The sequence below is a fragment of the Pseudomonas sp. A-RE-22 genome (assembly GCF_019956035.1).
GTDB classification, from domain to species: Bacteria; Pseudomonadota; Gammaproteobacteria; order Pseudomonadales; family Pseudomonadaceae; genus Aquipseudomonas; species Aquipseudomonas brassicacearum.
This window is the reverse complement of record NZ_JAHBCZ010000026.1, coordinates 1-57,174: the sequence shown is the minus strand read 5'-3', so window position 1 is coordinate 57,174 and position 57,174 is coordinate 1. Positions and strand designations below refer to the sequence as shown.

50 protein-coding genes and 3 pseudogenes are annotated in these 57,174 nt (G+C 61.9%); 30 read left to right on the top strand and 23 right to left on the bottom strand.

Going from position 1 to position 57,174, the window contains the following annotated elements:
- Positions 1–663: 663 nt before the first annotated feature.
- The 6 genes from wecB (at position 664) to KGA89_RS14780 (ending at position 9,687) form a co-directional block, all read left to right on the top strand.
- A complete protein-coding gene (wecB, locus tag KGA89_RS14805; RefSeq protein WP_080560970.1) occupies positions 664–1,890 on the top strand; it encodes a non-hydrolyzing UDP-N-acetylglucosamine 2-epimerase in 1,227 nt (408 codons plus the stop codon).
- Positions 1,891–1,928: 38 nt separating this feature from the next.
- On the top strand, positions 1,929–4,142 hold the full coding sequence (locus KGA89_RS14800; RefSeq protein ID WP_223471928.1) for a hypothetical protein: 2,214 nt from the start codon (positions 1,929–1,931) through the stop codon (positions 4,140–4,142).
- 12 nt (positions 4,143–4,154) lie between these two features.
- On the top strand, positions 4,155–6,269 hold the full coding sequence (locus tag KGA89_RS14795) for a glycosyl transferase family protein (RefSeq protein WP_003201631.1): 2,115 nt from the start codon (positions 4,155–4,157) through the stop codon (positions 6,267–6,269).
- Positions 6,266–8,269 carry a bacteriophage N4 adsorption protein A gene (locus tag KGA89_RS14790; protein WP_223471927.1) on the top strand — a complete coding sequence of 668 codons (2,004 nt, stop codon included), beginning with the start codon at positions 6,266–6,268 and terminating at the stop codon, positions 8,267–8,269. Before KGA89_RS14795 ends, KGA89_RS14790 begins: the two co-directional genes overlap by 4 nt.
- Before the next feature lie 180 nt (positions 8,270–8,449).
- Positions 8,450–9,229, top strand: a complete 780-nt coding sequence (locus KGA89_RS14785; protein ID WP_003201628.1) for a hypothetical protein — start codon at positions 8,450–8,452, stop codon at positions 9,227–9,229.
- A gap of 200 nt (positions 9,230–9,429) precedes the next feature.
- Positions 9,430–9,687: a hypothetical protein gene (locus KGA89_RS14780; protein WP_003201626.1), complete on the top strand. Its 258-nt coding sequence runs from the start codon at positions 9,430–9,432 to the stop codon at positions 9,685–9,687.
- Between the two features lie 171 nt (positions 9,688–9,858).
- Here the strand turns inward: KGA89_RS14780 and hpaR (KGA89_RS14775) are convergent, their stop codons facing one another.
- Complete coding sequence (gene hpaR, locus KGA89_RS14775) at positions 9,859–10,281, bottom strand: homoprotocatechuate degradation operon regulator HpaR (RefSeq protein WP_003201625.1); 423 nt, start codon at positions 10,279–10,281, stop codon at positions 9,859–9,861.
- Between the two features lie 140 nt (positions 10,282–10,421).
- The gene (gene hpaA / locus KGA89_RS14770; RefSeq protein WP_003201623.1) at positions 10,422–11,327 is read right to left on the bottom strand and encodes a 4-hydroxyphenylacetate catabolism regulatory protein HpaA; all 906 of its coding nucleotides are present in this window, start codon (positions 11,325–11,327) and stop codon (positions 10,422–10,424) included.
- Positions 11,328–11,514: 187 nt separating this feature from the next.
- Here hpaA and KGA89_RS14765 point away from each other — a divergent pair, with 187 nt between their 5' ends.
- From KGA89_RS14765 to hpaI, 8 genes are all read left to right on the top strand, one after another.
- Positions 11,515–12,192: a fumarylacetoacetate hydrolase family protein gene (locus KGA89_RS14765; RefSeq protein ID WP_223471926.1), complete on the top strand. Its 678-nt coding sequence runs from the start codon at positions 11,515–11,517 to the stop codon at positions 12,190–12,192.
- Positions 12,189–12,959: a fumarylacetoacetate hydrolase family protein gene (locus KGA89_RS14760; RefSeq protein ID WP_223471925.1), complete on the top strand. Its 771-nt coding sequence runs from the start codon at positions 12,189–12,191 to the stop codon at positions 12,957–12,959. The genes KGA89_RS14765 and KGA89_RS14760 overlap by 4 nt, the downstream gene beginning before the upstream one ends.
- Before the next feature lie 5 nt (positions 12,960–12,964).
- A complete protein-coding gene (gene hpaE / locus KGA89_RS14755) occupies positions 12,965–14,425 on the top strand; it encodes a 5-carboxymethyl-2-hydroxymuconate semialdehyde dehydrogenase (RefSeq protein WP_223471924.1) in 1,461 nt (486 codons plus the stop codon).
- 112 nt (positions 14,426–14,537) lie between these two features.
- Positions 14,538–15,395 carry a 3,4-dihydroxyphenylacetate 2,3-dioxygenase gene (gene hpaD, locus KGA89_RS14750; protein WP_027911702.1) on the top strand — a complete coding sequence of 286 codons (858 nt, stop codon included), beginning with the start codon at positions 14,538–14,540 and terminating at the stop codon, positions 15,393–15,395.
- Positions 15,396–15,439: 44 nt separating this feature from the next.
- On the top strand, positions 15,440–15,832 hold the full coding sequence (locus tag KGA89_RS14745; protein ID WP_003201613.1) for a 5-carboxymethyl-2-hydroxymuconate Delta-isomerase: 393 nt from the start codon (positions 15,440–15,442) through the stop codon (positions 15,830–15,832).
- Positions 15,833–15,885: 53 nt separating this feature from the next.
- On the top strand, positions 15,886–17,190 hold the full coding sequence (locus tag KGA89_RS14740; RefSeq protein WP_223471923.1) for an MFS transporter: 1,305 nt from the start codon (positions 15,886–15,888) through the stop codon (positions 17,188–17,190).
- A 12-nt stretch (positions 17,191–17,202) separates the two neighbouring features.
- Positions 17,203–18,006: a 2-oxo-hept-4-ene-1,7-dioate hydratase gene (gene hpaH, locus KGA89_RS14735; RefSeq protein ID WP_003201609.1), complete on the top strand. Its 804-nt coding sequence runs from the start codon at positions 17,203–17,205 to the stop codon at positions 18,004–18,006.
- Between the two features lie 14 nt (positions 18,007–18,020).
- Positions 18,021–18,818 carry a 4-hydroxy-2-oxoheptanedioate aldolase gene (gene hpaI, locus KGA89_RS14730; RefSeq protein ID WP_013693297.1) on the top strand — a complete coding sequence of 266 codons (798 nt, stop codon included), beginning with the start codon at positions 18,021–18,023 and terminating at the stop codon, positions 18,816–18,818.
- 139 nt (positions 18,819–18,957) lie between these two features.
- On the opposite strand, the gene hpaR (KGA89_RS14725) is transcribed toward hpaI, so the two are convergent.
- From hpaR (KGA89_RS14725) to KGA89_RS14715, 3 genes are all read right to left on the bottom strand, one after another.
- Positions 18,958–19,380 carry a homoprotocatechuate degradation operon regulator HpaR gene (gene hpaR, locus KGA89_RS14725; RefSeq protein ID WP_014338027.1) on the bottom strand — a complete coding sequence of 141 codons (423 nt, stop codon included), beginning with the start codon at positions 19,378–19,380 and terminating at the stop codon, positions 18,958–18,960.
- A 200-nt stretch (positions 19,381–19,580) separates the two neighbouring features.
- Complete coding sequence (locus KGA89_RS14720) at positions 19,581–20,522, bottom strand: p-hydroxyphenylacetate 3-hydroxylase reductase component (RefSeq protein WP_223471922.1); 942 nt, start codon at positions 20,520–20,522, stop codon at positions 19,581–19,583.
- 65 nt (positions 20,523–20,587) lie between these two features.
- Positions 20,588–21,757 (bottom strand): p-hydroxyphenylacetate 3-hydroxylase oxygenase component, encoded by a 1,170-nt coding sequence (locus tag KGA89_RS14715; RefSeq protein WP_003201600.1) that lies wholly within the window; start codon positions 21,755–21,757, stop codon positions 20,588–20,590.
- Positions 21,758–22,068: 311 nt separating this feature from the next.
- On the opposite strand from KGA89_RS14715, the gene KGA89_RS14710 reads away from it, so the two are divergent.
- From KGA89_RS14710 to KGA89_RS14685, 6 genes are all read left to right on the top strand, one after another.
- A complete protein-coding gene (locus tag KGA89_RS14710; RefSeq protein WP_003201598.1) occupies positions 22,069–23,367 on the top strand; it encodes an NAD(P)/FAD-dependent oxidoreductase in 1,299 nt (432 codons plus the stop codon).
- Positions 23,368–23,471: 104 nt separating this feature from the next.
- The gene (locus KGA89_RS14705; protein ID WP_223471921.1) at positions 23,472–23,837 is read left to right on the top strand and encodes a cupin domain-containing protein; all 366 of its coding nucleotides are present in this window, start codon (positions 23,472–23,474) and stop codon (positions 23,835–23,837) included.
- Positions 23,838–23,888: 51 nt separating this feature from the next.
- Positions 23,889–24,548 (top strand): helix-turn-helix transcriptional regulator, encoded by a 660-nt coding sequence (locus KGA89_RS14700; protein ID WP_223471920.1) that lies wholly within the window; start codon positions 23,889–23,891, stop codon positions 24,546–24,548.
- A 78-nt stretch (positions 24,549–24,626) separates the two neighbouring features.
- Entirely contained in the window at positions 24,627–25,448 is an 822-nt protein-coding gene (locus KGA89_RS14695) for a molybdenum cofactor biosynthesis F family protein (RefSeq protein WP_223471919.1), read from the top strand.
- Complete coding sequence (locus tag KGA89_RS14690; RefSeq protein WP_223471918.1) at positions 25,441–26,241, top strand: SDR family NAD(P)-dependent oxidoreductase; 801 nt, start codon at positions 25,441–25,443, stop codon at positions 26,239–26,241. The genes KGA89_RS14695 and KGA89_RS14690 overlap by 8 nt, the downstream gene beginning before the upstream one ends.
- Positions 26,234–27,001, top strand: coding sequence for an SDR family oxidoreductase (locus tag KGA89_RS14685; protein WP_100264333.1), 768 nt, complete (start codon positions 26,234–26,236; stop codon positions 26,999–27,001). The genes KGA89_RS14690 and KGA89_RS14685 overlap by 8 nt, the downstream gene beginning before the upstream one ends.
- Before the next feature lie 172 nt (positions 27,002–27,173).
- Here KGA89_RS14685 and feaR read toward each other — a convergent pair whose 3' ends face one another.
- From feaR to KGA89_RS14670, 3 genes are all read right to left on the bottom strand, one after another.
- Complete coding sequence (feaR, locus tag KGA89_RS14680) at positions 27,174–28,136, bottom strand: transcriptional regulator FeaR (RefSeq protein ID WP_003201588.1); 963 nt, start codon at positions 28,134–28,136, stop codon at positions 27,174–27,176.
- A 123-nt stretch (positions 28,137–28,259) separates the two neighbouring features.
- Complete coding sequence (locus KGA89_RS14675) at positions 28,260–28,880, bottom strand: DUF3156 family protein (protein WP_223471917.1); 621 nt, start codon at positions 28,878–28,880, stop codon at positions 28,260–28,262.
- Positions 28,825–30,324, bottom strand: coding sequence for an APC family permease (locus KGA89_RS14670; RefSeq protein ID WP_223471916.1), 1,500 nt, complete (start codon positions 30,322–30,324; stop codon positions 28,825–28,827). Before KGA89_RS14670 ends, KGA89_RS14675 begins: the two co-directional genes overlap by 56 nt.
- Positions 30,325–30,616: 292 nt before the next feature.
- Here KGA89_RS14670 and KGA89_RS14665 point away from each other — a divergent pair, with 292 nt between their 5' ends.
- Positions 30,617–31,945, top strand: a complete 1,329-nt coding sequence (locus KGA89_RS14665; protein ID WP_223471915.1) for an alginate export family protein — start codon at positions 30,617–30,619, stop codon at positions 31,943–31,945.
- Positions 31,946–32,103: 158 nt separating this feature from the next.
- On the opposite strand, the pseudogene KGA89_RS30835 reads toward KGA89_RS14665, so the two are convergent.
- Both KGA89_RS30835 and KGA89_RS30830 read right to left on the bottom strand, forming a co-directional pair.
- A pseudogene (locus KGA89_RS30835) lies at positions 32,104–32,373 on the bottom strand (methyl-accepting chemotaxis protein); the annotation flags it as partial.
- Positions 32,353–32,643, bottom strand: a pseudogene (locus KGA89_RS30830) (PAS domain-containing protein); the annotation flags it as partial. The pseudogenes KGA89_RS30830 and KGA89_RS30835, both read right to left, overlap by 21 nt.
- 628 nt (positions 32,644–33,271) lie before the next feature.
- On the opposite strand from KGA89_RS30830, the gene KGA89_RS14655 reads away from it, so the two are divergent.
- Positions 33,272–34,759: an aldehyde dehydrogenase family protein gene (locus KGA89_RS14655; protein ID WP_223471914.1), complete on the top strand. Its 1,488-nt coding sequence runs from the start codon at positions 33,272–33,274 to the stop codon at positions 34,757–34,759.
- A gap of 144 nt (positions 34,760–34,903) precedes the next feature.
- Here the strand turns inward: KGA89_RS14655 and KGA89_RS14650 are convergent, their stop codons facing one another.
- From KGA89_RS14650 to KGA89_RS14630, 5 genes are all read right to left on the bottom strand, one after another.
- A complete protein-coding gene (locus KGA89_RS14650) occupies positions 34,904–36,361 on the bottom strand; it encodes an amidase (protein WP_223471913.1) in 1,458 nt (485 codons plus the stop codon).
- Between the two features lie 17 nt (positions 36,362–36,378).
- The gene (locus tag KGA89_RS14645; protein ID WP_223471912.1) at positions 36,379–37,635 is read right to left on the bottom strand and encodes an MFS transporter; all 1,257 of its coding nucleotides are present in this window, start codon (positions 37,633–37,635) and stop codon (positions 36,379–36,381) included.
- A gap of 12 nt (positions 37,636–37,647) precedes the next feature.
- Positions 37,648–38,583, bottom strand: a complete 936-nt coding sequence (locus KGA89_RS14640) for a transporter (protein WP_223471911.1) — start codon at positions 38,581–38,583, stop codon at positions 37,648–37,650.
- 69 nt (positions 38,584–38,652) lie between these two features.
- Entirely contained in the window at positions 38,653–39,645 is a 993-nt protein-coding gene (locus KGA89_RS14635) for a helix-turn-helix domain-containing protein (protein ID WP_223471910.1), read from the bottom strand.
- Positions 39,646–39,756: 111 nt separating this feature from the next.
- On the bottom strand, positions 39,757–40,764 hold the full coding sequence (locus KGA89_RS14630) for an ABC transporter substrate-binding protein (RefSeq protein ID WP_223471909.1): 1,008 nt from the start codon (positions 40,762–40,764) through the stop codon (positions 39,757–39,759).
- A gap of 207 nt (positions 40,765–40,971) precedes the next feature.
- Here KGA89_RS14630 and KGA89_RS14625 point away from each other — a divergent pair, with 207 nt between their 5' ends.
- A complete protein-coding gene (locus KGA89_RS14625) occupies positions 40,972–41,982 on the top strand; it encodes a GlxA family transcriptional regulator (RefSeq protein WP_411740641.1) in 1,011 nt (336 codons plus the stop codon).
- A 27-nt stretch (positions 41,983–42,009) separates the two neighbouring features.
- On the opposite strand, the gene KGA89_RS14620 is transcribed toward KGA89_RS14625, so the two are convergent.
- On the bottom strand, positions 42,010–42,951 hold the full coding sequence (locus KGA89_RS14620; protein ID WP_317846382.1) for a LysR family transcriptional regulator: 942 nt from the start codon (positions 42,949–42,951) through the stop codon (positions 42,010–42,012).
- A gap of 711 nt (positions 42,952–43,662) precedes the next feature.
- On the opposite strand from KGA89_RS14620, the gene KGA89_RS14615 reads away from it, so the two are divergent.
- The 5 genes from KGA89_RS14615 (at position 43,663) to KGA89_RS14595 (ending at position 48,795) form a co-directional block, all read left to right on the top strand.
- Positions 43,663–45,114, top strand: coding sequence for a sensor histidine kinase (locus KGA89_RS14615; RefSeq protein ID WP_411740640.1), 1,452 nt, complete (start codon positions 43,663–43,665; stop codon positions 45,112–45,114).
- Entirely contained in the window at positions 45,111–45,758 is a 648-nt protein-coding gene (locus tag KGA89_RS14610; RefSeq protein ID WP_223471906.1) for a response regulator transcription factor, read from the top strand. Before KGA89_RS14615 ends, KGA89_RS14610 begins: the two co-directional genes overlap by 4 nt.
- A gap of 101 nt (positions 45,759–45,859) precedes the next feature.
- On the top strand, positions 45,860–46,234 hold the full coding sequence (locus tag KGA89_RS14605) for a response regulator transcription factor (protein WP_223471905.1): 375 nt from the start codon (positions 45,860–45,862) through the stop codon (positions 46,232–46,234).
- Positions 46,235–46,470: 236 nt separating this feature from the next.
- Positions 46,471–47,673 carry an NAD(P)/FAD-dependent oxidoreductase gene (locus KGA89_RS14600; protein WP_223471904.1) on the top strand — a complete coding sequence of 401 codons (1,203 nt, stop codon included), beginning with the start codon at positions 46,471–46,473 and terminating at the stop codon, positions 47,671–47,673.
- Between the two features lie 210 nt (positions 47,674–47,883).
- Positions 47,884–48,795 (top strand): LysR substrate-binding domain-containing protein, encoded by a 912-nt coding sequence (locus KGA89_RS14595; RefSeq protein ID WP_003201562.1) that lies wholly within the window; start codon positions 47,884–47,886, stop codon positions 48,793–48,795.
- 163 nt (positions 48,796–48,958) lie between these two features.
- Here the strand turns inward: KGA89_RS14595 and KGA89_RS14590 are convergent, their stop codons facing one another.
- The 6 genes from KGA89_RS14590 to KGA89_RS14565 form a co-directional block, all read right to left on the bottom strand.
- On the bottom strand, positions 48,959–49,939 hold the full coding sequence (locus KGA89_RS14590; protein ID WP_411740639.1) for an ABC transporter substrate-binding protein: 981 nt from the start codon (positions 49,937–49,939) through the stop codon (positions 48,959–48,961).
- Positions 49,940–50,183: 244 nt separating this feature from the next.
- Complete coding sequence (argE, locus tag KGA89_RS14585) at positions 50,184–51,362, bottom strand: acetylornithine deacetylase (RefSeq protein ID WP_223471902.1); 1,179 nt, start codon at positions 51,360–51,362, stop codon at positions 50,184–50,186.
- Positions 51,355–52,029: a DUF1028 domain-containing protein gene (locus tag KGA89_RS14580; protein ID WP_223471901.1), complete on the bottom strand. Its 675-nt coding sequence runs from the start codon at positions 52,027–52,029 to the stop codon at positions 51,355–51,357. Before KGA89_RS14580 ends, argE begins: the two co-directional genes overlap by 8 nt.
- A gap of 10 nt (positions 52,030–52,039) precedes the next feature.
- Positions 52,040–52,450, bottom strand: coding sequence for a RidA family protein (locus KGA89_RS14575; protein WP_003201555.1), 411 nt, complete (start codon positions 52,448–52,450; stop codon positions 52,040–52,042).
- Positions 52,450–53,775: a flavin-containing monooxygenase gene (locus KGA89_RS14570; RefSeq protein WP_223471900.1), complete on the bottom strand. Its 1,326-nt coding sequence runs from the start codon at positions 53,773–53,775 to the stop codon at positions 52,450–52,452. Before KGA89_RS14570 ends, KGA89_RS14575 begins: the two co-directional genes overlap by 1 nt.
- A 239-nt stretch (positions 53,776–54,014) precedes the next feature.
- Positions 54,015–54,929: a LysR family transcriptional regulator gene (locus KGA89_RS14565; RefSeq protein ID WP_223471899.1), complete on the bottom strand. Its 915-nt coding sequence runs from the start codon at positions 54,927–54,929 to the stop codon at positions 54,015–54,017.
- 121 nt (positions 54,930–55,050) lie between these two features.
- Between KGA89_RS14565 and KGA89_RS14560 the strand changes: the two genes are divergently transcribed.
- Together KGA89_RS14560 and KGA89_RS14555 are read left to right on the top strand one after the other, a co-directional pair.
- Positions 55,051–55,890, top strand: a complete 840-nt coding sequence (locus KGA89_RS14560; protein WP_223471898.1) for a pirin family protein — start codon at positions 55,051–55,053, stop codon at positions 55,888–55,890.
- Between the two features lie 51 nt (positions 55,891–55,941).
- A complete protein-coding gene (locus tag KGA89_RS14555; RefSeq protein ID WP_223471897.1) occupies positions 55,942–57,036 on the top strand; it encodes an alkene reductase in 1,095 nt (364 codons plus the stop codon).
- A 22-nt stretch (positions 57,037–57,058) separates the two neighbouring features.
- On the opposite strand, the pseudogene KGA89_RS14550 reads toward KGA89_RS14555, so the two are convergent.
- Positions 57,059–57,174 (bottom strand): annotated as a pseudogene (locus KGA89_RS14550) (IS110 family transposase); the annotation flags it as partial.

Sequence of the window (57,174 nt, the reverse complement as noted above, 5' to 3'; positions counted from 1 at the left end):
CACAAAGCGTGCGATTATCGGTCGCCATGAGAGGACGACTTACGCCTCTTGGATGTGAGTGGGACCGTTCTACGCAACTTACCGATTACAAGTAACGACTCCGCCTAGTGGGCCATTGCGAGTGGAACCATTCTTTTGGCTTATTAGTATAAAAGCTAAAATTAAATTGAACTTTTTTTACAGATAGCCAACTTCAACTCCAACTAACCAAGTAAAAACCGTTATTTCAGACGACTTACAGGCGCCATTCCAATGACACCCCCGCACCGGCCAAGCGAGAAATTAGGCGCCAAAAAAACATCGGCACCACCGTCCCAATTCTGAACAGGCCATTAAATCGGCATCTAAATAATAAAAAATCTTTTGACATCAACAAGTAACAGAAGTTATAGCGCATCTTTAAGACACCTCTACCCGACCACTAAACAACCCTCAGGAAAATTATTAATAAACTTCCGCATATAAATCTTTGCGCTCATGATTTTTGATGCTAATAATCTGCCGCCCCGAACTTCAAGATGCCACTGCGTCACTTCCTGTGTACGTCAAACCGCTGTCTGACAACGGGTCACTACTCAACTTAAATCGCTTGCTTTCTCGAATGCCTCATCGCGTCCGGGCGAGCTGCTGTGCGGCGCAGCAAACTGCGCGAGGAAGGGCGTCATCGCAACTAATCATCCACGAATCAAGATCCTTTCGATCTTCGGTACCCGTCCGGAAGCCATCAAGATGGCCCCCTTGGTCAAGGCCCTCGCCGCCGAACCGGGCATTGAGTCACTGATCTGTGTCACCGGCCAGCATCAGAGCATGCTCAAGCAGGTCCTGGATCTGTTCGACCTCAAGGCCGATTTCACCCTCGACGTGATGACGCCGCACCAGACGCTCAACTCCCTGACTGCCGCGCTGTACGCAGCCATCGACCCGGTGCTGGAACAGACCCGGCCGGATCGGGTGTTGGTCCACGGCGATACCACTTCGGCCATGGTCGCGTCGATGGCCGCTTTCCATCGACGCATCCCTGTCGGCCATGTGGAAGCCGGCCTGCGCACCGGCGACATCTACAGCCCTTGGCCGGAAGAAATGAACCGCCGCTGCATCGACCTCAGCGCCGACCTGCTGTTCGCACCTACCGAACAATCGCGTGACAACTTGCTGGGCGAACGTCTGCAAGGCCGTTGCCTGGTGACCGGCAACACCGTGATCGACGCGCTGCAACTGACGGCCCGACGCATCAATGACGATGCCCGGTTGCGTGACGAACTGGATCAACAGTTCCCATACCTGCAAACCGGACGCAAGCTGCTGCTGGTGACCGGCCACCGCCGAGAAAACTTCGGCGAGGGCTTCCTGGACATCTGCAAGGCCTTGCGTCACCTGGCCCAGCGACCGGATATCCAGATCGTCTACCCGGTGCACCTCAACCCCAACGTACTAGGCCCGGTGACCGAACAGCTGGGCGATCTGCTCAATGTGCATTTGATCAAGCCGCTGGACTACCTGGCCTTCGTACGCTTGATGCAACACGCCCATGTCATCCTCACCGACTCCGGTGGCGTGCAGGAAGAAGCGCCGTCGCTGGGCAAACCGGTGCTGGTGATGCGCGATGTCACTGAACGCCCTGAAGCAGTAGCGGCGGGCACGGTGCGCCTGGTCGGCACCTCGCCGGCATCGATCATCGCTGGCGTGGACGCATTGTTCGACGATGACGCGTTGTGGCGCCGCGCCTCACAAGCCGCCAACCCCTATGGCGACGGCAATGCCAGCCAACGCATCGTCGATACCCTGATGGGGCGCCCGGTCGACGACTTCGTCGTGGCCCAACCGCCTGCACAGCAGCCGGTCGCTCCATCACTGTCCGAGCCGCGTGAGTTGCTCGCCGATTTCAACTGACCACCGTTATTCCTCTTATCAGATCGAGACTTGCCTGAATGAAGCCTTCCGTTGCCATCCCTACGGGTGCGCTCAGCGCCCTTGCCTGCGGCTTGAGCCTGCTCGCGCTCATGCCGACCTTTGCCCTGGCTGCGGACAGCCCGCTGACCCAGGCTATTCATCGACTCAACGCCGATACCCGCCAGACACGTGAAGTGCGCTTGAGCGACCTGGGTATCACTGCGCCGATCCTCTTGAGCGCCAGCGACGCCCGCCGCGAACTCTACCTGCCAGTGCCCGCCGGCGTTGCCCTCGATGACGCAACCTTGCAACTGGATGCCAGCTACCTCAATGGCGAAGGCGGTCGCAACACCCTGCTGCTGTCCCTCGATGGTTACCCGGTGCGCGCCGAAGGGCTCAGCGAGGCACAAGGCGATGCCAGCGCCACACTCGGCGTCGACAAGGCCGCGCGTGACAACGGCCTGGTGCGCCTGGGCGTTGCCTGGTCCTCGGTGGTGTCTCGACCGTTGTGCGAAGACGATCGGGTCATCGGCAACGTGCTGCGCATCCAACCCGAGACACGCCTGAACTACAGCTACGACGCCAGTCAGTTACGCGACGTTGGTACGGCTTGGACGGCCCTGCCCGGTGAACCCGGCATCCTCGTCGCCCCCGGTTCGTTGTCCGCTGCCAGCTACGATTCGGCCTGGCGCCTGGGCGTGGCACTGGAGCGCATCGGCAAACACAGCCGCATCCTGCCCTTCCCTGTCGTGCAGGACAGCGTGGACCTGAGCAGCCTGCGCATTCCTGCCGAGTTATTGAGCATTCCAGCCTTCGCCAGCCTCAACGGCAAAGGCCCGCACACCTTGGCCAACCCGGCCGAGATCGGCGCACTGCTGGTGTTGGGCCAGACCTCGAACGTACAGGCAGACCTGGCGATCAACGACCCGGAACTGCTCAAGGCCATCAACCAGTCCCTGGACGCCTTGCAAAACCAGGTCCAGGGCCTCGACACAACGGCAGCCAGCGCGCTGACCCAATGGCGCGAACAGCACGTCAACGCAGCGCTGGCGAGCGCCGGCACCGACAACGTAAGCCTGGCGCTGCTCGGCACTCGCCCGGTCCTGATGATCGCCCCGCAATCCACCGGCAAAGCCTTGTCGCTGCTCGGTTCGGCGTGGAGCAAACTGGCGAAAAGTCGCCAATTGACCGTGAGCGAAGCGCAAACACCGTTGAGCGACGATGGCCGTGTAGCCCTGTCGCGACTGGGCGGCGCCCCTGGCAACTTCGACGTGGCCTCGCGATTCGACTGGAGCACTTCGTTCCCTCTGGGCAGCGTGGCTTACGACGGTCGCCTGCCGGTCACGGCCGTGGTGAACGTCTCCGCAGCCCCGGGGGCTTCCGCTACAGCACCGGTGGCCTCGCTGTTTTTCAATGATTTCCTGATCGGCGCGCAGCAACTGACTACCGATGGTGAGCCACAGCGCATCCAGGCCCACATCCCACGCTACGCCCTGGGCTCGAAGAACACCTTGCGCGTGTCGTTCCAGCGCCAGCCGGTCAGCGACCGCTGCCTGGAAACGCCGCAAGCCTTCCCGGTATCGGTCCTGCCGACCAGCCACATCGTCCTGGAAAAAACCTCGCTGGACGACGACTTCTCCGGCATGGCCGCACGCTTCGCCGTGGACACCCAGATCCTGGTTCCCCAGGCCTACCTCGACCAACCGGCCAGCAGCCTGACGCGGGTCATTTCGGTGGCCGATACCAGCGGCGTATCGCCGCTGCGCGCGCAGCTCAAGGTCAGCGCTGATCCGAAAGCCGTCGTCAGCCCGGACAAAGCCTTCCTGGCCTTCGAGTTGCCGCTCAAGGACAGCCAGGAATCGGTCCAGGTCGACGAGCAAGGTCGCCTGCGCATCAACCACAAGGACCAGGTGTTGCTGGACGTACAACCCCTCAACCAATTGGCCTCGCTGCAAGTGGTGCAGACCGCAGGCCAGCACGGCCTGGTCTACCGGGCCCTGGGCAACCAGCCGCCAAGCCTGGCCAAGCCGATTGTGCTGACCCGTGGCGACGTGGCGATTCTGGGCAACAACGGGGCCGTGGCGATCTTCGATACCCAAGACCCAAGCGGTAGCCTGCTGATCGGCAGCGAAGAACCCAAGGGCCTGGACGCCTGGCGTAAACCTTCGCTGCTCTGGTTGATTCCAGGCGCCATTATCCTGTTCCTCCTCTTGTTGCTGGCAGGCCGTAGCGCCCGTCGCAATCGCCAGTAACGGTACCCTTCGATGACGTCGATTTATTGGCCCTATTGGCTGGCCCATTACTACAACTACCTGGAGATCGCGACCATCGTGGTCGCGGTGCTGATCCTGATCTCCAGCCTGGACGATCTGATCGTTGACGTGTGGTACTGGTCTCGTCGCCTGTACCGCAAGTTCACCGTGGACCGCCGCTACCGGCCGCTGACCGTCGAGCAATTGTTGGCCCGGGACGAACAGCCCCTGGCGATCATGGTGCCGGCCTGGCTGGAATACGACGTCATCGCGCCGATGATCGAGAACATGGTGTCGACACTCGACTACCAGAACTACGTGGTGTTCGTCGGTACGTACATCAACGACCAGCGCACCATCGACGAAGTCGAGCGGATGCGCAGACGCTACAAACAACTGCACCGCGTGGAAGTGCCCCATGCCGGGCCGACCTGCAAGGCCGACTGCTTGAACTGGGTGATCCAGGCGATTTTCCTGCATGAGAAAACCCATGGCATGACCTTCGCCGGCGTCGTCCTGCACGACAGCGAGGACGTGCTGCATCCGCTGGAACTGCGTCTGTTCAACTACCTGTTGCCGCGCAAGGACATGATCCAGTTGCCCGTGGTGTCGCTGGAGCGCAACTGGTACGAATGGGTGGCGGGCGTCTACATGGACGAGTTCGCCGAATGGCACGGCAAGGACCTGGTGGTGCGTGAAAGCATGACCGATACCGTACCCTCGGCCGGCGTCGGAACCTGCTTTTCCCATCGCGCCCTGCGGGTGCTGGCCGGTGAAACCGAAAACCAGCCGTTCAACACCGACAGCCTCACCGAGGACTATGACGTTGGCGCGCGCTTGGCCAAGGTTGGCATGAATGCGATCTTCGTACGTTTCCCGGTGCAGTTCCGGGTGCTGCGCAAATCCTGGTTTCGCAAACCCTACGAATCGACCCTGACCATGCCATTGTGCGTGCGCGAGTTCTTCCCGGACACGTTCCGCACCGCCTTCCGGCAGAAGGCACGCTGGACCCTGGGCATCGGCTTGCAAGGCTGGGAGCAGATGGGTTGGAACGGCTCGCTGGCCAACCGATACCTGCTGTTTCGCGACCGCAAGGGCGTGGTGACGGCGTTCGTGAGCATTATTGCCTACGTTATTCTGGTGCAACTGCTGGGCTTGATCGTCCTGCGCCACAGCGGCTTATGGGACGTCACCTTCCCTACGCCGTTTGAAAGCAATGACCTGATCAAATACCTGCTGCTGGCCAACGGCGTCGCCTTGGTCTGGCGAATCCTGCACCGTTATTACTTCACCGCCGTGCTGTACGGCTGGCAGCATGGCTTGCTGTCCATGCCGCGCATGCTGGTGGGCAACTTCGTCAACTTCATGGCCGCTTCCCGGGCCTGGCGCATGTTCCTGGTGGGCAAGGTGATGAATCGCAAGCTGGTCTGGGACAAGACCATGCACGATTTTCCTTCCACCGACCTGGTCGCCATCGCGCCGCGCCGCCTGGGCAGCGTGTTGCTGTCCTGGCAGGCTATCACCGACACGGCCCTGCAAAGCGCCCTCCACGAACAACAGTCGCGCAACGTGCCTTTGGGGCGAATTCTGCTCAATAACGGGTGGCTGGACGATGAAACCCTGGCCGAAGCCATCGCGTTCCAGAATGACCTGCCACGGGTCTTTGATGTCGCCGAGAAAGCCGCTGCCTCGACGTCCCCGCTGAGCCCCGAGTTTGCCTTGCGCTGGCGGGTCGTGCCTCTGGGCCCCAACAGCGAAGGCCGCGAACAGATCGCCGTCGCCAACCCCTTGCCCGATGAAGGCCTGCAACAGGTCAGCGCCGCGCTGGGTAGCGAGCCGGTGCAACTGATTGCCCGGGAAAGCGAAATTCTCGCGCTGTTGCGCAAGCTGCCTGCGCGCAACGGTCATGCCGTACCCAATGCCCGGGCGCCGCTGTTGGGCGACCTGCTGATCGAAATGGGCCTGCTCGATCGCGACGAATTCAGTCGCGTCATGCTCCAGTACCGGCCGCAACACCACGGCCGCATCGGCGATTACCTGGTCGACAGCGGCGTGCTGCCACGTTCGACGATCGAACAGGTCGTGGCCCGTCAGCACAATCTCTACCCAACGGAGCTCCCGGCATGAACCGCCCCTTCCTGACCCTTTTGGCCACGGGGCTGAGCCTGATACCAGCGTTTGCGCTTGCCGAAACGTTGCCGCTGCCACTGTCCGGGCCGGCCTATACCGCCGCCAACGAAGCCTACAGCGCCTACGAACGCAAGGACTACGACCTGGCCATTACCAAGGCACGCGAAGCCCTGCGCCAGCGTGCCGACGTGACGCGCCTGAACACCCTGATCGAGTTGGCCGAGCGGGACAAGAAACTGCGCGACCAACCCCAGCCCCTGGCAGCGTCTCGCCCCGCCAGCGCAGCACCGGGTTTCGTCGCCGCGTCCCAGGGGTTCAAGGCCTATGACCGCGAACAATTCGACCTGGCCGCGCAATCGGCCCGCAAGGCCGTCACCCAGGCACCCCGGCGCCGTGAATATCGCCTGTTGCTGATCGACGCCTTGCAGCGCCAGCAACACTTGGAAGAAGCCGACCTAGCCACCACCGATGCCCTTGGTGTCTTTGCCAACGACAACACGTTGTTGATGCGCCGCAAAGCCATTCGCCGCCAACTCGCGGTACCGCTGGCGACCCAGGGCTATCGCGCCCTGGAGCAAGGCAACACAGTCCTGGCCGTGGACCAGGCGCGCAAAGCCGTGGCCTGGGCACCAGAGATCGCCGCCAACCAGCAACTGCTCATCAGTGCCCTGCTCGCGGCGAAGGCTGACGTGAGTGCCGAACAGGCCGCTTCTGCCGCACTGGCGCTGGACGATCACCAAGCCGCGCCGTGGATCCTGCGCAGCTTTGCCCGTAACCGCCAGGGCAAGACGCAGGCGGCCCAGGACGATCTTCACCAAGCGCAGAGCCTTGCGGGCCTGTCGGTCGGGGAAGCTCGTGACATCCGCTTCGCACAGGCCCAATCCTCACCACCTGTGCTGCTATGCCAGGAGAGCACCTACGGTCTGACCTGCTCCATCTCGCCGGGCAACACCGGCGGGCAGGCTCCGGTGAGCGATCTGCAGCTAGCTTATAACTGGGTTCGAGCCGGCGACGACGAATCAGCCCATGCCGCGTTCCGCAAGGCGGACGCCACCGCGCGATTGGCACCGGCACCCGCCCAGGACGCTGCCTACAACGCCATGCGAGTCCATGAAGACGACGAAGCCGTGGCGTACTTCAAGCGCGTCATCGATGGGCAAAAAACCGCTGAGACGCCCTTGTCCCCGCAACAGCTTTTCGATACCCGTCGCACCGTGGGCGATGTATCACGCAGACTCGGCCTGACCAGCACCACCAGCTATCGCGGCAGCAGTTCCAGTGGCCTGAGCGCCGCCCCGGGCACCAGCAGCAGCGGCAGCGAAAGCAATGACCTGCTGCAAAACAGCACCGAACTGTCGTGGCGTCCGCTGGGCTATCGCAATGGCCGCTTTGTCGAACTCTACGGTCGCATCACTGACACCCTGTGGAGCAAGAACAGCGAATCGGACACGGGCGCGGATGCCTTGCAAGGCGCTCTCGGCGTGCGGGTCAAGCCCTTCAGTTCGGTCAACATCATGGCGGCCCTTGAACGGACCTTCCCGCTGGGCTCTTCCAATGTCGACGGCGACTGGCTGGTGCGACTGGGCTACGGTTCGAGCATCGGCACCGATCTGCGGGTCGATGTGCCGAGCTGGTGGACCTCGCAGCTGTACGCCGAGGTCGGCCACTACATCAACGACTCGCGAGACTACTTCAACAGCGAATGGCAAGTGGGCCGCAGCTATGCCATCGGCGGAACCGGCTCGCGCTGGGTGACCTTCCCCCATGTCGTCGCGGCGATCGACTACGATTCCAAGATGAAGAGCGAAGCCGGCGGCGGCTTTTCTTCCGGCGACGCCGGGGGGATCGGGATAGGAAACAACGTACGTTACTGGTTCCGGGAAGACGCCTACAACGCGCCACGCTCCTATGTGGACCTGTCCCTGCAATACCGGGCCAGGGTGTTTGGCGAGGATCGCGCCAAAGGCGTGTTCGCGCGCCTGACCTACTCCTATTGAGGACGCTGGTGGGATATTCGGTTCGTCGGTACGAAAAGCGGCTCGCCTTGCCGAGCCGCGACTACACTGCATCCAGAAGGGACTTGTTTGAATAGCTTCGCAAAGTTCGTCAATCGCAAGACCGTCGCGGCGCTGTTACTGGCCGCGCTCCTCGGCGCAGGTACAGGGACGTACTACATAATGACCACCACGACACCGAACATCGTCGGCATCGTCTGGCAGCCGGACAACCAGACCGTCGGCATCAGCGGCAATTGGGAAAAACTGGGGGTGCACGAGTTGCTCGTGCAATGGACGGTGGTGGACGACCAGGCCTTCGTGCCCGGCACCGGCCTGCCCAGCGTACCGGTACTGCCGGACTGGGCGCGCATCGCCAGGACGCCCTGGGCCCAGGATGTCATCCTCGGGCTGGCCGGCTATTTCAGCGAGAACCGCTCACGAGAAAACATCGAGCAACTGGCCGCGCTGTCGGAGCGCATTGCCGGGTTGCCAACGCCATTGCATGTCACCGGTTGGTACTTTCCGGCTGAGGTCGACCCCAGCTGGTCGGGCGCCACGGAGCTGCCGGCGTTGCTGGCCAAGCTGCCGCGCCCGCTGTGGATCAGCGTCTACGACGGCGCCAACATCGGCCCCGCCGCTACCGCAGACTGGCTCAAGCAATGGTTGCCGAACGACATCGGTGTGTTCTTCCAGGACGGCGTTGGCGTCTATGCCCGCACCGCCCCGGTTGCCCGAAGCTACGCCGATGCCCTGCGTGACCGGCTTGGCAAGGATCGCGTGCGGATCATCGTCGAAGCCTTTCGCCCCAAATACGGCGGTGGTTTCCGCTCCGCCACGGTCGACGAGCTCAAGCCACAATTGGCGGCCTATGCAGGCTATCCGCTCTACCTGTTCGACGGGCCGCACTACATGACACCAACCTTGGTGGACCAGTTGAAACAAGCCCTGGCCCTGCCTTGATCAGAACTTAAAGCCATCCGCTTGCCCCCGCTAACTGAGTTTGTATCGGTCTGTATCTGAAATGCGGACCGATACAAAACAATGCATCTCGCCCTCTCCTGGCACACATCGTCGATACATCCGCGCGTTTAACTGTGATCACCGGACAGCAACACATTCGCTGCCACGGCCCCACTCAATCAAGCGCAAGGAGAATCACCATGTTCAATTTCTCGAAAGTATCGTCCCTGGCTATCGCCCTGACATTGGTTGGCGGTGTCGGCCTGGCCAATGTCGCCTCGGCCACCGCAGCCAGTGCATCGATTCACAACCAGGCGCAACAGCTGGCTGAAGGCGGGTCTGATCGCTTGCTGGAAAATCGCGTGGCCGAAGGCGGCTCCGATCGCTTGCTCGAGAACCGTGTGGCTGAAGGTGGCGCTGATCGGCTGCAGGAGTTGCGTGAACGCAGCGCGGTGTGAAGCGCTTTTGTGGCAATGGCGCTTACTCTCGCTCGATTCTGTAGGAGCTGGCGAAGCCTGCGATCTTTTGATCTTGAGCTTTCGACTCAATGAGCAATGGAAAGATCGCAGCCTCGCTTCGCTCGTCAGCTCCGACAGTGCATCCTCGCTGCCAGTGCCTGACAGGGCGGCTCAGGGCTTGATGTTCTTCAGCTCATTGAGCAACGCGAGCAGTTGCTGCATCTTTTCCTCGCCGAACTGTTCTTCGATCCGTCGATAGTTGCTTTCCATGCCCTCGCTCATGGACACGAAGCACTGCTGGCCGCGCTCGGTCAGCCCGACAAAGACCCGTCGCTGATCCTGGCTGGACTTCTGCCGCCGCACCAAGCCGTCACGCTCCAGGCGACTGAGCACACCGGTCATGCTCGGCTTGAGGATGCACGCCTGGTGAGCGAGCTGATGGCTTTCCAGCTCCCCTTGCTGATGCAGGATACGGATCACCCGCCATTGCTGTTCCGTGAGGTCATGCTGGTTCAGCGCCGGTCGAAAAAAAGCCATCGCCGCTTCGCGGGCTTGCAACAGCGTCAGGGTCAATGAGGGTCTGGGGTTGGCCATGTTCGAACTGTGTGGATGGGCGAGTCGGCAGCTTAGTTGGGCCGCCTGGCTGCTGCAAGAAGCATGGCCGCGCTATGTCACTGTGGAAGGGGATTCTGTGGGAGCAAAGCTTGCTCCCACAGAATCCCTCTCGCCACTATTCAGCGCAACCCCGATTGCCGCTGGCGATACTCCCCCGGTGTGAGCTGGGCGTAACGCTGGAAAAACCGACTGAAATACGCCGGGTCCTTGAACCCGAGCTGGTAGCAGATTTCATTGGCCGAGCTGCCGGTGAACAACAACAGGCGCTTGGCCTCCTGCATCAGCCGCTCCATGATCAGGCGTTTGGAAGGCAGGTCGGCGATGCGTCGGCACACATCATTGAGGCGCGCCTCGGTCACGCCGATGCCTTCGGCGTAGCGCGACAACGGCCAATGCTGCAGGTAGTGGGCCTCGATCAACTCGTTGAAACGGTGAAAGATCTTCAGGTCTTCATGCCGGGCCGGCCTGGCCTCCAGGGAGTTGGAACACAACCGTAGCAGGCTGATCATGATCAGCCGCGTCAAAGCGTCCAGTGCTGCGCTGCGCCCCGGGCGCCCGGCCGTCACCTCCTCGCTCAACTCCTCGAACAGGTACTCCAGGCGCCGCACCTCCCCCGCCTGCCCGGGCCCCAGTTGCGCCAGCGCTACGCAGGCTGCCGGCATCTGCACGCCCGCCGGCGCCAGGCTCGGGTCGGCGTCGATCAACTGCCACACCAATTGCTGGCGCACCGTCAGCACATGCCCGTCACTGTCGGCCTCGGTCACGAAGGAATGGGGAATGGTCGGCGGTGTGAGGAAGAACATCGGGCCGGATTCGACGTACTGCTGGTCATCGAGATACACGCGCACGGTGCCGCTCTTGACGTAATGCACCTGGAAGAACCGGTCGTGGCGATGAACCGGCATGTTGCGACCGAAAAAATCCGCCAGGTTGGCGAGTCGGTCGTAATGCACTTCCGCGTCGCTATAGCGCTGGTCGTACACCTGACCAATGTTGATGTTGGGGATCGGCTGACGGTCAGTCATCACGCAGTACTCGTTTTCTTATTCTGGTCCAGGCACCTGCCGCAGCCATCCTGCACCGAATCCGGCAAGGCAACCAGTGCCCGTTCATTCTGTCACGCTTGACGATAGTTAACATCTTAATTATAACTGTTAACACATTAACAATAACCGCAGAGCCCTCACCCCTCTGCATCGCCAGGAGACAAGCATGAGCCGTGCCCTGCATGACGTCGCGACCGGCACCCTGTTCGGGGTCGCGCTGAACTACCAGGGGCTGCTGAAACAGCGCCTCGCCGAGTTCGAGCAACCGCCCTACCAGAAACCGCCGCTCAAGCCCGTGCTGTTCATCAAGACCCCTAACACCCGCAACTGGCACGGTGCCGAGGTGTTTCACCCCGGTCTCGGCGAAACACTGCAACCAGGGCCGGCGCTGGGCGTGGTCATGGGCAGGTCGGCCAGTCGCGTCAGCGCCGCCGAAGCCCTGGACTACGTGGCCGGCTACACCATCGTCAATGAATTCAGCCTCCCGGAAGACAGCTATTACCGCCCCGCCGTCAAGGCCAAGTGCCGGGACGGCTTCTGCGCCATCGGCCCAGAACTGGTGCCTACCACTCAGGTGGCCGACCCTCACAGCCTGGCGATCACGCTGTACGTCAACGGCGAGGTTCGCCAGCAGAACAGCACGGCCAACCTCGTTCGCAACATTCCCCAACTGATTGCCGAGATCAGCGAATTCATGACCCTGCATGCCGGCGACGTGCTGATCACGGGTACGCCTGAAGGCCGGGTCGACGTACTGCCCGGTGACCGTGTCGAAGTGGACATCGCCGGCCTGGGCCGTCTGGTCAATACCATCGTGGCCGAGGAAACAGGAGCAGGTTCATGAAACACGCACGCATTCGTTTTGAAGGCCAGGATCAAGCCGTCACCGTTGAAGCTCACAACGCCGTACGCCTGGTCGACGGTCGCCTGGTGGCCGAGGACCAGGTCCAGTGGCTGCCACCGGCCACCGGCAGCATGTTCGCCCTGGGCCTGAACTATGCCGATCACGCCGCCGAGTTGGCGTTCAAGCCGCCGACCGAACCCCTGGCATTCATCAAGTCCCCCGGCACCTACACCGGCCACAACCAGGTGAGCTGGCGTCCCGACAACGTCGCCTACATGCACTACGAGTGCGAGCTCGTGGCGGTCATCGGCAAAGCGGCGCGCAACGTCAAGCGCGAGGATGCGTTGCAATACCTGGCCGGCTACACCGTGTGCAACGACTACGCGATCCGCGATTACCTGGAAAACTACTACCGCCCCAACCTGCGAGTGAAGAACCGCGATGCCACCACCCCCGTCGGCCCATGGATCGTCGATGTGGCTGATGTACCGGACCCGAGCAACCTGACGCTGCGCACCTGGATCAATGGCGAACTGCGCCAGGAAGGCAGCACCAAGGACATGATTTTCGATATCCCGTACCTGATCGAATACCTGTCCAGCTTCATGACCTTGCAACCCGGCGACATGATTGCCACCGGCACGCCGGAAGGCCTGGCGGACGTTGTGCCCGGTGATGAAGTGGTGGTGGAAGTGGAAGGCGTCGGCCGTCTGGTCAATCGAATTGTCAGCGAAGCCGAGTTCTTCGCATCCCGTAAAGAGGCTTGAGCAGCATGATCAAACACTGGATCAACGGCCGTGAGGTCGAAAGCAAAGACGTGTTCGTCAACTACAACCCGGCCACCGGCGAGGCCATCGGTGAAGTCGCCAGCGGCGGTGTCGAGGAAGTCGCCCAGGCTGTGGCCGCCGCCAAGGAGGCCTTCCCGAAGTGGGCCAATACCCCCGCCAAGGAACGCGCCCGGCTGATGCGCAAGCTCGGTGAACTGATCGAGCAGAACGTGCCGAAACTGGCCGAACTGGAAACCCTCGACACGGGCTTGCCGATCCACCAGACCAAGAATGTGCTGATTCCGCGTGCATCCCACAACTTCGATTTCTTTGCCGAAGTCTGCACGCGCATGGACGGTCATACGTATCCGGTCGACGACCAGATGCTCAACTACACCCTGTACCAACCGGTGGGTGTCTGCGCGCTGGTATCGCCCTGGAACGTACCGTTCATGACCTCGACCTGGAAGACCGCGCCGTGCCTGGCGCTGGGCAACACGGCCGTGCTGAAGATGTCCGAGCTGTCGCCACTGACCGCCAACGAGCTGGGTCGCCTGGCGGTCGAGGCTGGCCTGCCCAATGGCGTGCTGAACGTGATCCAGGGTTACGGCGCAACCGCCGGCGATGCGCTGGTGCGCCATCCGGATGTGCGGGCGATCTCCTTCACCGGCGGCACCGCCACTGGCAAGAAAATCATGCAGACCGCCGGGTTGAAGAAGTATTCGATGGAACTGGGCGGCAAGTCGCCGGTGCTGATTTTCGAAGACGCCGACCTGGAACGGGCCCTCGACGCCGCGCTGTTCACGATTTTTTCCCTCAATGGCGAACGCTGCACCGCCGGCAGCCGGATCTTCATCCAGGATAGTGTCTATCCGCAGTTCGTGGCCGAGTTCGCCGCCCGCGCCAAGCGCCTGATCGTCGGTGATCCGCAGGACCCGAAGACCCAGGTCGGCTCGATGATCACCCAGGCCCACTACGACAAGGTCACCGGCTACATCAAGATCGGCCTCGAAGAAGGCGCCACCCTCCTGGCCGGCGGCCTGGAGCGCCCGGCCAATTTGCCTGCCCACTTGAGCCGCGGCCAGTTCATCCAGCCGACGGTGTTCGCCGATGTGAACAACAACATGCGCATCGCCCAGGAAGAAATCTTCGGCCCGGTGGTGTGCCTGATCCCGTTCAAGGACGAGGCCCAAGCCCTGCAATTGGCCAACGACACCGAATACGGCCTGGCCTCGTATATCTGGACCCAGGACATCGGCAAGGCCCATCGCCTGGCCCATGGGATCGAGGCCGGCATGGTGTTCATCAACAGCCAGAACGTGCGCGACCTGCGCCAGCCTTTCGGCGGCGTGAAGGGTTCCGGAACCGGCCGCGAAGGCGGACAGTACAGTTTTGAAGTGTTTGCCGAGATCAAGAACGTTTGCATCTCCATGGGCAGTCATCACATACCGCGCTGGGGTGTATGACCCCAGGTAAGTGATGAACCCTGTGGCGAGGGGATTTATCCCTGTTCCTGTGGGAGCAAGCTTTGCTCCCACAACCAAGATTCAACAAGAACAATTTTTCAGGAGAATCATCATGGGCGAAGTCGTCCTGGCTGCGAAAATCTGCCACGTTCCCTCGATGTACCTGTCGGAGCTGCCCGGCAAGCACCATGGTTGCCGCGCCGCCGCGATTGCCGGCCACAAGGAAATCGGTCGCCGCGCCCGGGAACTGGGGGCCGATACCGCCGTGGTGTTCGATGTGCACTGGCTGGTCAACAGCGCCTATCACGTCAACAGCGGCGCGCACTTCAAGGGCATCTACACCAGCAACGAGCTGCCGCACTTCATCAAGAACATGGAGTACGAATACTCAGGCGCCCCGGAACTGGGCGAGCTGATCGCCGCCGAGGCCAATGCCGCCGACGTGCGCACCCTGGCCCACAACATCCCGAGTCTTGAGCTGGAATACGGCACCCTGGTGCCCATGCGCTACATGCACATGGACGTCCCTCAGGAACAGAAATTCAACGTCGTGTCGATTGCCGCCTGGTGCGCCTGGCACCGCCTGCAAGACAGCTTCACCTTCGGCGCCGCCGTGCGCCGGGCCATCGAAAAAAGCGACCGCAAGGTGCTGGTGCTCGCGTCCGGCTCGCTGTCGCACCGTTTCTCCGACGATCGCAACGCTGAAGCAAACATCCACAACTGGACGCGGGAGTTCGACAAGCAGGTCGACCTGCACGTCGTCGAAATGTGGCGCCAAGGCCGCTGGAAAGAGTTCTGCGCCATGCTCCCGGACTACGCCGAACACTGCTTCGGCGAAGGCAAGATGCATGACACGGCGATGCTGCTGGGGTTGCTCGGCGGGCCGGACTACGACAAGCCTGCCGAAATCATCACCGAGCCTTTCGGCAGCTCCGGCACCGGCCAGATCAACGCTGTCTTCCCTGTTTGACACTGCGGCCGTACGGCATCCCCGTGCGGCCTGAAGGAGCCGTCATGCCGCATTTCATCGCTGAATACACCGACAACATCGAACAACAAGCCGACCTGCCCGGCCTGTTTGAAAAGGTCCACGCCTTGCTGGGCGACAGCGGCGTGTTCCCCCTGGGCGGCATCCGCAGCCGTGGCCTGCGCCTGGACACCTGGCGCATGGCCGACGGCAAGCACGACTACGCCTTCGTGCACATGACCTTGAAAGTCGGCCACGGCCGTGACCTGGCCACCCGCCAGAAAGTCGCGGAAAAACTCTTCGAGGTGATCACCGCGCACTTCGCCGAGCTCCAGGCCCAACGCCTGCTGGCCCTGTCGTTCGAGATGATCGAGCTGCACGAACAGCTCAACTTCAAGGCCAACAACGTCCACGCCTTCCTCAAGGGCCAGGCCACCTGAATCCATCTGCCTGGCGTTCCCCATTCGGCCCCTCTGACAAAAAGTACAAGATCATGAGCACAGCCAATACCGCCGACACTGCCGGCACCGTCGCGCACGACCGCACCCATGCCACCATCACCTGGCGGCTGATGCCGCTGCTGCTGGTCTGTTACCTCTTTGCCCACCTGGATCGCATCAACATCGGCTTCGCGAAGATGCAGATGAGCGCCGACCTGCAGTTCAGCGACACGGTCTACGGCTTCGGCGCAGGGCTGTTCTTCATCGCCTACGCGCTGTTTGGGGTGCCCAGCAACATGGCCCTGGACCGGGTCGGTCCGCGGCGCTGGATCGCCACGCTGATGGTGGTCTGGGGCGCCTTGTCCACCGGCATGTTCCTTATCGACAGCGCCGCCGGTTTCTACGTGTTGCGTTTTCTGCTGGGCGTGGCCGAGGCCGGTTTCTTTCCTGGCATCCTGGTCTTTCTCAACCGCTGGTATCCAGCCCGGCGTCGGGCTCAGGTAACCGCGTTGTTTGCCATCGCCGTACCGATGGCCGGGGTGATTGGCGGGCCTTTGTCCGGCGGTATTCTCGAGCACTTCCATGATGTTGGCGGTTTGCGCGGCTGGCAGTGGATGTTCGTCATCGAAGGGCTGCCGGTGATCCTGCTCGGCCTTGTTGTGCTCAAGTGCCTGCCGGACAATTTCGAGACGGTCAGTTGGCTCACACCGCACGCCAAGCAGCAGTTGCGCGAACAACTGAGCCTTGAAGAACAGCGCAAATCCATCACCTCGTTTTCGGCGATCCTCAACAATCCGCAGGTCTGGTTGCTGGTGGCGGTGTACTTCGCCGTGATGCTGGCGGTGAACACCCTGGCCTTCTGGATGCCCACCCTGATCCATGGCGCCGGCATCGGCAGCGACGGCAAGGTCGGGCTGCTCAGCGCGGTGCCCTATTTGGCCGGCTGTTTCTTCATGATCGGCTGCGGGCGTTCCTCCGACCGCCATCGCGAACGCCGCTGGCACCTGTGCGCGCCGCTGTTGATGGCCGCGCTGGGCATTGCGGTCACCGGGCTCTCACCCGGCAATCCGATCCTGGTGCTCAGCGGCCTGATTGTCGCCGGCATGGGTGCCAGCGCGGCGTTGCCGATGTTCTGGCAACTGCCGCCGGCCTTCCTGTCCAACGGCACCCAGGCCGCCGGCATCGCGCTGATCAGCTCCTTCGGCAGCATCGCCTCATTCTTCGCGCCCTACCTGATCGGCTGGATGCGCGACACCACCCAGAGCGCCAGCCTCGCCTTGTATGTGCTGGCCCTGCTCATCGCCCTTGGCGGCTTGCTGGTGCTGCGCACCCGGGCCGCCATCGTCAACCCTCAATAAGAGACCCTTGCCATGCTTGACCAGAACCTCATCCAACAAGCCGCCGCCCGCCTCGACCATGCCGAACGCTCCCGCGAGCAGGTGCGGCAGTTTTCCCTCGATCACCCGGACATCACGATCGAGGATGCCTACGCCATCCAGCGCGCCTGGGTCGCGCAGAAAATCAAGGACGGCCGCAAGCTGGTCGGCCACAAGATCGGCCTGACCTCCCGGGCCATGCAGGTGTCGTCGAACATCACTGAGCCGGACTACGGCGCGCTGCTGGACGACATGTTCTTTGACGAAGGCACCGACATCCCGTTCGAGCGTTTCATCGTGCCGCGGGTGGAAGTGGAGCTGGCGTTCATTCTCGGCAAACCGTTGAAGGGCCCGAATGTGACGGTGTTCGACGTGCTCGACGCCACCGAATGGGTGATCCCGGCGCTGGAAATCATCGATGCGCGCATCCAGCAGATCGACCCGCAGACCAAGGCGACCCGCAAAGTGTTCGACACCATCTCCGACAACGCCGCCAATGCCGGCGTGGTCATGGGCGGTCGCGCCGTACGCCCGACCGAGATCGACCTGCGCAAGGTGCCGGCGGTGCTCTACCGCAACGGCGTGATCGAAGAGTCCGGCGTCTCGGCGGCGGTGCTCAATCACCCGGCCAAAGGCGTGGCCTGGCTGGCGAATAAACTGGCGGCTTATGACGTCACCCTGCAACCGGGACAGATCATCCTCGGTGGTTCCTTCACCCGCCCCGTGGCAGCCAACCCCGGCGACACCTTCCATGTCGACTACGACATGCTCGGTTCCATCGCCTGCCGTTTCGTCTGATCGGAGACCGTTTCATGGACATGCCCATCAATACCTTCAAGCAACGCCTGCGCAGCGGCGAGGCGCAGATCGGCCTGTGGCTGGGGTTGGCCGATGCCTACTGTGCGGAACTGGCGGCCAACGCCGGCTTCGACTGGCTGCTGATCGACGGTGAACACGCGCCCAACGACTTGCGAACCTTGCTCGGCCAGCTCCAGGCCGTGGCACCCTACCCCAGCCAACCGGTGATACGCCCGGTAATCGGTGACACGGCGCTGATCAAGCAAGTGCTCGATATTGGCGTGCAAACCCTGCTGGTGCCGATGGTGGAAAGCGCCGACCAGGCGCGCGAACTGGTGCGCGCCATCCACTACCCGCCCCATGGTGTACGCGGCGTTGGCAGCGCACTGGCCCGGGCGTCACGCTGGAACAGCATTCCCGGCTACCTCGACAAGGCCGATGAGCAGATGTGCCTGTTGGTCCAGATCGAGAGCCGCGAAGGCCTGGCCAACCTGGATGCCATTGCGGCAGTGGAAGGTGTGGATGGGGTCTTTATCGGCCCGGCGGACCTGAGCGCGTCCATGGGTTTTCGTGGCAACCCCGGTCACCCGGAAGTGCAAGCGGCCATCGAAGACGCCATCGCTCGCATCCGCCAGGCCGGCAAGGCAGCCGGGATTCTCAGCGCCGATGAAAAACTGGCCCGGCGCTATATCGAACTCGGCGCGGCGTTTGTCGCGGTGGGCGTGGATACGACGGTGTTGATGCGGGGTTTGCAGACGCTGGCGGCGACGTTCAAAGACACGCCAAAACCTGCGGCTGGCGGCGTGTACTGATCGGTATCAAATACCTTGTGGCAAGGGGATCTGTGGGAGCAAAGCTTGCTCGCGAAACAGGCACCTCGGTCTCTGAAAGACCGCAGCGTCTTCATCGCGGGCAAGCCTTGCGCCCACAGAAAACAACCAGCCCGGGGTCTCAGCGCCTGATCGCCTTCAGGTCATTGAGCAAGCCCAGCAACGTCTGCAATTTTTCCTCCCCCAACTTGTCCTGCAGACGCTGGTAATTCTCTTCCATGCTCTGGCTCATCGAATCAAAACTCGCCTGCCCTTGCGGCGCCAGGCGCACCAGCACTCGTCGCTGATCCTGTTCGGCCTTGCGCCGCACCACCATGCCCGCCGCTTCCATGCGCACCAACACGCCGGTCATGCTGGGCTTGAGGATGCAGGCCAGTTCGGCCAGGCGATTGATCTCCAGCTCATCGTGCTGGCTGAGAATACGGATAACTCGCCATTGCTGCTCGGTCAAGCCATGTTGATTGAGGGAAGGCCGGAAAAACCCCATGGCCGCTTCACGGGCCTGGAGCAGGGTCAGGGTCAAGGATTGGCGCAACTTGGGCATGGTATGTTCGCGAGAAGGATTTAGTTAATGAGTTAACTAAATCTTAACAGCTTCCAACCCATGCCGGACTATCCGTTCACAGAATCTGTAGCTGGGCCACACACATAACCCTGTGGGAGCGAGCTTGCTCGCGATAGGGCCCAGCCAGTCGACATCAATATGTCCCCGCCATCGCGAGCAAGCTCGCTCCCACAGGGCGCTCAAGCGCCCTTGATCACGCCCTTGAGCACCTGCTTGAAGTGCTCGACCTGTTCCTCGCTGAACTGGTCGAACACCTTGTCCTGCTGCTCCTTGGCAATCGTCCAGAGCCCTTCGGTCTCATCGATACCCTTGGCAGTCAGGCGTACCCGCTCGCCTTCATCGCTCACCAGGCCCTTGCGCTTGAGGTTGGCCACGGCTTCTTCGATCTCGCGCGCCGGCATCGCCACTTCCCGCTGCAGGTCGCACAGGTTCAGGCCGGCGTCGTTCTCCAGCACCATCAACATCCGCGCCTCACTGGTGCGCAAGCCGGTGGACAACTGACGCGGCTGATAGCTGGCCTGATAGGCCCGCAGTGCCTGGGTCATCAGGTAATACAGGTTGTGGCTCAAGCGCCCCTGGAAGTGACTGCTGGGGGACTGGCCCTCTTCCCGTTTGGTCATGCGAGTGTGGGGCAACACCATCGAGTAGGCGCCCTGGTGATAGAGCAATGGAGAGCGGCCGAAATCATCAAACGCCACGACCTTGCCGATCATGATCCAGTGATCGCCGCCATCGACCTGCTGGAATTTTTCACAGTGAAAACGCGCCGAGCAATCGACAAACACCGGGGCGCCGCCTTCGCCGGCCTCGAATTCGATTTCAGCGAAGCGGTCCTCCTTGGGTCGTGCGAAGTTGTTCGACAGGTCGATCTGGTCGGCGGCCAGCACGTTCACCGCAAAGTGGCTGGCGGCTTCGAACACGCCATGGCTGCTCGAACGCTTGTCGATGCTCCACAGGATCAATGGCGGGTCCAGGGACACCGAGTTGAAACTGTTGGCCGTCACACCGACCTTGCGGCCATCTTCAGTGGCAGCGGTGACCACGGTCACGCCGGTGGCGAAGTTACCCAGGGCCCGGCGGAACGCACGGGTATCGAAAGCGGTATCAGAAAGACTGGACATGCAAGACTCCCGGCCGCCTCGAGCGGCGGCCTCGATTATTGTTCTAGGTTTCAGCGAACAGGCGGTCAAACCATGGAAGGATCAGGCTCAAGGCCCATCAGCTCACGGCCGAGAATCTGCGCGCAGACGTCATAGTCGGTATAGGCATGGGCGCCGGTCAGGTGGGCGTCGCGGAACAGCCGTTGCAACTCATTGCTTTCGAACCAGGCGCCACCGCCGGCCGCCTCCATCAAGCGATCGACGGCCTGGATGCACATCTTGGTGGCGTAACCCTGGTTGGTCCGCCAGAACGCCAGGGTTTCCCGGCTGGGGTATTCATGGCGCTCGCCGTATTCGGCGTGCTCCTGCCAGGTTTTCTCCAGGAAGGCACGGGCCGCCGCCACCTGATGGGTCGACTCGGCCAGGCGCATCAACGCCGGGGTAGCGGCACCGACTGCCGCACCGGTGTAGGCCCGCACGCGGTTGCGGGTTTTCTCGCGAAAGACCTCCAGCATGCGTTCGGCCACGCCCAGGCTGACCGTGGAGAAACCACTGGCGAAGTAGGGTCGGTATGGCGAGTAGAAAATCTTGCTGTCGGGGTACAGGCCGAATCCGCCGGACCTGCCCTCCATCATGTCCCTGGCTTTCTGGATCCGGTGTTCCGGCACGAAAGCGTTGTCAATGATCAACGTCTTGCTGCCACTGCCGCGCATGCCCACCGCGAACCAGTCATCGCGAATCTCATAGTCGCTGCGCGGCAGCACCGCAAAGCAATAGTCCTGGGCGCCTTCGGCGTTTTTACGGCGAAACCCCACGATCGCCCATTCGGCATGATCGCAGCCGCTGCTCCAGCCCATTTCACCGCTGAACATCACACCGCCCTCGACTTCCTCGGTGCGGCCAAACGGCGCGATGCTGCTGCTGGCGGTGGCATCGGGATCATCGCCCCAGATTTCCTGCTGGGCCTTGGCCGGGAACATTGCCAACTGATGGCTGTGGGTGCACAACAGGCTCATGGCCCAGGCCGTGCTGGCACAGGCACCGGCCAGCAGCGCGATGCAATCGGCGAACTGCGGCAGGGAAATCTCCATGCCACCGTACGGTTTCGGTTGGAAGGCCCGGTGCATGCCGATGCTTTTGAGCAAGGCTATATTCTCGGCAGGCACGCTACGGTCTTTCTCCGCCTGGAAGGCATTGGCGGCAATGACCGGCAGGATCGGCTTGAGGTCTTCGAGCAGCGGGTTTGGCTTTTTCATGGACAGGCTCTTTTATTATTGGCATCTGCCAATCCCGCCTTTGCCCGGCAACCTGAGGTTGCACAGACAGCGGGATCAGTGATTAAGGCCGGTCCAGTATGGGCAATCACAGACAGGTGAAAAATGCACCTTCCAGATCCAAGATTGTACTTTTCATGGGCAGGTTTCGGCTCCATGGCGCGCTCGGTCAAATACCCCGGCACGGATGATCAAGACAGGCGCCCCCATCCGGGCTCTTAATAGGGCCGTCCCCTGCAATGCCTTGCGTAGGCGTTGCAACGGAGTTTCCTTTCACTTTGTCAGGCTGCGTCATGATCAATATCGAAACGCCCACCTATTACACGGCCACCAAGAAATACAACCTCAGCTTCCCCACGCTGGAACAGGACGTGGAAGCCGATGTTGTGGTCATTGGCGGCGGTTTCTCCGGCATCAATACCGCGCTGGAGCTCGCCGAAAAAGGCATCACCAACATCGTGGTGCTCGAGGCGCGTTACCTGGGGTTCGGCGGCACTGGGCGCAATGGCGGGCAGATCATGGCCGGCATCGGTCATGACCTGGAAAAGATCAAGAAGGACGTGGGTGAAGACGGCCTGCGCCAGATCTTCGAGATCAGCGACCTGGGCGCCGACATCATCAAGGACCGTATCGCCAAGTACGCAATCGATGCCGACTTCTGCCACGGCTACGGCTACATGGGCTTCAACGCGCGCCAGGAGAAAACCCTGCGGGCCTGGGAAAAAGACTTCAAGTCAGTCAACAGCAAACATGAGATCCGCTTTCTCGGCGGCTCCGACGTGCAGCAGATCATCGGTTCCAAGGCCTACGGTAGCGCCTTGCTGCACATGGGCGGCGGGCATGTGCACTCACTGAACCTGTTGCTGGGTGAGGCCAAGGCCCTGGTCAGCCACGGCGTGCGGATTTTCGAGAACAGCCCGGCCCTGGAAGTCAGCTATGGCGAACGCATCACCGTGCGTACCGGACGCGGTTCGGTCAGGGCCAGCAAGCTGCTCTGGGCCTGTGACAGCTTCCTCAACAAGCTGGAGCCGGAACTGCACCGCTCGACCATCAACACCTACGCCTTCCAGATGATGACCGAGCCGTTGTCGGACGAACTGATCCAGCGCATCAGCCCGATTCGCGGTGCCTACAGTGACATTCGCCCGGTGATCGACTACTACCGCGTCACCAACGAAAACCGCCTGCTGTTCGGCGCCGCGACGCCGTTGGTGGAGCACATCCCCCAGGATCTGAAGGCCTGGAACCGGCGCCTGATGCTGAAGATCTTCCCGTACCTCAAAGACGTGAAGATCGATCTGGCCTGGGGTGGCCCGATGGCGTGCAGCCCGAACCTGTTCCCGCAGATCGGCACCCTGCCCGGCCGCAGCAATGCGTTTTTCGTCCAGGGTTACTCAGGCTTTGGCGTCACGCCGAGCCACATCATCTGCAAGGTGCTGGCCGAAGGCATGAGCGAAGGCTCGGCGCGCTACGACCTGGTCAGCTCGATTCATCGCCCGACCATCATCGGCAAAGACGCCATTCGCCCATTGCTGCTGACCGCCGGCAAGTCCTGGCATCAGTTGTCGGGTTACTGGAATGGCCGGCGCTGACGGTCATGATGCCAATCAGTTAAGCAAAACCCTGTGGGAGCGAGGTTTAACTGACTGGCACTGGACACACCCCACCTTTTTTTCACCCATCAGGAGTCACTGCCATGCCCCTTATCAGCCTCGAAAAAGACATCCAGCTGTCCGAACTGGACGCCTGGGGCACCGTCGCCGATCTTGGTTCGCAGATTCTCGAAGGCGAAGTCAAAGCCTTCGGCAAGATGACCTTCGGTGCCCCCACCGACCCCATCAGCAGCGCCTACTTCGGCACCACCCAAGGCAAGTTCCGGATGGTCTACCCCTTCGCCGAACAAGCCACCGTGGTCACCGGTGAAGTAGTACTCACCGACGAGGCCACCGGCCAGAGCACCCGCTACAAGGCCGGCGACAGCTGGTTCGTGACCAAGGGCACGCCAGTGCTGTGGGAAGTGGTCAGCGAGAGTTTCGTCAAACACTACTTCGCGGTAGCCTGATCGAATCCGGCTGCCGGACCCACCGGCAGCCTTCTCGGCGAAGGTGCGACCATGAACGTTATCCCCACCCAGGACATCGCCGGCCAGTGCCTGTACGCCTTTACCCAGCTGGTTCCCGTCAGCCGGGCGGCGTTCTACTGCGTTGATCGGCAGCTGCAGGTCCATGACTTCAGCCTGCATAAGATGAGCGGCGAGATGCACCGCGACTACCTGGACAACTACCGCCAGTTCGACCCGCTGCACCCGCGCCACTGCGTGTCCAGCGAGTTGGCCGTGGTGCCGTTGGGCCTGGCGATGGCCCGCCAACCACGACGTGACAACCATCGTTATCACGACTTCCTGCAGCGCTACGGCGTGGTCGACGTGGTCGAAGTCTTCGCCCATCGGGACGGTCAGCCCCAAGCCGCGATCTCGTTGCTGCGCACTGCCGAGCAAGGCGTCTTCACCAGCCAGCAGTTGAGTCAACTCAGCGCGCTGCAGGCCTTGCTGCAACTGGCCGTGGCCCATTTACCAGCCCATGAGGACCCACTGGGCGACTTGACGCCCAAGGAGCGCCAGATTGCCTGGCTACTGCGCCAAGGCGTCAGCAACAAGCAATTGGCCCGGGAGCTGGAGGTGGGTTTGCCAACCATCAAGACTCACCTGATCCACCTGTTTCGCAAGGTTGGCGTGAGCAGCCGTACCGAGTTGGTCAGCGCACTGTTCCTCTGATCAACCATTTGGTTGATAGGCCGCCGTTGCCCGGCACCGCATGATCCGAGTGGCTAATTCAACCACCGGAGCCTTGCAATGAGCACATCTTCAGACTGGATCACCGTCGGCGCCCTGGCCGATGGCTTTGCCCCCGAAGCCTTCATCCTGCCAAACCTGGCCGACCTGGACGGCAAGACCTTCACCCTGCATTTCGCCAATGGCTGGCAGATCGAGCATCGCTTCGAGCAGGACACCCTGACCTGGAACGCCGCCGATGGGCACTCCAGCGGCACCGCGACCTACCGGGCCACATCCGTACGCCTGGGCCTGTACCTGGTGGACTTCATCAAGCGCGAAGGCAAACTGACGTCGTCGATAAGCCTTGTGCTCGATACCGCCAGCGCGTCCTTCACCGCCGTGATCGGCCGCATGCCGAGCCAGCCAGAAACCGGCGAAGGCCTCTACAGCCGGGCGCTGGCCGGCAAACCCCTGACCTCGGTACAAGCGCAGTTCATGCACGGCAGCCTCGATCGTCCCTGGCAGCCTGGCCTGTGCCCGCATGCACCGACCACCGAACTGGTGGGGCTGCGCAACCTGTATCGCTACAGTCCGAGCGAAGTCTACGAACACATCTACCTCAATGATCAGTTCTACTCGTGGCAGTGCCTCAAGGGTGTTGAACAAGGCCTGTGCGACACCGACCGCTGCGACACCTACAAGATCGCCGATCAGCTGTACCTGTTCGTCTGGCGAGAAAAGATCATCCCGACCCTCGGGCTGGTGCTGATCGACCTGCAGCAGCATCGCAGCGACGGCAAGATCTTCGGCTACGCCGGGGCTTCGTTCGATGAGTTCTCCAATTTCCCGGTCAGTTCGTACTGCCAGGTGCTCAACCAGACGGAGTATCCCGATGCCTGAATTACGCACCGTCGTGATCACGGGTGCCGGCACCGGTATTGGCGCAGCCTGCGCCCGCCTGTATGCCGCCGAAGGCGCCAACCTGGTGCTGATCGGTCGACGCCGCGAGCCCCTGGAAGCACTCGCCGAGGACATCGGCGGCCTGGTGCTGGTGGGCGACGCGGCCTGTCCGAACACCTGGGACGGCTTCGTCGAGCAGATTCGCACGCGCTATGGCCGACTCGACGTGCTGCTGGCCTGTGCCGGCGGCTTGGGCATGGGCAGCGCCACCGAGACCCCGCCATCGACCTGGGAAGCGGCCCTGCGCAGCAATCTCGACAGCGCCTTCTACAGCGCCCGGGCGTGCCTGCCCATGCTGCAGGAAAGTGCCGGCAACATTGTGCTGATCGCCTCCATTGCTTCCTTGGCGGCAGGCCCGCACGTGTGCGGCTACACCACCGCCAAACATGCGCTGCTGGGCCTAAACCGCTCCCTGGCAAGGGATTACGGGCCTCACGGCGTACGGGTCAATGCGATCTGCCCAGGCTGGGTCCGCACGCCCATGGCCGATGAAGAAATGCAGGCATTGATGCAGTTCCATGGCGAAACGCTGCAGCAGGCGTATGACCGGGTCTGCGCCGACGTGCCGTTGCGCAGGCCGGCCAGCGCCGAAGAAATCGCTAACGTCTGCCGTTTCCTGGCCTCGCCCGAAGCGTCGATCATCACCGGGGCGACGCTGGTGGCGGATGGCGGCTCCAGCATTGTCGACGTACCGACACTGGCCTTCAGCCGGATGGAGGCCAGCGATGCCTGAGGATCTGGATTTCAGCGGCCAGACCGTGCTGGTCACGGGCGGCGCCCAGGGCATTGGCCGGGCCATCGTTGAAGCGTTTGCCCTGCGCGGGGCCCACGTGGTCATCGCCGACCTGGGCCTGGCGCGCGCCGAGGCGGTGGCCAAAGAATTGACCGCCGGAGGCTGTCAGGTGCAAGCGGTGGGGGTTGACCTGGCCGACGCAACGGCGGTCTTCGGGATCATGGCCGAGCTGGAACAGCGCTTGGGGAGGCTGGATATCCTGGTGCACAACGCCGGCTATTTTCCGCTGACACCGTTCGCCGAGATCACCCCAGCGATACTTGAACGAACGCTGGCGGTGAACCTGTCGGCGCTGTTCTGGCTGACCCAGGCGGCGTTGCCGATGTTCCGGCGCCAGGGCCATGGCTGCGTGCTGGTGACCTCCTCGGTCACCGGCCCGCGGGTGGCGTATCCGGGGCTCAGCCACTACGCGGCCTCGAAGGCCGGGGTCAATGGTTTCATTCGCAACGCCGCGCTGGAACTGGCGGCCGAAAATATCCGCGTCAATGGCGTCGAGCCGGGCATGATTGCAACACCGGCCATGGCGAATCTTGGCGACGAGGAGGTCAACCAGGACATCGCCCGCCGGGTACCGCTGGGTCGATTGGGCCAACCGAGCGACATCGCTGGCGCCATGCTGTTCCTGGCGTCGAGCCTGGCCAGTTATGTGACCGGGCAGACCTTGGTGGTCGATGGGGGTTCGACTTTGCCGGAGGTTTGAACCTGTATGGGGGTGAGTCAGCTTGCGGTGAGGGTGGATGTACCACCGTCATCGCGAGCAAGCTCGCTCCCACAGTTTTTCCGAGTCGTTCAAGGCATCCGCGACCACCACAGATCCCCTGTGGGAGCGAGCTTGCTCGCGATAGCGGTCGTCCCGCCAGAGACGACCTTGTTCAAGCCACCCCCTGCCCCACCTGCAAACGGCTGGAACGAAACTCCTTGGGCGACAACTCGAACTGCTTCTTGAACGAACGGCTGAAATGCGCCGAATCGGTAAAGCCCCATTTGTAGGCAATCGAGGTGATGGACTCGTCCCGCAGGAACGGATTGGTCAGGTCATCAGCGCTGCGCTTGAGCCGGGCCCGCTGGATGTAGCGGCAAACGCTGTCATCCTGCTCTTCGAACAACCGATACAGATGCCGCACCGAAATATTCAGCCGATTGGCCAGGCCCACCGGGCTAAGGCCAGGCTGGGTCAGTGATTCGTCGATGACTTTCTGCACGTAGCTGCGCAAGTGACTACCCTGCAACGCCACCCCTTCGTCACGGCCATCGCTACCCTGTTCCAGTGCCGAGCCCAACAGCGAAACGAAGGCACTCTGCAAGGCTTCACCCTCTCCCGTCGCGCCCTCGCCGTCCGGTGTGTCCCTGCATAGCTGGTCCATCAACACATGCAGCATCCGCCCACACGCCTTGCTGGACGACACCTTGCCGAAGGTCTTGGTTTCCCCGCCCAGTTGCCGCGACACATCCTGGCGAGACAAGGACAGCACCGCGTGCTCGATCAGGCCGAACGGGGTGATTTCAAGCGCCCCAACGGAATCCATCAACAACAATTCACCGGGCGCCAACTGGATGCTCCGACCGTTCTGGGTAATGCGGCAGTAGCCACTGCGCTGGCTGACCAGAAGGCAATCCTGGTCATCATCGTGATCGGCGTTGGGCGAGTGACGTTTGATGTTACCGGCGTTGGTGCGCAGGTTCGCGAGGGCAAGGCCACCACGATGGAAGTTCGACACTTCACCGATGAACAGCGAACGATTGAAGGCCAGCTCGGTATCGAAATGACCGCAAGTCGCCCGCAGATCCCGGTTCCAGGTGTCCAGACCGTCCTGCCCAACCTGTTGCATGCTCATGGCATTCTCCGCAGTGGCTTATTGTTTTTGTACGGCAATAGTTAACATGTTATCTATATGCGCGCAACAAGTACCTTATCGCCAGAGCAGTAGCAGGAATGATGCCAGGGTGGAACAAAGGAATCAGAGCGTTGCCAACACCCGCTGCAGGCCGCTCAAGGTCGCCAGCAAGACGGTGCGCTGCTCCCGGATCAACGGGATATAGCGACGAAAGGCCGGCATGCGATTCACCACTTCGCTACCGCCCATGTGCTCCAGGCGCACGCACCACTGGCGTCCCTGCAGATCGATGCGCAGCCGTTTGAAATCCAGCGGCATGAGCGCCTGGTACAGCACAGGATCCTGCTCAACGGCCGCCTGCAACCGGGCCGCCAGGTCACTGTGCCCGTCCCGCTGCCGGCAACGAATGCCGCTACGCCGAACGGCCCCGCCGTGGTGCAGTTCCAGGCGCGCCGTGCCCTCTCGGGAGGCAGGCACGCGCAGGACGAACTCGGTCATCACCATGTGCATCAACAGCTGCGACTCGGTGCGTTCGACAATCTCCAACTGCAAGCTGCCGTCTTCGGTGGCTGCCGTCGCCGTAGCCGGGCCCGCCACCTCGAATCGCGCCAACGCCAGGTTGCGCCGCAGGTGTTCCAGGGTCACCCCGGGCCGATAACCGGCCGGGGCGCGCTGGGCGCTGAACAATTCAGACAGTTTTTGCAGCAGGGTCGACAAACTCGTGCGCAGGTTGCCCTGGCTCATGGGAGAACTCCTTGGCCAACACGTCTTCTACCGACGCTGGCTTGAATGGATTGACCTTCTGTACCACCAGGGTCCAGAACAAGGCGTACGCTGCGGTGCAACCGAGCATCACCGCGAAGGGCACGTAGATGTCTGCCGGATTCATGCCGGGCGGTGTGATGAACCACATGCCCAGCACAATGCCGACACTGGACAGGATCTGTGGCAACGGGAACCACGGCGAGCGATAGGCCCGCGGCAGATCGGGGCGACGAATCCGCAGGCTGACCACCGACACGGTCACCAGCAGGTAGGCAAAACTCCAGGCGCACACCGCCGCCAGCACCAGGTGCATGATGTTGTCGGTATTGCCACCCAGCCACAGCGCATGCAGGCACGGAATCAGCATCGCCACCAGGATGCACAGCAATGGCGTCTTGAAGCGCGGATGCAGATAGGTGAAGACTTTCGGCAACGCACCGTCCACCGCCATGCCGTAGAGAATCCGCGGCACGCCGGCCATCAGGGTGTTGATGGTCGCCGCACCGGCAAACAGAAAACCGATGCCCAGCCACATCGGGCCGATATCACCCATGACCTGTTCGGCGAAGCGTGGAATTGCCATGGGGGTGTCCAGCAGATGCACGCCGCTGGTGGCATCGAGCAGCACGTTTTCCACCTGGCGCTTCATCGCGGCACCGTAGATGAACATGCAGGTGGCGACGCTGAACAAGCCCAGCATCATGGCCCGGGGCATGGTCCGGGCGGACTGGCGCAGGTCCGGTGCCAGCGGCGTGACGAATTCGCAGCCGACAAACATGAACATGGCCATGCCCACCAGCGACAGCACCGTGACCAGATCGGTGCCCACCACGGACGCGCCAAACCAGCCCTCCAGTTCCACCGCAGGTGCGGCGATCAGGCCCAGCACGCCGAACACCATCAGGGTGGTCCACATGCCGAACGTCAGGATGATTTCGGCCCGGCCAAAGGCACTGACACCGAACGCATTGAGTACACCAAACACCACCACGAACCCCACGCCCAGCAACCAGGAGCCGCCTGCCGATTCGGCCAGGGTGTTGAGGTGTTCGAAGTTCACCAGGGCCATGACCCCGGCCAGGATGGTCTCGGCGGTGCCGGCGAACACATGGACAATCAGATAGGCCGACAACGTCCCGGTAATCGCGAAGAAACGGCCCATGCCACAGTTGATGTAGTCATAGACCGAGCCGGTGGTCGGGAGAATCGACGCTGCCTCGGCAAACGTCGTCGCCTGGGCCAGCATCATTACCACGGCGATCAGCATCGCCACGGCAAAGGCGCTGCCGCCGATGCCAAAGCCCATGGTCGCGGTGAGAATCACGGGGCTTGCCATGATCAGGCCAATGGTGCTGGCCAACGCGGTGGGAAAGCCCACCGAACCCCGGTTCAAGTGCTCGGTGAGCCTGTCATTGATCGACATGGTGCAAGGTCCTCGAAAGCGTATTTTTAGTATGGATGCCACAGCCGTCCAGGAACCGGCGATCATGCCTTCCCCAACCAGTCCCTGATCGAAACGGCGTTGCGTGCAGCATTACTCTGCGCCGCCCCGCCCCAGGCGTCTTGCCCATGTCTGCCGCCGGTTTTGTTGCTGCCTGCCAACACCGCCGCGCTGGCGGCCTGAGTCAACTCCATGGCAGGCAGGTGAAAGACTTCCCCGGGTACCACTCCCCTTAATGCGCGCTCTACTGTCCTATAACACTGGGGAATCCACCATGGAGCACACACGCCGTACACCTTTGCTGCGCAACGCCATCGGCCTGGGCATTGCCCTGCTGGTCGCCGATTCATCGGCCCAGGCCTATGAGCTTTACACCGACGAAGACACCACCGTCACCGGCAACTTCCTGGCGGTCTACGGGCTGTTCAACAGCCGCAAGAACTACGACGGCACCGCCGGCGGTTCGAGCTGGCGCGAAGGTTTCATCAAGTATGGCCTGAGTATCGACCAGACACTCGGCGGCCTGGGCAGTGTCTACGGGACGGCCAACCTGGTCAGCTCCGGCACTTGGGGCGATGGCGACGCAGCCGGCTTGAGCGACGGCTCCGAACGCACCACCAAGTTCGATGAAGCCTTTGCCGGCTGGCGTTCGGGGGATCTGTTCCCGGCACTGGGCAAGGACGGTGTCGACCTGTCCTACGGCCGCCAGGTGATCACCCTGGGCGACGGTTTCATCATCAACGACGATGGCCTGAACCTGGGCAAAGGCGTGGCCGATGGCGAGCTCAACCGTGGCGGCGCCTATTACCTGGCGGCCCGGCATGCCTTCGACAAAACCGCTGTAGTGCGCCTGGGCGGCAAGGAAGGCGTGCATGGCAGCCTGATATGGATCAAGTCCGACAACCGCGCCCAGGCCAACACCGAGATGGCCGCCAGCACCCTGGAATACACCGCCGCGCCTGGCACCCTGGGGCTGACCTACATCCACGGCATCAATGTCGATGACCGCTACGCCAGCGACTTCCAGAAACAGCGCGAAGGCATGGACATCTACAGCCTGCGCGGCGCCGGGAATGCTGGCATCGAGAATGCCCACTTCTCCTTCGAGTATGCCTGGCAGGACAAGGACGCGGGCCCGGAGAAAGCCTGGTACACCGAAGCCGGCTACACCTTCGCCGACTTGCCCTGGACGCCGGACCTGACCTATCGCTACAGCCGCTATTCCAAGGACTGGGACTCGATGTTCAACGGGCAGAACCGCGGCTATGGCACCTGGTTCCAGGGTGAAGTGGCGGGCAACTATGCCGGCCCGTTCAACAGCAACACCGCCATCCAGCACGTAGGACTCAAGCTCAAGCCGGCGGAAACCGTGACCATCGGCGCACTGTTCTTCGACTACCAGACCCTGCATACCCGTGACGCGCTGAACCTTGATGCGCAGGAGCTGGACCTGTACGTGGAATGGGCGGTGAATGAACACCTGATCGTCACGCCGCTGGTGGGCCTGTACAAGCCCGAGAAGGATGCGGACAGCGGCGGCAATCAGGTCGGAGGCAACGGCACCAACGTCTACAGTCAGTTGGTGGTGGCGGTTCCGTTCTAGACGACCGACCGTAGGAGCTGCCGAAGGCTCGGGCCGCGTTCGGACGATCTTTTGATCTTTCGCTTTAGATGCAAGTGTCTTTGGAAAGATCGCAGCCTCGTTGCACTCGACAGCTCCTACGCAGCTCCACGGGATTGCGATTGCCTTGCTTATTTGTGTTGATGCAACATGGTCTGGATCTGATGAGTCGCCTGCCGGGTGCTCTGTGCCAGCTTGCGCACTTCATCGGCCACCACCGAGAAACCGCGCCCGACATCTCCGGCCCTGGCCGCCTCAATCGCGGCGTTCAAGGCGAGCAGATTGGTCTGGTCGGCAATGCCCTTGATCACCCCCACCACCGTGGCAATCTGGGCGTAGGTCACCTGGTTCTGTTCGAGCATGCGCTGTTGGGTGGACTGGGCCGAGCGCTCATCGCTGATATCACGCACCGCACCAATGACTCGCACCAGTTGCCCATGTGAGTCACGCACCGCCCGACCGCGTTCGCGGCACCAGATGTAATCCCGGGTCTTGTGGCGCATCCGGTATTCGAAGACGTATTCACCGCTGCCCTGGGAGCCAAGGATTTCCCGGTCGAAAATGGCCATGATCTTGGGCAAGTCGTCCGGGTGGGTGATGCCGACCTGGGCATCCCAGCCATCGGGCAAATCATCCGGCCCATACCCCAGCAGCGAACGGAACTGACTGGAAAAGCGCATGCCACTGGCCGGGTGCTGGAGGTCACCGTTGACGACCGTGATATCCCAGCAGCCTTCTGTCAGGGTCGACTGCAGCAACTCCCAGATCTGTGCATCCTGGCGTTGTTGCTGCAGCTGCTGGCTCAGTTCATCCAAGCGAATTTCAAGCACCTGCTCGCGCTCAAGGGTTTGCTCCAATTGCTGGCGAACCCTGTGCAACTCACGCTCGCTGTGCTGCCATTGCAGGGTTCGCGCCTGTACTTGTGCATCGACCTGATGCAGATGTGCAGTCGCGCTCGCCATCTGTCGTGCATGCTGATCAAGGACGGTGCGCAGTTGCGGATACGCGTCGAGCTGCGGCGTGTCCTCCGTTTCGCCGGTCAGCACGCGTTGCACTTGTGCAGTCAACGCCAGTTTCTGTTTGTTGGTCTGGAGAAACATCGCCCGCCCCTATGCCATCAAGTCGAAACCCGGATCTGATCGCAAACCGGCCAGGCTGGCTTGTCCCTGCCTGCACGGGGCCTTGCTCCTGGCTGCCAACCACCCAGGTTGGCAGCCACAGACATACGGCGCGGCAGGCACAGTCAAGCTGGACGGTCCTGCCGGGATTACCCTCGGGGCTTTCCCTATTCGTGATCAGGAAACCCTCATGAGCGATATTGCCCTGCTGCCTCAGGTCCAAGCCTTCCTCGGTAGACATCACGCCCTGTTCATCGACGGTGGCTACGTCGAAAGCCAGAGCAACCAGACACTGGACGTCGTCAACCCCGCCACCGGCCAAGTCATCGCCCAGGTCAGCGACGCCACTCCCGGCGACATTGATGCGGCGGTGGAGTCGTCCCGCCGCGGCTTCAAGCAGTGGTCCCAAACGGCACCCGCAGTCCGCGGCCATGTGCTGCTCAAGTTGGCAGACTTGCTGGAACGCAACCGCGAAGAGCTGGCGCAGATCGAGACCTGCCAGTCGGGGAAGATCATCCACATCTCCCGGGCCTTCGAAGTCGACCAGGCCGCCCATTTCCTGCGTTACTACGCTGGCTGGGCGACCAAGATCAACGGCGAGACGATCACCCCATCACTGCCCTCCTTCGCTGGCGAACGCTACACCGCATTCACCTTGCGCGAACCAGTCGGAGTGGTGGTCGGTATCGTGCCGTGGAATTTTTCCACCATGATCGCCATCTGGAAACTGGCCTCAGCCCTGGTGACCGGTTGCAGCATCATCATCAAGCCCAGCGAGTTCACCCCGCTGACCATCCTGCGCATCGCTGAACTGGCCATCGAGGCCGGCCTTCCAGCCGGTGCCCTGAATGTGTTGACCGGCGGCGGACAGGTGGGCAAAGGGCTGATCGAACATCCGGGCACCAACAAGGTCTCGTTCACAGGTTCCGTGCCCACCGGCCTGGCGGTGGGCCAAGCGGCCATGGGCGCCGGGTTGACCCGTGCAACCTTGGAACTGGGCGGGAAGAATGCGGCGGGGTTCCTGCGTGATATCGATCCCGAGATAGCGGTCAACGGCATCATCGAGGCGGGCTTTCTGCATTCGGGACAGATCTGCGCTGCAGCGGAACGGTTCTTTGTCCATCGCTCGCAGATCGAGACGATCATGGACAAACTGGCCCAGCGCCTGAGCAAACTCAGCATCGGCTCGCCTCTGGACGAACGCACCGAATTCGGCCCCGTGACCAACCGCCAGCACCAACAAAAACTCGCAGAATTCTTCGCCAAGGCCCGCGCACAGAACAACACCATCGTCCACGGCGGCAAGCTGATCGATGGACCGGGTTGCTATGTGGAACCGACCATCATCCTCGCCAATCGCCGCGACGACAGCCTGCTCAACGAAGAAACCTTCGGCCCGATCGCCACGTTCTTTCCTTACGACAGTGAAGAGGAACTGCTGGAGCTGATGAACGACACCCCCTACGGCCTGAGCGCCAGCCTCTGGACCAACGATCTGGGCAAAGCCCTGCGCATGGTCCCCGCCATCGAAGCCGGCACGGTCTGGGTGAACATGCACACCCTGCTCGACCCGGCGGTGCCTTTTGGCGGCAGTAAATCTTCAGGGGTAGGCCGTGAATTCGGCAGTGCATTCATTGATGACTACACCGAACTGAAGTCGGTGATGATCCGCTACTGACCTTCAAGGGCTCTGGGACAACCCCAGAGCCCTACCCAGCAAAAATCCCCTTGTGGGAGCGAGCTTGCTCGCGATAACGGACTATCAGCCAACCATGATGCTGGAGCTGGCACCGCCATCGCGAGCAAGCTCGCTCCCACGGTTTCACCGCCGGCAGGCGTTGACCGGTGGGACTCGGCCGCGCCAGGGTTGGGCGCGTTCAAGTTGAGCGGCCAAGGCCAGCAAGGTGCTTTCCTCGCCAAAGCGACCGGCAAAATGCGCTCCCATCGGCAGGCCATTGGCGCTCCAGGACAACGGCACTGACATCGCCGGCTGACCGCTGGCGTTGAACAACGCAGTGAACGGCGCATAGCTGTGGTAGCGCTCAAGCAGTTGATCCAGGCTCATGCACACATCCTGCAGATCCAGTTCGCCAATCGGCACCGGTCCACGGGTCAGGACCGGGGTCAGGATCACGTCGTAATCCTGCATGAACACCGCCAACTGCCGGCCGAGGGCATGAATCCATTCCACCGCCGCGACATATTGGGCGCCGCTGACGTTGCCCTTGTCCCGCAAGATGATCCGGGTACGCACCTCCAGTTCTTCCGCCTGCACGGCGAACCCACGCATCTGGCCCAGCAAATCGACATAGCGACGGGTGCTTGCACCAATAATACTGAACACGTGGTCGAGAAACTCCAGCAACCCCACCGGCAGGCTCACCGGTTCGACACGGTGCCCCAAGGACTCGCACAGCCGCGCGGCCTCGCCCACCGCCTGAAGGCTCTGGGGTGACGTAGGCCAGGGCTCGAGTTGCTCGACCAGGGCAATGCGCAGCGGCTTGGGATCAGCCTGCACCGCCATCACATACGGCAACGCCTGGATCGGCGCGGCGTACGGCGCGCCCAGGTCCATTCCGGCGGTGGCATCCAGCAGCGCCGCACTGTCGCGCACCGACACAGTGATCGCATGAGGCGTGCCCATCCCGGCCCAGCCCTCGCCCATTATCGGCCCCGACGGCATCAGGCCACGGCTGGGCTTGAACCCGAACACGCCACAGCAAGACGCCGGCACGCGCAATGAACCGCCACCGTCGTTGCCGTGGGCAAACGGCACCACGCGGGCCGCCACCAGTGCCGCCGCACCACCGCTGGAGCCACCGGCGCTGTGGTCAGTGCTCCAGGGGTTGCGGGTGGCGCCGAAGCGCACGGATTCGGTGGTGTACGAGGTGCCGAACTCCGGAGAAGTACTGGTGCCCATCACCTGGCACCCGGCACGCCGCAACCGCGCCACGACTTCCGATTCAAAATCCGCACGACAGTCGCCCAGCGCCCGCGAACCGTTAGTCATCGCCGCGCCATCGACCGGTGAAAACAGGTCTTTGATCAAGGTCGGCACGCCGGCCAGCAGGCCTTGTCCGGCTTGAGGCTTGCGCGCCGCCTCCCGGGCCGAATCGTACAAGCGCTCGGCCACCGCATTGAGCTGCGGCTCGACCCGCTCCAGGCGCTCGATGGCCGTCTCCAGCAGTTCGCCGGGCTGAACCTCGCCACGCCTGACCCACTCGGCCAGCGCCGTGGCATCTTCAGTGTCCATCAAGTGGTGGATGTCTTGCATACCCATGTCTCAGGTTCCTTATGTCATGACGATTGATGTGATCGGAGAGTGCTTGCCTGCCCCTGGCCCCGTGCTCGCAGGCCGGCAACGACCCAGAGCAGCGCCAAGGCGAGACTGGCCAGGGCCAGCCACTGGATGGCGTGACGCAGGTCACCGGCGAAGACAACCACCGAGGCCACCACCAGCGGACTGACGAACTGGCCGATATACAGGCACGAGGTAAACCCGCCCAAACCGCGGCCACGGGTGCTTGCGGTCAAGGCATTCATCACTGGCGCCATCACATTGGGTACCAGTAGCCCGGCCCCCAGGCCCTGGATGAACACCGCCACCAGCACGGCGTTGTAGCTCTGCCCGCGCATCAGCAGCCACAGTCCCAGGCCCATCAGGCCGAGCAACAGCGCGTTGCAACCAGCGATGCCGAAGCGACGACGCAGCAACGGCCACATCAGCGAACCGCCCAAGGTCGCCAACAGGCTCAATCCCGCGGCCAGGCCGATCATCGTGCTGGAGGTGATACCCAGGCTGACCAATAGCATCGGCGCCTGGATCGGCATGATGAACGTCAGGACCATGCCGCCCAGGATCATCAGGTAGCCAACCAACAGCTGCAGCACGGCGACCTTGGCCGGTCCCGGCTCATCGATGCGCTGCTCGACCCTCTGTAGCTTCGCCACCGGCGGTTCCCACAGCACTTTCATCATTGCCGGCACCAGCAGCAATGGCAGCAAATACAGGAAGAACGGCGTGCGCCACGAATGCTCGCCGAGCACCCCGCCCACCACGAAAAACAGCGCCCCCACCAGGCCGATGGTCACCACCTGCCGGTTGACGTAGCGCAACCGCTCATCGCCCTGCCAATAGTCCGCGATCAAGGTGGCGCAGCAGGTCATCACTGCCGCCTCCGTGCAACCGAACAACAGCCGCACACCGACAATCGACGGCAGGCTATCGAGCAACGCCGGCAACGCGCCGAGCAAGGCGTAGAGCACCGTGGCGATCACCAGCAAGGCCTTGCGCCCGACGCGGTCGGCCAACCAGCCAGCCAACGGTGCGCACACGGCAATCGCCAAGGCCGGGCCGGTAATCGCCAACGGCACCAATAGATCGGCGCGCGATTCCATGGGCCCAAATTCGGCGCCCAACCTGGGCAGGATGGGCGTGACCATCACCGCCCCCATGATCGTCAGGCTGCTGCCCAGCATCAGCACCAGCCCTTCACGCCAACTGGCCTGGCGGGACGGGGTGGCCGCCGTTGAAACGGAATTTGATTGGTTCATGGCGAGCCCCTTTTAGAAACTTTGAGAAATACGCAGCGCCGCGGTGTAGCCCTCGGCGCGGTTCCGCGCATCGAGCTCCTTGTAGACGTGCAGCCACACCGGAGGTATGCCGGGCTTGAAGTAGCTCACTGCCGGCCCGACCGCCAACACCCGGGCGCGATTGCCCGCTTCCAGGCCCGGCGCATCGTCATCGGTGAATTGCCGGTAGTAATAGCCGCCCACACCCACGGTCCACGGGCCAACGTGTTGACCCACGGCGAATTCGTGGCGGTACTCGACGCCATTCTTGTAGTCGGTGGCGTGGTTGCGGGTGTTGATGTCGGCTTCGAAACTGGAAGACACCTCGAAACCGCTGTCGGAGATGTAGGTGGCGTTGAGGATCGGCGAGAAGGTCCAGTGGTTGACGCCCGGCGAGATCAAGCGATTCTTGTCGTAGTCGCCTGTGGGGGCCTGGATCTGGAACTGGGCATTGACGAACAGGTTCGGCGAAAGGGTCCATTGCAGGATCACCGGCAGCACCTGGATATCAGCCATGCGAAACGGATCGGCCGCAAGGTCCAGCGGGCCGACAGGCGTCTGCACCTGTACCGAGGCATCAATCTGGAAAAACGGCACGACAGCGCCGAAGCCATATTTGGCGCCCAGCACGGTGTAATCGGTCATGCGCATGTAGGCGGCGGCGATGGACAACAAATCCAGGGATAAATTGTTGTCCACGGACTTGCCGTGGCGATCTTTCTGCACGTTGGCCGAATAGAACGCGGTGCGCAGGCCGACGGTGCCAAAGGGCGTGGCCGGCGGCATCATGCCCGCACCGAAATCGTAGACCCCGACCGCCGTGGTCGGCGCGCCGTTTTCGGTGCCATGGGCAGCGCCACAAACAGCAATCAACCCCAGGCTTAACCAGGTACCGCGCAAGACGTTGGTTTTATAATTTTTTTGATACATCGAATGCCCCTCCAACCAAGTGGTGTTGGGGTCATCCTAGGGAGCCGGCCGGTCAGCCGTTATCCGTTTTCAGCACAGATGCGTGCGACGCAGGGTTTGTGAAGGGGTCTCGCCGAACAGCACCCGATAGTCGCTGGAAAACCGGCTCAAATGCCAGAAGCCCCAGCGTGCCGCCACCTCCTGTACACCCCGGGCATGGCCGCCGCTGCGCAGTTCACGACGCACGGCATTGAGGCGCAACGCCCGCAAATAGGCCACGGGATTGATGCCCAACGTCTCCTGGAAGCAATACTGCAGTTTTCGTCGGCTGGCACCGATGTGGTTGCACAGGTCGAGGATCGACAGCGGCTCATCAACATGGGTCAAGGCGTACTCCCGGGCGCGGTCGACCATGCGCTTGCGTGCCGTGGGGGGGAGCGGCGGTGCCTCATCCGGTGCCACCAGTTCCAGTATGTGCAGCATCACCGTGTCACGCAGGCCACGGCGAATCGATTCGTAACCCAGCAATGAATCACGCCCCTGCCTGCCGCCTTCAAGTTCATCGAACAACGCCGCAAGCTCGGCTGGCAGCGTCGAGTTGCCCAGACGGTAACACTTGGGAAGATCGGTAATTCGAAAGCGACTGCGCTGTCGTTCCAGCACATGCTCCAACGCCTGCTCTTCGATGGCGACACTGAGCAGATCGAGATGCTGGGGCGTGCGCAGCTCGGGCAGGTTCTGGCCACGGGCGACCATCAGGCTGGGCTCGATGATCGGGTGCCCGGAGCAAAAGACCGGCCCATCGGCACTCAGTGGCACGCTGAAGGTGATGGCACCCTCCCAGGCCATGCCTTGCTTGGCCAGTGCCTGATTAGAGCGGTCGCGCACCAGTTGCATCCAGTCCGAACGGAACTCGACCAACTCGCCTTCGAAGCGCCCGGGGGTCAACTGGTCATAGCAAACCTGCCAGCCGCCCATGTTGCGGGCGTGCTCATCGATGTCTGCGGTACGGAACCGATTGATCGGCAGCGGCAGCAACAGGTCCGACGAGATCGCTGGCTGCGCCATGTTGGAGTTGTTCATTGACCCGACCTTTGAGGATTCCAGGGCTTACAGGTCAAAGGTCAGGCAAGTTCCATTCCGCCACGTGGGCCGGTCGGGCAATTGTGCCGAAAACGGATAATCGACCAGGGTTCAGCTGCCTGCGCCGGCATGGGCCTCTTCAAAGAAAAAGTCCTTCCAGCTGTCGGCCTGGTTTTTCAGCACGCCCAGTTCGTGCAGCTTCTCGGCATAGATGTAGGTGCGTTGCGGGACGACAGTGAAGTCGATTTCGGGGTCAGTGACGATTTTCTCCACCAGCGACAGCGGCAACTTGGACTGTTCTACGCGGATGTAGGTCTGGGCAGCGGCCGGCTTGTCGGCCTTGATGATGCCTTGCGCCTCCACCAGGGCGTCGTAGAACGCCTTGTAGGTCTTGGGGTTTTCGTCGTGGAATTTTTCCGTGGTGTAGAGCACGTTGAACGTCGCCGGCCCGCCCAGCACATCATAGGAGCTGAGCACCTTGTGTACGTTGGGGCTTTGCAGTGCCTGATACTGGAACGGCGGGCTGGAGAAGTGCGAATTGATCTCCGACTGGCCGGCGACCAGCGCCGCCGTCGCATCCGGGTGCGGGAGGCTGACCGAGATATCGTCGAACTTCTTGAAGTGATCGTTCCCGAACACCTTGGCGGTTTCGATCTGCAATGTGCGCGACTGGAACCCGACACCCGCCGCCGGGACGGCGATCCGGTCCTTGTCGGTGAAGTCCTTGAGGCTCTTCACGTTCGGGTTATTGGTCAACAGATAGTTGGGCATCGACCCCAGCGAGGCGATGGCCTTGACGTTCTGCTTGCCACGGGTCCGATCCCAGATCGTCAGCATCGGCGGAACGCCCGCCGACACCACATCCAGGGCACCCGTCAGCAAGGCCTCGTTCATGGCCGTTGCGCCGGAAATGCTGTTCCAGTCCACCTTGATATCGAGGCCCTGGGCCTTGCCATGTTTCTCGATCAACTGCTGGTCACGCACCACGTCGAGGATCAGGTAGCCAATGCCAAATTGCTGGGCGATGCTGATCTTGCCTTCGGCGTGGGCCAAGGAATTGAGCAGCGCAGTGGCCGCCAGGGAAACCAACAAGGTGAGCGCAGAACGCTTGAAAGCCATGGTCTGGTGAACCTCACAGTAAGTGGAAAAGACTGAGATCACGACTTTAAAGCTATAAAAATATTAATTTAAATACCGGAATAGCATATCAATAGTACCTAAATGTTCGGCATCCGAACCCATGAAATCGCACTCACGGGTACGATCACTTGATAATCTTGCAAACCTCCCCTGACGAACACCCAGCGCAAAGCGATCATGAACGAGATGACCCTGGACGTCGGCATCGCTGCCGAGTCCATTTCCCAACCGCGCACACTGGTATTCCTGGCTTATCCGCAGATGGGTCTGCTGGACCTGACCGGCGCCCAGACCGTTTTCTGGGCCGCCACCAAAGCCATGACTGAACGCGGCCTGCCCGGCTACACCCTGCACACCGCAAGCTTGGAAGGCGGGTTGATGCAGACCGCCGAAGGCTTGGTCGTGGATACCCGTGCCCTGCACGAGCTCGACGGGACGCTCATCGACACGTTGATCGTGCCTGGCGCACCGGACATACGGCAGGCGATGATTGACTGTGTCGACCTGGTGCAATGGCTGCGCAACGCCTCGGTCACGGCCCGGCGCACCGCATCGGTATGCAGCGGCACCTTCCTCATGGCCCAGGCCGGCTTACTGGACGGACGCCGCGCCGCCACCCATTGGGCCATGTGCGACATGCTCAAGAGCGGCTTCCCCTCGATTGAAGTGGACCTGGACGCGATCTTCATCCAGCAGGACGCAGTGTGGACCTCGGCCGGTGTCAGCGCCGGCATCGACATGGCCCTGGCTCTGGTCGAAGCCGATTGTGGGCGCGAGGTGTCCCTGCAGGTGGCCCGTGAGCTGGTGGTGTTTCTCAAGCGGCCCGGGGGACAAGCGCAGTTCAGCCAACTGTTGCAGTTGCAGATGCAGGACAGCGCCGGGTTCGACGAACTGCACGCCTGGATGACCGAACACCTGAATGACGACAATCTCACCGTCGAACGACTGGCCCGCCAGGCAAGGATGAGCCCACGCAATTTTGCCCGGGTCTACAAACGCCAGACCGGACGAACCCCGGCCAAAGCCGTCGAGATGTTCCGCCTTGAAGCCGCGCGTCGAATGCTGGAAGACTCCCAGCGCAACATCGACCAGATCGCCCGATCCTGCGGCTTCGGTGACGAGGAACGAATGCGTCACACCTTCCAGCGCCATCTCTCGATTTCCCCCCGGGAGTATCGCAACCGGTTTTCCCGCTGAGCGCGAACCCCTTACGGTACGGTCCCGTCAGGCCACTCTCCTCGAGTTCTCCCGCGGGTCGGCCTGCTCGGCCAGGAACGCGCTGCAACGCGAACGTAGCCAGCGCTCCCCCGGATCATTGTGCGAGGCGCCGCGCCAGACCATGGAAAGCTCGTGCTGTGGCAAGCAGATCGGAGCCGCTTGCGCCCTCATGCCGGTCGTCACCGCCATCGCCCGGGCAACGTAATCCGGCACAATGGCTATCATGTCGCTCTGGGCCAACAGCACGGGCAAGGCGCTGAATTGCGGGACAGTCAACACCACCCGACGCTGGCGGCCCATCAGGCATAACGCGCGATCCGAGTCATCGATGACATTGCCCATGGACGACACAATCGCATGGGGCCGACGGCAGAACTCGTCCAGCGTCAGTTCACCGGGCTGCGAATCGGCGCGCAACAGCATCGGTCGAATCGGCCGCAGCAACTTGCGTCGGGCATTGGCCGGCAGCTCCAAGGTCGGGCTGATTCCCAGAGAAATCTCACCGCTGGCCATCAGTTGGGACAACTGCCATTGATCGGTCCGGCGCACAACCAATGTGGTGCCCGGTGCCTCGGCCCGCAGGCGGCGCAACAGCTCCGGCAACAGTGCGTACTCGACGTCATCGCACAGCCCGATATGGAAGGTCGCCTCGCTGGTGGCCGGCTCGAACGCCTGACAATGGCTCAAGGCGGCAGCGATGCCGTCCAGCGCCGGTGACAGATTGGAGAAGATTTCCTGGGCCCGGGAGGTCGGTTCCATCAGCCGTCCCGAACGGATGAACAACGGATCATCGAACATCAACCGCAAGCGCGCCAGGGCACTGCTGATCGTTGGCTGGCCGAGAAACAGCTTTTCGCTGACGCGGGTAACGTTTTGCTCGTGCATCATGGTTTCGAAGACCACAAGCAAATTGATGTCAGCACGACGCAAGTCATTTCTGTTCATCATAGTCATCGCCTCAGGCGCCAGGCCATTGAGTCAGAAGTGAACAAGATCACCGCCCAGGCCCTTCATCAAGGCACGGCGGCGACGAGGTGTTGAAAGCGTAATCCCCGGGGCAGGCCAGTGTCTGTCGTACGTGGGGACACTCGACTCACCCTTTGGGCGGCGTCATCGATACTTAGGTATATATCCAGGCCCTGTGGCAAACAGCGCCGTTTGTGGCGAGGGAGTCCCCGCCACGTCTTCGACGCTGCGCTGTCGCGCAGGGAACTAGAGCGACGTCCACGAGATATCTGTTTTTGATCGTTCCCACGCTCTGCGTGGGAATGCATCCCGTGACGCTCTGCGTCACACTCCAGAAGCGGAACGCGGGGCGTCCCTGGCGACATTCCCACGCAGGAGCGTGGGAACGATCGATATGTATTTTCAGCCTTAAAAATCACATGGTTGCAATTTATTCCATGAGAGCTTGCTCCCGCTGGACTGCGCCGCGGCCCCTCTCCTCGGCGCGACTTGGCGGGATTTCAGGGTTTTATGTCCTACCTCAGACAAAGGGCCACTTCTAAGATACGAACCGATGCTCTGTCTCCCCGACATCCCAGAGCGAGACCCCGTAAAAACAAAAGGTCTGCCAGCGTGCCCCTACCCTCCGCGATGCTCAAGAACGTCTATGACAGCCTTCGATACCCCCCATGCCAGAGCGGGCCGCGACCGACGATGGGAATCAGTACCCACCCGTTGGTCAACGCCCTCGGCTGGTTGGTAGGCCTGGTGGTGGCCTGCGGGGTTGTCATCATCAACTCCGAAACCCATTCCGACCTGGCCCCGACTCTGCTGTACATCACCTTGTTGTTGATGGCGGCCAACTTGTTTTCAATCAACTTGGTGATCGCCGTCGCGCTGATGAGCATGTTCTTGCTCACCGCAATGTTCTTGTACAACGGCGACTATCACCGCTGGGAATCGACCACCGGTTTCTTCCGCTGCCTGACCGCATTGTCGGCCATCGCGTTCCTGGCCTTGCGCAGCAAGCAGGCGTCCGACAGCCTGCGGCATAACGAGGCTTACCTGATCGGCGCCCAGCGCCTGAGCCAGACCGGCAGCGTGGGCTTTCGCGGTGATCGGAAAGAGATGTCCTGGTCGGAGGAATCGGCACGGATCTTCGAATACCCACCCAGCAGGACGCCGACGGTGTCGATGATGCTGGAGCGTACCCATCCTGAAGACCTGGAGTTGGCACGCGGGGTTTTCTTGCAGGCCGCCGGCGGCGAACCACAGATCGAGGTCAAGCTGCGCCTGCTGATGCCTGATGGACGTATCAAGCATATCCACATGATCGCCAGTCCACTGCTCGTCCAGCATGGCCGTTTCCAGTACCTCGGCGCACTCATGGACGTCACCGCCAGCAAGCTGGCCGAAGAAGCATTGTTCCGCGCCCAGAGCCAACTGGCCCACGTCACTCGCTTGACCTCCCTGGGGGAAATGGCCGCGTCCATTGCCCACGAGGTCAACCAGCCACTGACGGCCATCACCAGCAGCGGCGAGGCCTGCCGCAGATGGCTCGAACGTCCGGAACCTGATCTCGATGAGGCCCTGGATTGCCTCGACCGGATCGTCGCCAACGGCTGTCGTGCCAGCGAGGTCATCAGCGGTATCAGGGCGCTGTCGCGCAAGTGCGATCCGTTGCGCCAACCCGAACGGCTGGACGACATCGTCCGCGAGACCCTGAACCTGGTCCAGCAACAACTGACGCATCATAAAGTCCGGGCAAAGCTGGACCTGGCAGCGACGGACGGCCAGGTCAGCGCAGACCGGGTGCAACTGCAGCAAGTGATCATCAACCTGATCATCAATGCCTGTCACGCCATGGACGGGGTCAAGGTACACGCACGAATCCTGCACATACGCACCTGGACAGAGGATGACGAAGCGCTGCTGGAGGTGACCGACCACGGAACCGGCATTGCTCCCGAAGTCCTGCCGTCCTTGTTCAATGCGTTTTTTACCACCAAGGAAAACGGCCTGGGCATGGGCCTTTCCATCTGCCGGTCCATCATCGACTTCCATGACGGCAGGCTCTGGGCGACCAGCGAAACCGACCAAGGCACCTCGTTCAGGTTCGCGCTGCCGCTGCTCGCTTGCACCACCCTGGCAGGGAACGCCCAATGACCCCCACACACACCCACCCGGTCATCGACCATGCCCCCGTCGTCTACATCGTCGACGACGACGCACCGCTGCGCCAATCCCTCGGCAGCCTGCTGCGCTCCATTGGCCTGCAGGTCCACTTGTTCGGTTCGGTCGCGCAGTTCATGAACCATCCCCGGCTCGACCTGCCCAGTTGCCTGATACTGGATGTGCGGCTGCAAGGCGCCAGCGGCCTGGATTGCCAACGCGAACTGGCCGCGGCCAACGTTCACCTGCCAATCGTGTTCATGACCGGTTACGGTGACATCGCCATGACCGTGCGGGCAATGAAGGCCGGTGCCGTGGATTTCCTCGCCAAACCGTTTCGCGAGCAGGACCTGATCGATGCCGTAGCCGCCGCCCATCAGCAGGACCGGCTGCGGCACGAGTCCAAACGCAGCCACCAGCAACTTCTTGATCGCTACGCCGCATTGACGCCCCGGGAGCAGCAGGTCATGGCGCTGGCAGCGTCGGGCTTGATGAACAAGCAGATCGCCGGGGAAATAGGCTTGAGTGAAATCACGGTCAAGATTCACCGCGGCCAAGCCATGCGCAAAATGTGCGCACGTTCGTTCGCCGAGCTGGTGCGCATGGCTCAGGTACTGGAATTGCGTGGCGAGCAGTAGAAAGTTCATACCCACGTATACTTGGCGGGCCCATTGGACGGCGTATCTTGCACTGATAACGGGCGCCTTTATGGCTACCTGATATCACCCCAGGTATCGACATGTCCAACACCGCAATCATTTCAATTATTGATGATGATGAATCAGTTAGAATTGCCCTGGATGGTTTGTTGCGTTCCCACGGATATTCAGTTGAAACATACGCCAGCGCCTTGGATTTTTTATCTTCCTGCGAACTTGAAAATACAGCCTGCCTGATATCGGATATACAAATGCCCGGCATGACGGGTATTCAGATGTACGATCGCCTGTCGGCCCTGGGCGTTAATATCCCGATCATTTTCATTACCGGATACCTCGGCGTGCCGCCCCGTACCAGCGCTGCTGCGCCGGAGCCGGTGGCGTTTTTCCCGAAGCCCTTCGACTGCGCTGAATTGATCGCCTGTATCGAATCGGTACTGGCCCGGTCTGCTTGACTGCGCCGCACCCTCATACCTTCGTATAGATCATACCTACCCAAGCATGGGCCCGATGACCTTATGTAGAAGTGTTAAACACAGCTCCGATCAATATGATTTCCTACAGCGAACCGAAACTGAATGTGCTTGATGTGAATACATTGAAGCCAGGCGTTTCTGGAGTACTTCGCGCCACGGTCACGCTGAACAGATTAATTCATTCAACGTATCGATTTTGTCTTCGGGAGCAAATCATGAAACAGCAAATTCTGGTTATTGGTGCTGGCTTCGGCGGAGTATGGAGCGCATTGAGCGCGGCCCGCCTGCTGGACCAGCATGATCGAAATGACGTGCAGATTACTGTCCTGGCGCCCCAGGCGGAATTGCGCATCCGGCCTCGTTTCTATGAGCCGGACGTCCACACCATGATGGCTCGGCTGGACGGACTGTTCGATGCAGTGGGCGTGAAGTTCGTACAGGGCTCGGCGAGCAGTATCGACGTCGAGGGCAAACGGGTCGGCTACGTGGACGTATTCGGTACCCAGGGCAGCCTGGGTTACGACCGATTGGTCCTGGCGGCGGGCAGCAAACTGTTTCGCCCCGATCTCAAAGGCATGCTCGAACATGCCTTCGACGTCGATGAGATCGAACAGGCAACGCGCCTCGAAGCCCACATCAAGTCCCTCAAAAACCTGCCGGACAGTCCAGCCCGCAACACCGTGGTGGTGGCCGGCGGCGGCTTCACCGGCATCGAAACCGCCACCGAAATGCCGACCCGCCTGCGGGCCGCCCTGGGTGAGGACGCGAACATCCGGGTCATCGTGGTGGATCGCGCGCCGCAGATCGGCGCGTCGTTGGGCGACGGTATTCGCCCCTCCGTGATCGAAGCGTCCGATCACCTGGGCATCGAGTGGATCCTCAATGCTTCGGTCGACTCGGTGGATGCCGGCGGTGTCACCCTGTCGAACGGCCAGCGTATCGAGTCCAATACCGTGATCTGGACCGTGGGTTTCCGTGCCCACCCGCTGACCCAGCAAGTGCCAGGCACCCGCGATCACCAAGGCCGCCTGCACGTCGACGGCCATCTGAAAGTGTTGGGACAAAACGACATATTCGCCACCGGTGACGTGGCCTACGCCGCCACCGACACACTGGGCAATTACGCGGCGATGTCTTGCCAGCACGCCATATCCCTGGGGCGCTACGCCGGCAACAACGTCGCGGCCGACCTGCTGGGTATGGCGCCGATGCCCTACAGCCAACCCAAGTACGTGACCTGCCTGGACCTGGGCGCCTGGGGCGCGGTGTATACCGAAGGTTGGGATCGCCAACTCAAGCTGGTCGGGCAGGAAGCCAAGGATCTCAAGACCCAGATCAACAGTGTGTGGATCTACCCGCCCGCCGCCGACCGCGCGGCGGCCCTGGCGGCGGCTGACCCGTTGATTCCGGTGGCCTGACCCTTGCGCCCTTCCCCGGCCAGTCTCTCCTTTCTGCGCCGGGCTTTCCCAGACGCCTGCCAATGATTCTTCGGCGGGCGTTTTTTGGGCTGGCTTCTCCCCAAGCCAGTCTGAATATCGTCACTGCCCAGCAAAATCCGTATCAATGCCCACCCCGGCCCACTGAGCACAAGGTAAGGTAGGCAGAAACCATCCGGATCGAGGTGTGCCGTGGCGTCCTATTCCTTGCGTCAGCTGAAGTACTTTGTCACCACCGTTGAATGTGGCAGCGTCGCTGAGGCATCCCGCAAGCTGTACATCGCCCAGCCATCGATTGCCACCGCCATCAAGGGGCTGGAGGACAGCTTCGGCGTGCAATTGCTCATCCGTCATCACGCCCAGGGCGTATCGTTGACGCCCGGCGGCGCGCGCTTCTATCGCAAGGCCCAGGAACTGTTGCGCATGGCCCGGGAGTTCGAGCAGAACGCCCTGGCCGATAACGATGTGGTCAGTGGGCAAATCGACATCGGCTGCTTCGAAACCGTCGCCCCGCTCTACCTGCCGCGCCTGATCGCGGGCTTTCGCCAGCGCTTCCCGGGGGTGGAGATCCGCGTGCAGGACGGCGAGCAACAGGAACTGGTGCAAGGTTTGACGGGTGGACGTTTCGACCTGGCGATTTTCTATGAGCACGACCTCGACAGCACCATCGAGACCGAGGCGTTGACGGCACCGCAACGGCCCTATGCGTTATTGCCGGCTGGGCATCGCTTCGCCGATCAGGCCCAGGTCTCGCTGCGTGACCTGGCGCTGGAACCGATGATCCTGCTGGACGTACAGCCCAGCCGGACCTATTTCGTGAGCATCTTCGAGGAGCTGGGCCTGACGCCCAACATTGTCTTCAGCTCGCCGTCCATCGAGATGGTCCGTGGCATGGTCGGCCAGTCTTTCGGTTTTGCCGTGCTGGTGACCCGCCCGCACTCCACCTGCACCTACGATGGGCAACACCTGGTGTGCGTCGACATCGCCGAGGACGTGACCGGTTCGGCCTTGGTGGCGGGTTGGCTCAAACGCACCCACCTGACCAAACCGGCCCAGTTGTTCGTGGATTACTGCAAGGAACAGTTCAGGCAATGGCTGGCCTGAACCCTGTGGCGAGGAAGCGTTGATCGTCCCCATGTTCTGCGTGGGAATGCATCCCGTGACGCTCTGCGTCACCCTCCAGAAGCGGAACGCGGAGCGTCCCTGGCGACGTTCCCACGCAGGAGCGTGGGAACGATCGGTCCATGGTGAGGAGGCGGTTCGGTGCCTAGCGAGCCGCCCAGGCGTTGAAACGTTGCTCCAGTTCCTCGCCATGGTCGACCCAGAACTCCGCATCCACGGCTTGCGCTTCAGCCAGGTTGGCTTCGGCGGTTGGCAACTGCTCCTGTACCGCCGTCGGCAACAAGGCGAGTGTCTTGCGGTGCACCGGCCCATAAGGGATGTTTTCCGAAAACACCTTCTGGGTCTGTGGCTGGCTGGCAAAGGCAATGAACTGCTCGGCCAGGGCCTTGTTCGGCGTGCCCTTGACCACGGCCCAGTACTCCGGGTCGTACAGGCTCTGCGGCCAGACAATGCTCAGCTTCATGCCTTCCTTTTGCGCCGACGCGATGCGCCCGTTATAGGCGGCACTCATCGCAACGTCCCCCGCCACCAGCCATTGCGCCGGCTGGGCGCCGGCTTCCCACCACTGGATATTCGGCTTGATCTGATCCAGTTTGGCGAAAGCCCGGGACACGCCCTCCGGTGTGTCCAACACCTTGTACAAGTCCTGCGACTTGACTCCATCGGCCAGCAAGGCGATCTCCAAGGTGTACTTGGCCCCTTTGCGCAGCCCGCGCTTGCCCGGGTACTGGGCAACGTTCCAGAAATCCGCCCAGGAGCTGGGCGCCTTGGCGAGCTTGCTCTGGTCATAGGCCAGGACCATCGACCAGACGTAGGTGGCGACACCACACTCATTGAGTGCGCCGGGCACATAGTTGGCCGGGTCGCCAAGGCCGGCCAGGTCAAGCTTCTCGAACAAGCCTTCCTCACAGCCTCGCAGCAACTCGGGGCTTTCCACTTCGACCACGTCCCAACTGGTGTGACCGGCCGTGACCATGGCTTTGATCTTCGACAGCTCACCGTTGTATTCGCCGGCCACGATGCTTCCTGCACCGCTGGCGTTGAAGGGTTGGAAGTAGGCCTTGTCCTGGGCCTGCTTGGTGGCGCCGCCAAAGGAAATCACGGTCAAGCTCTGGGGCGCGGCCATGACGCTGGAACTCAACAACGCCAACGCACACGCAATATTGCAACGCAAGGATCTGGACATGGAGCGGTTCCTCGAAAATGCCGGCTCGCCCGCACGAGCCGGCGACGGGACTCAAGGGTGGCCGTAAGCGCGGGCGGAGTGGTCTACAGCAATAAGGCTCTTGTCGGCCCATTCGTTGAGGTCGGCACAACTGGCCGCCAGGATTTTCCTGAGGTTGAAATCGTTCACTTTGGCCGCCTCGTGGTCACGGACCATTGGGTTCAGCGAGATAGCTCGCCAACCGATCCATCAAGCGATCGCAGGCGGCCATTTGTTCAACGCTCACGTATTCGTCGGGCTTGTGCCCCTGCTCCATGCTGCCGGGGCCACAGACCACCGTTGGCACGCCAGCCTGGTGAAACAGGCCGCCTTCGGTGCCGAAGGCAACGGTGCTGAAAGCGTCGCTGCCGCACAGCCGCGCAACCAGTTGTGCAGCAGCGCTGTCAGGCGCGGTCGCCAGGCCCGGGTAGGCGGACAGTGGTTCAAAACCAATCGCCGTATCGCCCGCCACCGCCTGCATCGCCTGCATCGCCGGCAGCAGTTCCTGTTCGGCAAAGTCCTGCAATTGCTCGGCCACCACCTGGGGATTGAAATCCGGCAAGGCGCGCACTTCGAAATCGAAACGGCAATCGGCCGGGACAATGTTCAGCGCCGTGCCGCCGTGGATCACCCCGACCTGCACCGTGGAAAACGGTGGATCGAAGCGCGGGTCATGCCGCGATGGTTCGGCCAGCTGTGCACCGATCTCGCCCAAGCGCCCCATCAGGCGCGCCGCCTGCTCGATGGCGTTGACCCCGTAAGGTGCATAGGCCGAATGACAGGCCGCCCCTCGGACATGACAACGCATCGCCAACTTGCCTTTGTGCCCCAGCACCGGTTGCAGTCGGGTGGGTTCGCCAATCAGGCACAGCGCTGGTTGGGGAATTCGCCGAACCAACGCGTCCAACAGACTGTGAACGCCCAGGCAACCCACCTCTTCGTCATAGGAAAACGCCAGGTGCAGCGGTCGACGAAGCGCGCTGGCGAGGAACATCGGCACCGCTGCCAGCACCGATGCCAGATACCCCTTCATGTCCGCCGTACCACGCCCGAACCATTTGCCGTCCCGCTCGGTCAGGCAGAACGGATCGACCGTCCAGGCCTGCCCATCCACCGGCACCACGTCGGTATGCCCGGACAACACCACGCCACCGGGTACCGCTGGGCCAATGCTCGCCAGCAAGTTGGCCTTGGTTCGCTCGGCGTTGTAGATCAGCTCGCTATCCACGCCCAGCCCTTGCAAGTAATCGCGCACGAACTCGACCAAGGCCAGGTTCGACTCGCGACTGACCGTGGCAAAGCCCACCAGCTCGGCAAGCAGGGCGCGGCTGCGCAGCTCACTCATCACCCGGCACTCCATAACTGGGCGCCAGCGTCGGGTTGAGCGCGCGGGTCAGGTAAGCCTGCAATTGCGGCTGATAGGCGAGCCAAAGCTTTTCCAGTTCGCCGATGGGGTTTTCCTCAACCCAGTCCACCCGCAGATCGACGATGGGCCAGGTCAGGTCATCGACCACCGACAGCGCCGCCGAATGCACCGCCCCGGCCTCCCCGCCTGCCGCCTGCCCGGCCTGCAACGCGCTCACCAAACGTGCTGCAAGACAGCCGGCGCTATGCTCGAAGGCCGCGACCATGGCCTCGATCACCGCACCGTTGGCCAACAGATTCCCAGCCGCCACGCATTGCTCACCGGCCACGGCGTTGCGGGTGCCCAAGGTATGCTCGCCACTGAAAATCGCCGTGCGCCCCTCGGCATCGATCACCGCCACCTGGCGATACTGGCTGTAGCCATTGCGTGCCAGCGTCCGCTCCAGCGCCGCTTGGGCCACCAGGCCGCCGGCCAGTTCGTCAAGAATCTGCGGCCCCAAGGCCGGCAGGGTAATGTTCTGGCTCGACACCGCGCCGACGCCCGCGCGCAACCAGGGGCAACGGGCGCCGACGGCAATGCTCGAGGAACTGATGGCGATGCCCAGCTGGCCGGTTTCGACACAGCGTCCAACGATGGAAAAAGTCATGCTCCGCTCCTTATTCAGGGATCACCGCGATCACGTCGATTTCCATCAGCCACTGCGGCTGGCCCAAGGCACTGACCACCAACCCGGTGGAGATCGGAAACACGCCCTTGAGCCACTTGCCGACCTCTTGGTACACCGGCTCGCGGTAACGCGGGTCGATCAGGTAAGTGGTGGTCTTGACTATGTGGCTCAGGTCGCTGCCGGCCTCTTCCAACAGTTGCTTGACGTTGCGCATGGCCTGCTCGGCCTGAGCGCGAGGATCGCCCAGGCCCACCAGTTGACCGTTGAAATCAGTGCCAACCTGGCCGCGCACATAGACGGTGTTGCCGGCGCGCACGGCCTGGCACAGGTCGTTGTCCAGCGTCTGGTTCGGGTAGGTGTCCTTGGTGTTGAACATGCGAATACGTGTATGAGTAGGCATCAACGGACTCCCGTGAGACTGGTTTTCGAACGATACGAATCGCTGTCGCGCGCGGGGGCCTGGCGCTGGGCAGCATCTTGATAGGCGAGGTAAATGCGTTGCTTCACGATGTGATCGGCAATGTGCCGGGCGTCATGCCAGACGCCCCAGATGAACGCCGAGCCTCGTCGCGACAACCAGGGCAAGCCGACGAAATACAGGCCCGGTTCGCTGGAAACGCCGCGCTGATGCCGAGGCTTGCCGTTGGCGCCGAGGGCGTCGACTTTCAGCCAGCTGTAATCCACCGAATAGCCGGTGGCCCAGATGACGCTGGTCACCCCGGCGGCGACCAGGTCCAGCTCCAGGATCGGCTGGGTCAGGCATTGCGGGTCGGGCAGTTGGTCGCGGGCTTGAGGTTCGAGCGGCAGGTCCAGGCCATTGCGGGCAATGTAGGCGTCAGCGGCATCCAGCAGCGCCAGATAGTTCTCGTCGCCACGGGCGATGTTTTCGGCAAGATTCGGCTCAAAGCTCACCACGCTGCCGTTGAACGATTTCGTCAGCCCCACCAGGGTGATGCCCTCGTGGGCCAGCCGGCGAAAATCCACGGTATGACCGCCACGGGCGCCGCTCACCGCAATGGTGACGTGTTCCTTGCCGGGCTTGACCGCTTCCGCATCCCACTCGCCCAACACACCTAGCCACCAGCAGAAATCGCGGTTGCGATAGGCCCGCGGCGGACGATCGTGGGCACCCACCGAGAGATAGACCTGCTTGCCTGCGCGCTGCAGCTCATCGGCGATCTGCACCCCCGACGACCCGGCACCCACCACCAACACCGCCCCCTCGGGCAATTGCCGAGGATTGCGGTACTGGGCCGAGTGCAACTGGGTAACCGTCGGCATATCCGGCGCAATTGGTGGAATCACCGGCTGCTGGAAGGGCCCGGTGGCGACGACGACATGGATCGCCTCGATCAAGCCTTCGGAGGTTTCAATGGTGAAGCCTGGGCGACCGACATTGCGCTCGACTTTCCTGACGTCCACGCCGGTACGGATCGGCGCGTTGAACTTGCTGGCATAGGTTTCGAAATAATCGGCCACCTGGTCCTTTGTCGCGAAGTCATCTGGACCGAGCCCGTCGAATTCCAACCCTGGAAAGCGGTCATGCCAGGCCGGCCCGTTGGCCACCAGCGAATCCCAGCGTGATGTGCGCCAGGCTTCGGCAATGCGGCTTCGCTCCACCACCAGATGCGGCACGCCTTGCCGGCTCAAGTGCTCACTCATGGCTATGCCGGCCTGGCCGGCGCCTATAACAAGCGTATCGATGCGTAGGGTTTCAACGGGCATGTCTGTGCACTTCCGGCAGTAGGTTTGGTTCAGGCCGGCATAGCGCCGCCTCGGGTTCTGATTTTTTGTTGTTCTGCGCTTGCAGCTATCGAGATCAGATGTCGAGGCGATTGTGTTGGCGGAGGGAGATTTGCGAAACGAGGGTTTTTATCGTTGCTGGAAAGGAAAAAAATGGGCTATTGCGTGATGATCATTCCCACATTGGTTCTGCGTGAGAACGATCGATCGCGTTAACTAGTTCACTGCATCCGCGCCGGAAACGCCTTGAGTTCCAGTTTCTCCATCACCAACCCGATGAACGCCGAAACCGCCAGCGGCAACTGCCGCCGGCTCGGATAGAGCACATTCAGGCCGAAGCCGATGCGCCGGTATTGCGGCAGCACACGCACCAGACTTCCAGCTTCCAGGTCGAGGCTGCTCAGCGCCCCCGGCAACACGGCGATGCCCAGGCCGGCGACGGTCGCCCTGCGCAACGCCTGGGCGGTGTTGGCGTGGAATCGGCTGGCGATCTGCACCTGTTCCTCGATGCCGTCCGGGCCAACGAATCGCCAATGGGCCATGCCGCCGGGATGGCCGAAACTCACGCCGTCGTGGTGAGCCAGGTCCTGCAACGAAAGCGGCGTGCCGCGCGCGGCAATGTACGCGGGACTGGCAACCATGCCGTCGCCGTCGTTCTTGAGCAGTTGACGACCGACATACCCCGAGTCCTGCAAGGGACCGCCGCGAAAGGCAACGTCGATGCGGTCGGCAATCAGGTCGACCCGGGCATCGCTGAGCACGAAATCAAGTTGCACTCGCGGATGTGCGGCTAAAAAGTCGGCCACCCATTCCATCGGGAAGAAATCGAAAAAATCCGCCATCGCCGCGATGCGCACCAGGCCGCTGGGCTCCTCGCTGCCCATGATCAGTTCCTGTCCGGCATCCATCAGGCCGTCCACCGCATCCACGCAGCGTTCATAAAATCCCTGGCCCGCATGGGTCAGCGTGAGTTTGCGGGTGGAGCGCTGCAGAAGTCGCGATTCCAGTTGCGCCTCCAACTGCTGGACCCGTCGGCTGACGGTATTGGAAGGCATCCCCAGGCGCCTGGCAGCTTCGGCGAAGCTGCCGCTGCGGACCACCTGGACGAACAGCGCAACATCGTTGAGATCGAGCATGGCGCACACATTCCTTCGTTTCATGGATGAGTTCAATCCGATTGTATCGGCTAATCAATCCATTGGCAGGCACTTATCCTTCTCGCATCGAGGCCCAACGCCCAAGACTTGGAGGCAACCCATGAACAGCATCGTCGCAGCACCGCCGCGCGCCATCGTCCACCGCACCTCCGGTAGCAGCCATGGGCCGATCACCCGGCTCATGAGCCCCGGCGACCTGGGCCAGATCTGCAAGCCATTCGTGTTTCTCGATCACTTCGCCTTCAACGCCGATGCCATGCAAAGAGGTTTCGGCATGCACCCTCATTCCGGGATCGCCACGCTGACCTACATGATCGAGGGACAAGTGATCTACGAAGACACCACGGGCCAGTCAGGCACGCTGCCCAGCGGCGGCATGGAGTGGATGCAAGCCGGTAACGGCGTGTGGCACACCGCCCGGCCGGTCGCAGGTTCGCCGATCCAAGGCTTCCAGCTCTGGGTTGCGCTGCCGGCGGCGGAAGAAAATGCCCCGGCCAGCAGCGTCTACCTGGCCCCCTCCGAGATCCCCCGTGAAGGTCCGGCGCTGGTATTGCTCGGCCAATACGGCGCGGCCCGCAGCAGCGTCGCGGCGCCAGCGGGCATGAATTACCTCGCCGTGCAGTTGCAGGACAACGAGCACTGGCGCTACACGCCACCGGCCGGGCACACCGTCGCCTGGCTGGCGGTCAACGACGGCAGTCTCGATGCTGGCGGCCACGTCAATGCTGGAGAAATGGTGGTATTCGAAGCGTCCGGAGAGGCCATCGACATCGTTGCCCGAGGCGCGACCTCCTTCGTACTCGGTTCGGCGGTCAAGCATCCCCACGACCTGGTGATGGGCTACTACTCGGTGCACACCAGCGAGGTCGCCCTGGAAAAAGGCGAGAAAGAAATCCAGCGCATCGGCGCCCTTTTGCAACAAGAGGGTCGGTTGGCCTGACCGACCCTCGAATCAATCCCTAATTCCTACCCGATCCCTTAGAGGTGAATCATGACTGACATCGGTCTCGATCTTCTGTTGTCCCGCACTCAAGTTGGCAAACTGTCCCTGAACAACCGCATGATCATGGCACCGATGACCCGCAGCCGCGCGGGCGCTGGCGATGCAGCCACGCCCCTGATGGCCGAGTACTACAGCCAACGGGCCAGCGCCGGCCTGATCATCAGCGAAGGCTCCCAGGTGTCGGCCCAGGGCAAGGGTTACCTGCGAACGCCAGGGATCTTTACTCCTGAGCAGATCACCGGCTGGAAACAGGTGACCGACGCGGTCCATGCCGAGGGCGGGCAGATCTTCTTGCAGCTCTGGCACGTGGGCCGTCTTTCCCATCCATTGGTGCAGGTCAACGGCGCCCAACCCGTAGCCCCTTCGGCAATCAAGGCCGATGGCGAGATCTATACCCCCGAAGGGCTCAAGCCCTATGAACTGCCACGGGCCCTGGCGCTCGATGAAATCCCCGGCGTGGTCGCCGACTTCCGCCAGGCCGCGGCCAACGCGAAGCTGGCCGGCTTTGACGGTGTGGAGATTCATGGCGCCAACGGCTACTTGATCGACCAGTTCCTGCGTGACGGCACCAACCAACGTACCGATGCCTACGGCGGCTCGATCGAGAACCGCGCGCGCTTCCTCAAGGAAGTGGTCGAGTCGGTGATCGAAGTCTTCGGCGCCAGCCGTGTCGGCGTTCGCCTGTCGCCGATCTTCAGCTACTTCTCGATGAGCGACAGCAACCCGCAGGCGACTTTCGACTATACGGCCAGAATGCTCAGCCGCTACGGCCTGGCTTACCTGCACATCGTGGAATTGGGCGAAGGCCCGTTCGACTTCCTGGAACTCAAGCGTCGCTTCGGCGGGACGTACATTGCCAATGGCGGCTACAGCGCCGAACGCGCCGCCACTGCCATCAGCCGTGGAGAAGCTGACCTGGTGGCATTCGGCACGCCGTTTTTGGCAAACCCGGACCTGGTGGAACGTTTCAAACGAGGCCAGGCGCTGAACACCCCTGATGCGTCGACGTTCTACCAGGGTGACGAGCGTGGTTATACGGACTATCCGACCTTGGCCGGGGCTCAAGCCGGCCAAGAAGCTTAATGTTCAAGACCTGTGGGAGATTCTATGTTGCAGGGCAACCCTGCAACATAGGCTTCGGCTGGTATTCGCTCTGATTTTTCATCAAGGCAAATGCCACCCGGCAGAGCTTGCGAGCAAGCACCACCAATGCCTGGGTTT

Bases quoted from the DNA above. Each gene is read 5' to 3' on its own strand.
- KGA89_RS14800 (WP_223471928.1), top strand. From the start codon at position 1,929: ATGAAGCCTTCCGTTGCCATCCCTACGGGTGCGCTCAGCGCCCTTGCC.
- KGA89_RS14795 (WP_003201631.1), top strand. From the start codon at position 4,155: ATGACGTCGATTTATTGGCCCTATTGGCTGGCCCATTACTACAACTAC.
- KGA89_RS14790 (WP_223471927.1), top strand. From the start codon at position 6,266: ATGAACCGCCCCTTCCTGACCCTTTTGGCCACGGGGCTGAGCCTGATA.
- KGA89_RS14785 (WP_003201628.1), top strand. From the start codon at position 8,450: ATGACCACCACGACACCGAACATCGTCGGCATCGTCTGGCAGCCGGAC.
- KGA89_RS14780 (WP_003201626.1), top strand. From the start codon at position 9,430: ATGTTCAATTTCTCGAAAGTATCGTCCCTGGCTATCGCCCTGACATTG.
- hpaR (WP_003201625.1), bottom strand. From the start codon at position 10,281: ATGGCCAACCCCAGACCCTCATTGACCCTGACGCTGTTGCAAGCCCGC.
- hpaA (WP_003201623.1), bottom strand. From the start codon at position 11,327: ATGACTGACCGTCAGCCGATCCCCAACATCAACATTGGTCAGGTGTAC.
- KGA89_RS14765 (WP_223471926.1), top strand. From the start codon at position 11,515: ATGAGCCGTGCCCTGCATGACGTCGCGACCGGCACCCTGTTCGGGGTC.
- KGA89_RS14760 (WP_223471925.1), top strand. From the start codon at position 12,189: ATGAAACACGCACGCATTCGTTTTGAAGGCCAGGATCAAGCCGTCACC.
- hpaE (WP_223471924.1), top strand. From the start codon at position 12,965: ATGATCAAACACTGGATCAACGGCCGTGAGGTCGAAAGCAAAGACGTG.
- hpaD (WP_027911702.1), top strand. From the start codon at position 14,538: ATGGGCGAAGTCGTCCTGGCTGCGAAAATCTGCCACGTTCCCTCGATG.
- KGA89_RS14745 (WP_003201613.1), top strand. From the start codon at position 15,440: ATGCCGCATTTCATCGCTGAATACACCGACAACATCGAACAACAAGCC.
- KGA89_RS14740 (WP_223471923.1), top strand. From the start codon at position 15,886: ATGAGCACAGCCAATACCGCCGACACTGCCGGCACCGTCGCGCACGAC.
- hpaH (WP_003201609.1), top strand. From the start codon at position 17,203: ATGCTTGACCAGAACCTCATCCAACAAGCCGCCGCCCGCCTCGACCAT.
- hpaI (WP_013693297.1), top strand. From the start codon at position 18,021: ATGGACATGCCCATCAATACCTTCAAGCAACGCCTGCGCAGCGGCGAG.
- hpaR (WP_014338027.1), bottom strand. From the start codon at position 19,380: ATGCCCAAGTTGCGCCAATCCTTGACCCTGACCCTGCTCCAGGCCCGT.
- KGA89_RS14720 (WP_223471922.1), bottom strand. From the start codon at position 20,522: ATGTCCAGTCTTTCTGATACCGCTTTCGATACCCGTGCGTTCCGCCGG.
- KGA89_RS14715 (WP_003201600.1), bottom strand. From the start codon at position 21,757: ATGAAAAAGCCAAACCCGCTGCTCGAAGACCTCAAGCCGATCCTGCCG.
- KGA89_RS14710 (WP_003201598.1), top strand. From the start codon at position 22,069: ATGATCAATATCGAAACGCCCACCTATTACACGGCCACCAAGAAATAC.
- KGA89_RS14705 (WP_223471921.1), top strand. From the start codon at position 23,472: ATGCCCCTTATCAGCCTCGAAAAAGACATCCAGCTGTCCGAACTGGAC.
- KGA89_RS14700 (WP_223471920.1), top strand. From the start codon at position 23,889: ATGAACGTTATCCCCACCCAGGACATCGCCGGCCAGTGCCTGTACGCC.
- KGA89_RS14695 (WP_223471919.1), top strand. From the start codon at position 24,627: ATGAGCACATCTTCAGACTGGATCACCGTCGGCGCCCTGGCCGATGGC.
- KGA89_RS14690 (WP_223471918.1), top strand. From the start codon at position 25,441: ATGCCTGAATTACGCACCGTCGTGATCACGGGTGCCGGCACCGGTATT.
- KGA89_RS14685 (WP_100264333.1), top strand. From the start codon at position 26,234: ATGCCTGAGGATCTGGATTTCAGCGGCCAGACCGTGCTGGTCACGGGC.
- feaR (WP_003201588.1), bottom strand. From the start codon at position 28,136: ATGAGCATGCAACAGGTTGGGCAGGACGGTCTGGACACCTGGAACCGG.
- KGA89_RS14675 (WP_223471917.1), bottom strand. From the start codon at position 28,880: ATGAGCCAGGGCAACCTGCGCACGAGTTTGTCGACCCTGCTGCAAAAA.
- KGA89_RS14670 (WP_223471916.1), bottom strand. From the start codon at position 30,324: ATGTCGATCAATGACAGGCTCACCGAGCACTTGAACCGGGGTTCGGTG.
- KGA89_RS14665 (WP_223471915.1), top strand. From the start codon at position 30,617: ATGGAGCACACACGCCGTACACCTTTGCTGCGCAACGCCATCGGCCTG.
- KGA89_RS14655 (WP_223471914.1), top strand. From the start codon at position 33,272: ATGAGCGATATTGCCCTGCTGCCTCAGGTCCAAGCCTTCCTCGGTAGA.
- KGA89_RS14650 (WP_223471913.1), bottom strand. From the start codon at position 36,361: ATGGGTATGCAAGACATCCACCACTTGATGGACACTGAAGATGCCACG.
- KGA89_RS14645 (WP_223471912.1), bottom strand. From the start codon at position 37,635: ATGAACCAATCAAATTCCGTTTCAACGGCGGCCACCCCGTCCCGCCAG.
- KGA89_RS14640 (WP_223471911.1), bottom strand. From the start codon at position 38,583: ATGTATCAAAAAAATTATAAAACCAACGTCTTGCGCGGTACCTGGTTA.
- KGA89_RS14635 (WP_223471910.1), bottom strand. From the start codon at position 39,645: ATGAACAACTCCAACATGGCGCAGCCAGCGATCTCGTCGGACCTGTTG.
- KGA89_RS14630 (WP_223471909.1), bottom strand. From the start codon at position 40,764: ATGGCTTTCAAGCGTTCTGCGCTCACCTTGTTGGTTTCCCTGGCGGCC.
- KGA89_RS14625 (WP_411740641.1), top strand. From the start codon at position 40,972: ATGACCCTGGACGTCGGCATCGCTGCCGAGTCCATTTCCCAACCGCGC.
- KGA89_RS14620 (WP_317846382.1), bottom strand. From the start codon at position 42,951: ATGATGAACAGAAATGACTTGCGTCGTGCTGACATCAATTTGCTTGTG.
- KGA89_RS14615 (WP_411740640.1), top strand. From the start codon at position 43,663: ATGGGAATCAGTACCCACCCGTTGGTCAACGCCCTCGGCTGGTTGGTA.
- KGA89_RS14610 (WP_223471906.1), top strand. From the start codon at position 45,111: ATGACCCCCACACACACCCACCCGGTCATCGACCATGCCCCCGTCGTC.
- KGA89_RS14605 (WP_223471905.1), top strand. From the start codon at position 45,860: ATGTCCAACACCGCAATCATTTCAATTATTGATGATGATGAATCAGTT.
- KGA89_RS14600 (WP_223471904.1), top strand. From the start codon at position 46,471: ATGAAACAGCAAATTCTGGTTATTGGTGCTGGCTTCGGCGGAGTATGG.
- KGA89_RS14590 (WP_411740639.1), bottom strand. From the start codon at position 49,939: ATGGCCGCGCCCCAGAGCTTGACCGTGATTTCCTTTGGCGGCGCCACC.
- argE (WP_223471902.1), bottom strand. From the start codon at position 51,362: ATGAGTGAGCTGCGCAGCCGCGCCCTGCTTGCCGAGCTGGTGGGCTTT.
- KGA89_RS14580 (WP_223471901.1), bottom strand. From the start codon at position 52,029: ATGACTTTTTCCATCGTTGGACGCTGTGTCGAAACCGGCCAGCTGGGC.
- KGA89_RS14575 (WP_003201555.1), bottom strand. From the start codon at position 52,450: ATGCCTACTCATACACGTATTCGCATGTTCAACACCAAGGACACCTAC.
- KGA89_RS14570 (WP_223471900.1), bottom strand. From the start codon at position 53,775: ATGCCCGTTGAAACCCTACGCATCGATACGCTTGTTATAGGCGCCGGC.
- KGA89_RS14565 (WP_223471899.1), bottom strand. From the start codon at position 54,929: ATGCTCGATCTCAACGATGTTGCGCTGTTCGTCCAGGTGGTCCGCAGC.
- KGA89_RS14560 (WP_223471898.1), top strand. From the start codon at position 55,051: ATGAACAGCATCGTCGCAGCACCGCCGCGCGCCATCGTCCACCGCACC.
- KGA89_RS14555 (WP_223471897.1), top strand. From the start codon at position 55,942: ATGACTGACATCGGTCTCGATCTTCTGTTGTCCCGCACTCAAGTTGGC.